This is a genomic window from Sulfidibacter corallicola, from assembly GCF_017498545.1.
Classification (GTDB): domain Bacteria; phylum Acidobacteriota; class Holophagae; order Acanthopleuribacterales; family Acanthopleuribacteraceae; genus Sulfidibacter; species Sulfidibacter corallicola.
The window spans coordinates 5,439,114-5,496,784 of the sequence record NZ_CP071793.1; the positions used below are offsets into that span (position 1 = coordinate 5,439,114).

The 57,671-nt window shown below is 60.9% G+C and carries 46 protein-coding genes and 1 pseudogene (2 of these 47 cut by a window edge); 24 read left to right on the plus strand and 23 right to left on the minus strand.

What is annotated here, in order from left to right:
- Positions 1 to 666: the 3' portion of an L-threonylcarbamoyladenylate synthase gene (locus J3U87_RS16385; protein ID WP_237384132.1), read on the plus strand. 399 nt of this gene lie to the left of the window's left edge; 666 of the gene's 1,065 nt are visible here — the last part of the coding sequence; its start codon lies beyond the left edge, outside the window; its stop codon occupies positions 664 to 666.
- 116 nt (positions 667 to 782) lie between these two features.
- On the opposite strand, the gene J3U87_RS16390 is transcribed toward J3U87_RS16385, so the two are convergent.
- Together J3U87_RS16390 and J3U87_RS16395 are read right to left on the minus strand one after the other, a co-directional pair.
- On the minus strand, positions 783 to 1,022 hold the full coding sequence (locus J3U87_RS16390; protein WP_237384133.1) for a hypothetical protein: 240 nt from the start codon (positions 1,020 to 1,022) through the stop codon (positions 783 to 785).
- 154 nt (positions 1,023 to 1,176) lie between these two features.
- Complete coding sequence (locus J3U87_RS16395; RefSeq protein WP_237384134.1) at positions 1,177 to 2,676, minus strand: hypothetical protein; 1,500 nt, start codon at positions 2,674 to 2,676, stop codon at positions 1,177 to 1,179.
- Between the two features lie 111 nt (positions 2,677 to 2,787).
- On the opposite strand from J3U87_RS16395, the gene J3U87_RS16400 reads away from it, so the two are divergent.
- A complete protein-coding gene (locus J3U87_RS16400; protein WP_237384135.1) occupies positions 2,788 to 3,606 on the plus strand; it encodes a response regulator in 819 nt (272 codons plus the stop codon).
- Here J3U87_RS16400 and J3U87_RS16405 read toward each other — a convergent pair.
- The 6 genes from J3U87_RS16405 to J3U87_RS16430 form a co-directional block, all read right to left on the minus strand.
- The gene (locus J3U87_RS16405) at positions 3,579 to 4,916 is read right to left on the minus strand and encodes an ATP-binding protein (protein WP_237384136.1); all 1,338 of its coding nucleotides are present in this window, start codon (positions 4,914 to 4,916) and stop codon (positions 3,579 to 3,581) included. The two genes, J3U87_RS16400 and J3U87_RS16405, sit on opposite strands and share 28 nt — an antisense overlap.
- A 183-nt stretch (positions 4,917 to 5,099) precedes the next feature.
- Positions 5,100 to 6,110: a tRNA epoxyqueuosine(34) reductase QueG gene (gene queG, locus J3U87_RS16410; protein WP_237384137.1), complete on the minus strand. Its 1,011-nt coding sequence runs from the start codon at positions 6,108 to 6,110 to the stop codon at positions 5,100 to 5,102.
- A gap of 76 nt (positions 6,111 to 6,186) precedes the next feature.
- Positions 6,187 to 7,083 carry a DMT family transporter gene (locus J3U87_RS16415; RefSeq protein WP_237384138.1) on the minus strand — a complete coding sequence of 299 codons (897 nt, stop codon included), beginning with the start codon at positions 7,081 to 7,083 and terminating at the stop codon, positions 6,187 to 6,189.
- A gap of 78 nt (positions 7,084 to 7,161) precedes the next feature.
- Positions 7,162 to 7,674, minus strand: coding sequence for a TFIIB-type zinc ribbon-containing protein (locus J3U87_RS16420; protein ID WP_237384139.1), 513 nt, complete (start codon positions 7,672 to 7,674; stop codon positions 7,162 to 7,164).
- Positions 7,675 to 7,900: 226 nt separating this feature from the next.
- Positions 7,901 to 8,752, minus strand: coding sequence for a sulfurtransferase (locus tag J3U87_RS16425; protein WP_237384140.1), 852 nt, complete (start codon positions 8,750 to 8,752; stop codon positions 7,901 to 7,903).
- 407 nt (positions 8,753 to 9,159) lie between these two features.
- Positions 9,160 to 9,909 (minus strand): SIR2 family NAD-dependent protein deacylase, encoded by a 750-nt coding sequence (locus tag J3U87_RS16430; protein WP_237384141.1) that lies wholly within the window; start codon positions 9,907 to 9,909, stop codon positions 9,160 to 9,162.
- Between the two features lie 383 nt (positions 9,910 to 10,292).
- Here J3U87_RS16430 and J3U87_RS16435 point away from each other — a divergent pair, with 383 nt between their 5' ends.
- Complete coding sequence (locus tag J3U87_RS16435; RefSeq protein ID WP_237384142.1) at positions 10,293 to 11,297, plus strand: NAD-dependent epimerase/dehydratase family protein; 1,005 nt, start codon at positions 10,293 to 10,295, stop codon at positions 11,295 to 11,297.
- Positions 11,298 to 11,473: 176 nt separating this feature from the next.
- Here the strand turns inward: J3U87_RS16435 and J3U87_RS16440 are convergent, their stop codons facing one another.
- Positions 11,474 to 12,175 (minus strand): hypothetical protein, encoded by a 702-nt coding sequence (locus J3U87_RS16440; RefSeq protein ID WP_237384143.1) that lies wholly within the window; start codon positions 12,173 to 12,175, stop codon positions 11,474 to 11,476.
- A gap of 616 nt (positions 12,176 to 12,791) precedes the next feature.
- Between J3U87_RS16440 and J3U87_RS16445 the strand changes: the two genes are divergently transcribed.
- The gene (locus J3U87_RS16445; protein ID WP_237384144.1) at positions 12,792 to 15,755 is read left to right on the plus strand and encodes a SusC/RagA family TonB-linked outer membrane protein; all 2,964 of its coding nucleotides are present in this window, start codon (positions 12,792 to 12,794) and stop codon (positions 15,753 to 15,755) included.
- 13 nt (positions 15,756 to 15,768) lie between these two features.
- A complete protein-coding gene (locus tag J3U87_RS16450; protein ID WP_237384145.1) occupies positions 15,769 to 17,079 on the plus strand; it encodes a RagB/SusD family nutrient uptake outer membrane protein in 1,311 nt (436 codons plus the stop codon).
- 307 nt (positions 17,080 to 17,386) lie between these two features.
- Here the strand turns inward: J3U87_RS16450 and coaBC are convergent, their stop codons facing one another.
- The 6 genes from coaBC to lpxB all read right to left on the minus strand — a co-directional run bounded on the left by coaBC (position 17,387) and on the right by lpxB (position 23,741).
- Positions 17,387 to 18,604, minus strand: coding sequence for a bifunctional phosphopantothenoylcysteine decarboxylase/phosphopantothenate--cysteine ligase CoaBC (coaBC, locus tag J3U87_RS16455; protein WP_237384146.1), 1,218 nt, complete (start codon positions 18,602 to 18,604; stop codon positions 17,387 to 17,389).
- Between the two features lie 70 nt (positions 18,605 to 18,674).
- Positions 18,675 to 18,899: a DNA-directed RNA polymerase subunit omega gene (rpoZ, locus tag J3U87_RS16460; RefSeq protein WP_237384147.1), complete on the minus strand. Its 225-nt coding sequence runs from the start codon at positions 18,897 to 18,899 to the stop codon at positions 18,675 to 18,677.
- A gap of 170 nt (positions 18,900 to 19,069) precedes the next feature.
- Positions 19,070 to 19,696, minus strand: coding sequence for a guanylate kinase (gene gmk / locus J3U87_RS16465; protein WP_237384148.1), 627 nt, complete (start codon positions 19,694 to 19,696; stop codon positions 19,070 to 19,072).
- Between the two features lie 82 nt (positions 19,697 to 19,778).
- Positions 19,779 to 20,666: a YicC/YloC family endoribonuclease gene (locus J3U87_RS16470; protein WP_237384149.1), complete on the minus strand. Its 888-nt coding sequence runs from the start codon at positions 20,664 to 20,666 to the stop codon at positions 19,779 to 19,781.
- Positions 20,656 to 22,518: an ABC transporter ATP-binding protein gene (locus J3U87_RS16475; RefSeq protein ID WP_237384150.1), complete on the minus strand. Its 1,863-nt coding sequence runs from the start codon at positions 22,516 to 22,518 to the stop codon at positions 20,656 to 20,658. Before J3U87_RS16475 ends, J3U87_RS16470 begins: the two co-directional genes overlap by 11 nt.
- Positions 22,515 to 23,741: a lipid-A-disaccharide synthase gene (gene lpxB, locus J3U87_RS16480; protein WP_237384151.1), complete on the minus strand. Its 1,227-nt coding sequence runs from the start codon at positions 23,739 to 23,741 to the stop codon at positions 22,515 to 22,517. Before lpxB ends, J3U87_RS16475 begins: the two co-directional genes overlap by 4 nt.
- A 466-nt stretch (positions 23,742 to 24,207) precedes the next feature.
- Here lpxB and J3U87_RS16485 point away from each other — a divergent pair, with 466 nt between their 5' ends.
- Positions 24,208 to 24,645 carry a hypothetical protein gene (locus tag J3U87_RS16485; RefSeq protein WP_237384152.1) on the plus strand — a complete coding sequence of 146 codons (438 nt, stop codon included), beginning with the start codon at positions 24,208 to 24,210 and terminating at the stop codon, positions 24,643 to 24,645.
- A 93-nt stretch (positions 24,646 to 24,738) separates the two neighbouring features.
- On the opposite strand, the gene ahcY is transcribed toward J3U87_RS16485, so the two are convergent.
- From ahcY to J3U87_RS16505, 4 genes are all read right to left on the minus strand, one after another.
- Positions 24,739 to 26,046 carry an adenosylhomocysteinase gene (gene ahcY, locus J3U87_RS16490; RefSeq protein WP_237384153.1) on the minus strand — a complete coding sequence of 436 codons (1,308 nt, stop codon included), beginning with the start codon at positions 26,044 to 26,046 and terminating at the stop codon, positions 24,739 to 24,741.
- An 83-nt stretch (positions 26,047 to 26,129) separates the two neighbouring features.
- A complete protein-coding gene (metK, locus tag J3U87_RS16495) occupies positions 26,130 to 27,248 on the minus strand; it encodes a methionine adenosyltransferase (RefSeq protein ID WP_237384154.1) in 1,119 nt (372 codons plus the stop codon).
- A gap of 270 nt (positions 27,249 to 27,518) precedes the next feature.
- Positions 27,519 to 28,853 carry a 4Fe-4S binding protein gene (locus J3U87_RS16500; RefSeq protein ID WP_237384155.1) on the minus strand — a complete coding sequence of 445 codons (1,335 nt, stop codon included), beginning with the start codon at positions 28,851 to 28,853 and terminating at the stop codon, positions 27,519 to 27,521.
- A gap of 63 nt (positions 28,854 to 28,916) precedes the next feature.
- Positions 28,917 to 30,239, minus strand: a complete 1,323-nt coding sequence (locus J3U87_RS16505; protein ID WP_237384156.1) for an NAD(P)/FAD-dependent oxidoreductase — start codon at positions 30,237 to 30,239, stop codon at positions 28,917 to 28,919.
- 371 nt (positions 30,240 to 30,610) lie between these two features.
- Here J3U87_RS16505 and J3U87_RS16510 point away from each other — a divergent pair, with 371 nt between their 5' ends.
- From J3U87_RS16510 to J3U87_RS16525, 4 genes are all read left to right on the plus strand, one after another.
- Entirely contained in the window at positions 30,611 to 31,480 is an 870-nt protein-coding gene (locus J3U87_RS16510) for a CheR family methyltransferase (RefSeq protein ID WP_237384157.1), read from the plus strand.
- A gap of 89 nt (positions 31,481 to 31,569) precedes the next feature.
- Positions 31,570 to 32,499, plus strand: coding sequence for a glycosyltransferase family 2 protein (locus J3U87_RS16515; protein WP_237384158.1), 930 nt, complete (start codon positions 31,570 to 31,572; stop codon positions 32,497 to 32,499).
- Positions 32,500 to 32,607: 108 nt separating this feature from the next.
- Positions 32,608 to 33,654: a glycosyltransferase family 4 protein gene (locus J3U87_RS16520; RefSeq protein WP_237384159.1), complete on the plus strand. Its 1,047-nt coding sequence runs from the start codon at positions 32,608 to 32,610 to the stop codon at positions 33,652 to 33,654.
- A gap of 215 nt (positions 33,655 to 33,869) precedes the next feature.
- Entirely contained in the window at positions 33,870 to 35,510 is a 1,641-nt protein-coding gene (locus J3U87_RS16525; RefSeq protein WP_237384160.1) for a glycosyltransferase family 4 protein, read from the plus strand.
- Positions 35,511 to 35,631: 121 nt separating this feature from the next.
- Here J3U87_RS16525 and J3U87_RS16530 read toward each other — a convergent pair whose 3' ends face one another.
- Positions 35,632 to 36,246: an NTP transferase domain-containing protein gene (locus J3U87_RS16530; RefSeq protein ID WP_237384161.1), complete on the minus strand. Its 615-nt coding sequence runs from the start codon at positions 36,244 to 36,246 to the stop codon at positions 35,632 to 35,634.
- 385 nt (positions 36,247 to 36,631) lie between these two features.
- Here J3U87_RS16530 and J3U87_RS16535 point away from each other — a divergent pair, with 385 nt between their 5' ends.
- From J3U87_RS16535 to J3U87_RS16580, 9 genes and pseudogenes are all read left to right on the plus strand, one after another.
- A complete protein-coding gene (locus J3U87_RS16535) occupies positions 36,632 to 37,381 on the plus strand; it encodes an SDR family NAD(P)-dependent oxidoreductase (RefSeq protein ID WP_237384162.1) in 750 nt (249 codons plus the stop codon).
- Positions 37,382 to 37,484: 103 nt separating this feature from the next.
- Positions 37,485 to 37,889, plus strand: a complete 405-nt coding sequence (locus J3U87_RS16540) for a 6-pyruvoyl trahydropterin synthase family protein (RefSeq protein ID WP_237384163.1) — start codon at positions 37,485 to 37,487, stop codon at positions 37,887 to 37,889.
- The gene (locus J3U87_RS16545) at positions 37,886 to 38,509 is read left to right on the plus strand and encodes a Maf family protein (RefSeq protein WP_237384164.1); all 624 of its coding nucleotides are present in this window, start codon (positions 37,886 to 37,888) and stop codon (positions 38,507 to 38,509) included. The genes J3U87_RS16540 and J3U87_RS16545 overlap by 4 nt, the downstream gene beginning before the upstream one ends.
- Positions 38,510 to 39,287: 778 nt before the next feature.
- A pseudogene (locus J3U87_RS35290) lies at positions 39,288 to 39,689 on the plus strand (RNA polymerase sigma factor region1.1 domain-containing protein); the annotation flags it as partial.
- A gap of 198 nt (positions 39,690 to 39,887) precedes the next feature.
- The gene (rpoD, locus tag J3U87_RS35125; RefSeq protein ID WP_420038307.1) at positions 39,888 to 41,042 is read left to right on the plus strand and encodes an RNA polymerase sigma factor RpoD; all 1,155 of its coding nucleotides are present in this window, start codon (positions 39,888 to 39,890) and stop codon (positions 41,040 to 41,042) included.
- A gap of 145 nt (positions 41,043 to 41,187) precedes the next feature.
- A complete protein-coding gene (locus J3U87_RS16565; RefSeq protein WP_237384165.1) occupies positions 41,188 to 42,165 on the plus strand; it encodes a 3-oxoacyl-ACP synthase III family protein in 978 nt (325 codons plus the stop codon).
- 413 nt (positions 42,166 to 42,578) lie between these two features.
- Positions 42,579 to 44,798 (plus strand): phosphoribosylformylglycinamidine synthase subunit PurL, encoded by a 2,220-nt coding sequence (gene purL, locus J3U87_RS16570; protein WP_237384166.1) that lies wholly within the window; start codon positions 42,579 to 42,581, stop codon positions 44,796 to 44,798.
- Positions 44,799 to 44,804: 6 nt separating this feature from the next.
- On the plus strand, positions 44,805 to 46,196 hold the full coding sequence (gene purF, locus J3U87_RS16575) for an amidophosphoribosyltransferase (protein ID WP_420038308.1): 1,392 nt from the start codon (positions 44,805 to 44,807) through the stop codon (positions 46,194 to 46,196).
- The gene (locus tag J3U87_RS16580) at positions 46,193 to 46,966 is read left to right on the plus strand and encodes a Nif3-like dinuclear metal center hexameric protein (protein ID WP_237384168.1); all 774 of its coding nucleotides are present in this window, start codon (positions 46,193 to 46,195) and stop codon (positions 46,964 to 46,966) included. The genes purF and J3U87_RS16580 overlap by 4 nt, the downstream gene beginning before the upstream one ends.
- A 47-nt stretch (positions 46,967 to 47,013) precedes the next feature.
- Here J3U87_RS16580 and hrpB read toward each other — a convergent pair whose 3' ends face one another.
- The gene (gene hrpB / locus J3U87_RS16585; protein ID WP_237384169.1) at positions 47,014 to 49,530 is read right to left on the minus strand and encodes an ATP-dependent helicase HrpB; all 2,517 of its coding nucleotides are present in this window, start codon (positions 49,528 to 49,530) and stop codon (positions 47,014 to 47,016) included.
- Positions 49,531 to 49,567: 37 nt separating this feature from the next.
- Positions 49,568 to 50,446 carry a class I SAM-dependent methyltransferase gene (locus J3U87_RS16590; protein WP_237384170.1) on the minus strand — a complete coding sequence of 293 codons (879 nt, stop codon included), beginning with the start codon at positions 50,444 to 50,446 and terminating at the stop codon, positions 49,568 to 49,570.
- A 456-nt stretch (positions 50,447 to 50,902) separates the two neighbouring features.
- Here J3U87_RS16590 and J3U87_RS16595 point away from each other — a divergent pair, with 456 nt between their 5' ends.
- Entirely contained in the window at positions 50,903 to 52,840 is a 1,938-nt protein-coding gene (locus J3U87_RS16595; protein ID WP_237384171.1) for a hypothetical protein, read from the plus strand.
- A 60-nt stretch (positions 52,841 to 52,900) separates the two neighbouring features.
- On the opposite strand, the gene J3U87_RS16600 is transcribed toward J3U87_RS16595, so the two are convergent.
- Complete coding sequence (locus tag J3U87_RS16600; protein WP_237384172.1) at positions 52,901 to 53,920, minus strand: DUF3187 family protein; 1,020 nt, start codon at positions 53,918 to 53,920, stop codon at positions 52,901 to 52,903.
- Between the two features lie 616 nt (positions 53,921 to 54,536).
- On the opposite strand from J3U87_RS16600, the gene hemA reads away from it, so the two are divergent.
- The 4 genes in view from hemA to hemL are tightly spaced (each overlapping or abutting the next) and all read left to right on the plus strand, a layout consistent with a single transcriptional unit that may run on beyond the window.
- A complete protein-coding gene (hemA, locus tag J3U87_RS16605; RefSeq protein ID WP_237384173.1) occupies positions 54,537 to 55,820 on the plus strand; it encodes a glutamyl-tRNA reductase in 1,284 nt (427 codons plus the stop codon).
- Complete coding sequence (hemC, locus tag J3U87_RS16610) at positions 55,817 to 56,701, plus strand: hydroxymethylbilane synthase (RefSeq protein WP_237384174.1); 885 nt, start codon at positions 55,817 to 55,819, stop codon at positions 56,699 to 56,701. The genes hemA and hemC overlap by 4 nt, the downstream gene beginning before the upstream one ends.
- Entirely contained in the window at positions 56,698 to 57,465 is a 768-nt protein-coding gene (locus J3U87_RS16615; RefSeq protein WP_237384175.1) for a uroporphyrinogen-III synthase, read from the plus strand. The genes hemC and J3U87_RS16615 overlap by 4 nt, the downstream gene beginning before the upstream one ends.
- Positions 57,462 to 57,671, plus strand: the 5' portion of a protein-coding gene (hemL, locus tag J3U87_RS16620; RefSeq protein ID WP_237384176.1) for a glutamate-1-semialdehyde 2,1-aminomutase. Its footprint extends 1,077 nt past the window's final position; 210 of the gene's 1,287 nt are visible here — the first part of the coding sequence; the start codon lies at positions 57,462 to 57,464; the stop codon falls past the right edge of the window. Before J3U87_RS16615 ends, hemL begins: the two co-directional genes overlap by 4 nt.

Genomic DNA, 57,671 nt, shown 5'->3' on the forward strand with positions numbered 1-57,671 from the left:
GCCCTCATCGCCAAATCGGGCCTGGGCATTGCCGCCCCCAGCGCCAACATTTCCGGAAAACCCAGTCCCACCAAGGCCAAGCACGTGTTCAACGATCTGAACGGGCGCATTCCCTTGATTCTCGACGGCGGCCCCTGCAGCGTGGGCATCGAGTCGACCGTGTTGGACGTCAGCGGACCGCGACCGGCGATTTTGCGACCGGGTTGGGTGACCGGCAGGCAGTTGGACAAGGTGCTCGGCGTGCGGGTCCAGCGCCATGGCGAGGTCGGCCAGGAGAAGCGATCGCCGGGAACGCGTTACCGCCATTACAGCCCGGACGCCCCATTGTTGCTGCTGGGTCCGGACCTTTCCGACGACGATTTCCGCATGTTGCAGAGCTGTTTCCTCGCCAGCCAAGGGGCCAAGCTGGGGTACATCGGTCGCCGGGACGACGCGGTCGATTCGCGCACGCTCTACATGCGGTACGCGGCGGACGAGCTGAACCGCTTCACCAAGGATCTCTATCTGAACCTGCGGGCGATGGACGAGGAGGGCGTGACCCACATCATCGCCGACGGGTTCGAGGAAGAGGGTCACGGGCGCTCGTTGATGGACCGTTTGCGGCGGGCATCGACGTCGGTGTTGCTGCGCCGGAACGACGTCATCGCCATCTGCAACTGCATGTGATTCCTGGTGTGCCACCGGCAAGCATCGCGAATGGTGAATACCCAAACATCCGGTTGACGGCGAACTCCGAGCCTTCAAGCATCCGATTGCAACATAAGCCACCTATTTAAAGTAGCTTACTCCACGTTCCGCCAGGCGTGGTAGTGGTCGGGTTGGAACGAATCGGGCGCGTCGTGGTGGAGCACGCGGTACCGGCATTTGACCAACGCCCAGGACCGCGCCTGGGTCAATTCGGTCATGACCCGCAACCAACGCAACGCTTCGTTGGGCTCGTTTTTATAAATGAACGGATCGACCGCTTTCCATACGCTGGCATCGACGGCGTCGATCTGTTCGCGATCTTCCGCGAGGTTCATGTCAGGGCTCCGGTGCGTTTTGGGTCAGTTTACCAGAACCGACCCGCGCCTGTGTCGGACAACCGTGAACCTTCGCCAGATCGACCGGCCCAACCCCATCCCGACCCGTAACCCCATGGCCACGGGTGACTTGGGCCGGTCGATGCGAGCTAGATCAATCGCCGTTGCCGCCCGCCGGACGATAGTCGCCATCGGGCAGGATCGTGGGTATCACGAAGCGGCCGTCGGTGAGCAGGGCGTAGATGGCCGGATCGCCCGCGCGCAACCTGTCGGCGGTGTTCAGGCGCCACTCGTGTTGGATCTCCTCCAGGCGGCCGGGAAAATCTTGGGCGCCCAGCAGGGAGGTCAGTGCCCAGTACAGATACTCGATGAGTTGGCAATCGTATTCGCAGGTCACGTCGTCGTAGGTGTACCAGGCGCCGGCGGGGTAGCTCGACGGCACTTGCTGGAAGTGACCGCCACGGGCGAGATCCATCGCCGCCGCCAGTTCCGATTCGGTCGAAATCCCGAAGGCCTCCGGGTAGACCTCGGCGTGGCCCGCACTGTTGATGAGGTGCAGCACTTCCTCCAGGGTGGCGTCGAACCGGCCGGATGCGGCCCCGTTCGGCAGGGTTTCGTCTCCTTGAAGATCCTGGAGATGCCAGCCGTCGAGGCTGTCGACCCGATCGAAAAAGGTGTCCATGGCCGGGTCGTCGCGATGCGCGAACATCACCAAGCCGGCGTTGCGGGCCAGCATCGATTCGAGGACGGCGGGATCGTCGATGGTGCCGTCCTCGTCGTTGTCCAGGTACTCGGCCATGACGTGGGCCGCGTGCAGGGCCTTGGCGTCGGGCACGCCCGCGACCGCGAAGATGTGCACGCCGAAGACCGAGACATACTTGTCGAACGTGTCGAAGGCGCTCGGCAGGCCCGAGGGAACCGAGCCCAACGCCAAGGTCGTGGACTGGGTGGTGCGCGAGGCCATCGCCGTGACCGGGTTGGTCCAGAGGTAGCGATTTCCCGGCAGGTCACCGCGCAAGGCCGTGACCGCCAGGGTCTGGTCGGCCCGCAGGCGGATCAGTCCTTCACCCGGAGATTGGAGCAGGCCGACTTCGGGGCCGCCGATGACGGCCAGGGCCTTGGCACCCGGCGCCAGGGCTTCCGGTAGGGTGGCGCTTTCGCGCACCGTCCCGTCGCGGTCGAGGCGCTCGATGTGGACTTGGGTGCTCGCGGACCCCGTGTTCACCACTGCCACGCCGTCGAATACCAGCGACCAATCGCCGGCGAACAGCGACCATTCGGTCGCCTGCTCCGCGCTCTCGGCCGTGTGGGCCGGGCTGGCGGGTGAGGTGACCGCGCGATAGGACGCCGTCGCGCGAATCTCTTCGGCGCCGCTGAGCGTGAGGTAGCCCAAGCGGGCGTCGTCGCCCCAGATCGTCGAAGTATCGATATCGACCACGTGGCCGGCCTCGACCGAGGCCGAATGTTCGGCCAACGCCTGGCCGTCCACATCGAATCCTGCCAGGACCAGGGTTTTGACGGTCGTGCTCGTATTGGTGAGAAAGATGTCGGTCGTGAACCCACCGTCACCCCGCGTGATGTGGGGGATCATTCGGGTCTGGGCCAGGGCCTGGGTGCTCCAAATCAGGAGTAGCATGGGAACGAGTGGTTTCAAAGTGGCCTCCGCGGATGGGGAATTGTGAATCGCTCGAACGCGATCGGGTCAAGGGCCAATCTAGGCGCCGTCGAGGTGCGACCTCCACGGTGTTTTTGTGAGGATTTGTTAGTGAATGTAATCGGCGCTTCCACGACACCTACCTTCATTTCTCCAGCGAAGACGCGGTCGCGTCCCGCCTCGCACGGAGCCGATCGGGCCGAAACATCCCCGGCCGAGACCGCCAGACGCGCCCGTATCCTGATCGTCGAGGACGACCCGCGTCTGGGTCGCTATCTCGTGACGTTCCTCGCCCAACAGGGTTACCAGGTCGACCTGGTCGACGACGGATGCCGGGCCGCCGAGATCATCCCCGTCGAGCAGCCCGATCTCGTGGTGCTGGACCTGATGCTGCCGGGCAAGGATGGGTTGACGATATGTCGTGAGGTACGAACCCGTTACGACGGGTTGATTCTCATGTTCACGGCCCGCGACGGCACCGTGAATCAGGTGGTCGGCTTGGAGATGGGTGCCGACGAGTACTTGATCAAGCCCGTGGAACCGGAGCTTTTGGCTGCCAAGGTCCGCGCTCTTTTGCGTCGCCGGCCGCCCGTGCCGGGGGCGGAGTCCTCCTCGTCCCGCGATACGCTGCGGTTCGATGGGTTGGAGGTGGATCGCACGGCGCGCACCGTGATGCTGGACGGTCGCTCCGTGTCGCTCACCTGCGCCGAGTTCGAATTGCTGGTGCTGCTGGCCGAGCGGGCGGGCGAGGTTCTCTCCCGTGACGAAATCCTGATGGCCACGCGCGGCATCGAGTACGACGGACTCGATCGCGGTGTCGACGTGAAGATCGCCCAATTGCGCAGGAAGCTGGACGATCGCAGCCATCCGCCGCGGCGTATCAAGACCGTTCGCGCCCGTGGCTACGTGTTGGTGCCCTCGGCCTGGTGATCCGAAAGCACGGCAGCGGTCGGTAGTTCGAGCGTGAAACGCGCGCCGCCGATCGGCGACTCGGCGATGGTCACGTCGCCGCCGTGCCGCCGCGCGATCCTGCGGGCCAGAGCCGCCCCCAGGCCGACCCCGCCCTTGGCTGCGTTGCGGCTTGCGTCCAACCTCACGAAGGGTTCGAAGACTCTTGCTCGCTGATCCACGGGAATGCCTGGCCCGTCGTCGTCCACGTGGACCGAGACCCGATCCCGCGTCGCCGTCACCGAGATCGCAACCTCGTGGTTGGCGTGACGCAGCGCATTGGTGATCAGGTTGTTGAGCGCTTTCTCCAAGAGTTCCGGCAGGATTTCCAGGTGGGGAACGGTTTGGGGTTCGCGGCACGAAAAGTCGAGGTGACGGTCGTGGCCATGGCGATGGGGTGCCACCAAGGATTCCAGCCAAGGCAGGAAGTCGATGCGCTCGGGTCGGGTGGTCTGCGTGATCAGGTCCAAGTGGGCGTATTGCAGCAGCTCGTCGACCAGCGATTCCAGCCCGCCGATGTCGCGTTGCATGTCGTCCAGCAGTTCCTGCCGTTGTGCCGGTTGTTCGGCGGTGGCCAGGAAGTGGCGCGAGAAGGCCAATCGGGACAGCGGCGTTCTCAATTCATGGGAAACCGCCTGGATCAGTTCCCGCTGGGTCTGCAGCAGGTCTTCGAGGCGGGTCGCCATGTGATCGAAGGTGGCACCCAGCCGGCCCAGGTAGCCGCGATCGGCGATCTTCACCCGGGCCGAGAAATTACCGCGACCGAATGCCAGGGAGGCGTTTTCCAGCGCCTTCAGTTTGCGGTAGAGGGCGAATACCCAGATCAGCATCACGGCCGTGAGGATGGCGATCCAGCCCAATTGCAGTCCCAGATCCAGCCGCTCCCGCGCGGCCGGTTCCGGCATCGGCCCGTAGCAGAGGATGTAGTCCGTGCCGTGCACCAGGTGCAGGGCGACCTGTCCGGGCCGTTCGAAGATGTCGTCGAGGATGAAGATGTCTTCCTCGTGCAGGTGATCCCAGTCCTCGTCGGGCAGGTGCAGCTCGGGCCATCGTTTCAGCACCATCGTCTCGCCGTAGTCGGCCGATAGCGACGCCATGATGGCCGGCCAAGTCTCCGGTGCCCGTTGCGCCAGGAACCGCGAGGTCGTCAGCAGGGGACCGCGTGCCAGCCGGGTCGTGTATTGATCCGCGAAGGCCTGATGGCGGTGGGCGAGCATCGCGTCGCTCGCGGTCCAGTAGAGAAAACTGCCGCCCAGGAGCAGCAGGTACAAACTGAGAAAGAGTCGGGTCATGGTCGCCTCGCGAGCGGGGATGGGGCTGCACCAGGTCGACGGTGCTCGATTCCATTCTGTCGCCGGCGCCCGAGATTTCCCACGAGCTTCTTGTAAAGAATTGTAATGAGGACGGGGATGACGAGGATCCAGGCGTCGCTCGGCAAGGGCTCGGAGCGGATGCCCGGATTGAAACCCGTGACGTCAATCTCGCGACTGGGTTCCGCTCTTCGGATCGGGTTCGGCCGTTTGTCGGTGGTGTTCCAGGTGGGCGAGATTGCGTTTGATGCCCGCCATTTTGGTGCGTTTGACCGGCGAACGCCGAAAAGTGGCGCTGAACCGCTCCTGTTCCATCTCGGCCAGATCCTCCGGTGTGAGTTCTTCGTAGGTGGGGCGCGGCAGGAAGGCCTCGATCAGCGAGGGCCCGCTGAATTTCCGTGCCCAGGGACATACCTCCTGGCAAATGTCGCAACCGAAGATCCAGTCGTCGAAGCCGGGTGCGTCCTCGAAGGGTCCGCGATGTTCGATGTTCAGGTAGCTGATGCACTTGCGCGAATCCACCATGCCTTCACCGACGATCGCGTCGGTCGGGCAGGCGTCGATGCAGGCGCGGCAGGAGCCGCAGAAGTCCGTGTGGCGCCGGCCGGTGGGCACGACCAGGTTGGTCACCATCGAGGCCAGGAAGAGATAACTTCCGTGGTGACGGCTGATCAGGCAGCCGTTCTTGCCGATCCAGCCGAGGCCGGCCTCCTGGGCCCAGTAGCGTTCCAGTACCGGGCCGGTATCCACGTAGGGCCGAATGTTGGCGGCGGGGTAGTCGGCGGTCATGCGCGCGACCAGTTCGCGCAGCTTCTTCAGCAGCACGTCGTGGTAGTCGTCGCCGGCGGCGTAGCGGGCCAGTTTCTTGCCCGCCAGATAGACCGGTTCGGGGTGGTAGGGCGTCGTCAGGATGATGATCGAGGCCGCATCCTCCATGATGAGGCGCGGATTCAGCCGTTTTTCCAGGGACCGCGCGTACCAGTGCATGTCGGCGGTGTAGCCCGCCTCGACCCAGTCGGTGACCCGCTTGGCCCGTTTCACGAAATGCACGGGCGCGGCGGCCATTTCGAGGAAGTCCAGCTCGCGGGCCTGTCGCTGCCATGCGCGCCAGTGGTCCCCGCGGACCGCGAGTTCGGCGGTCGAGCCCGGTGGTGTTGGAACTGCCGGTTGGCGCATGTGAGAACCCCTGAGTGTCGTGCGATGCGGTGTCGATCGCGATGCCGCACTCACCGTTGTACCACATTCGGGGACGTCACCCCACTTGGCACTTGCGGTGCTGTGCCCGCTTCTCGGCTCGGCGCCGAAGCACGTAGCCCGAGACGTCCAGGATCATGATGCTGGAAATGAAGAGCGCGGCCAGGATCTCGCGCGGCGTCAGCGAATCGCCGATGACCCAGCCGCCCAGGATGCCGTAGACCACTTCCAACGAAAACATCAACCCCACGATGGGGGCGGCCAGCACCCGCAGGCTCGCGGTATACAGCGCGTAGGCCAAACCCGTGCACAAGAAGCCGAGAATCAGGGCGTATACCCAGCCTTCGGCGTTCACCGGGGCCCAGGGTTCTTCGATCATGAACAGCGTCAGGGGAATCGCGCCCAACATCTGCAGGGCGCTCAGCAGGACCGGCGATTCGTTTTGCACCCAAACCCGGTTGCACAACACGAGCACCGCGAAAATGGCGAACGCGAACACCGAATAGGCGACACCGGCAACCAGATCGGGATGATTCACGCCTCCGCCGCTGCCGAGGATCAGGAACCCCACCGCGCTGAAGCCCATGGCGATCATGGCGCGCCGCGAGAGTCGCTCTTTCAGCACCAGTCGGGCGGCACCCGCCACGAACAACGGTTCGATGCCGATCATGGCGCTGCCCAGCATGACGCCCAGCAGTTCGATCGACCGGAAAAAGGCGAACCAGTGAACGCTCAAGATGAAGCCGAGACCCAAAAACAACAAGCAGATGCGGGCACTGGGAAGACGCTTGCCGGAACTGAACAGCCAGATCAGAACCAGGACCAGGCCACCGATGGTGACGCGATAGGAGGTCGTGTGCCACGGCGCGAATCCGGACACTTCCGCAAAGACGGCGGCCAGGCCCATGAACAGGATGGCGACGTGTGCCGAAAGCAGGGCGCGGGTTTCGCTCACGGGGCACTCGGTCGGCGGGATCGACCCGGTGGGAGCGCCTTGCGGCTTGCCGTTGGGGATCCCGGTCGCATGGTCGGGTCAGATGCTGATGTGGGGCATGGCGCGCAAGATACGCTCCCCCAATAGTTTGAGTGCGGTCAGTGTGTGGCCTGCCGCTTCCTTTGCATCCTCGGCCTCACTGAAAATTTTGGCGGCTTCGCTGGCCGCCACGGAAAGGTAACTGCCCACCGAGTCGGCCTGACGGGCGCGTTCGATGTGCTCGACCAACTTCTCTTCTTCGCCCGTGTGAAGCCACAGGTCGTGGGTAACCGGATCGCCGTAGACCATGATGTTCATGTAGTCTTTGTCGCGGATTTCCAGGAGCGGCGTATTGGTGGCCGAGTTCATGAGCGGTGATTGGACGACCGAATAGCGCTCGTTGTCGTTCCAGATGCGCATTTCCAGGTCCCCCAGGCCGGAGATCGACTGGACGATGCGCTCCAGCTCACCCTTGGGATACAGGGTGCCGTGTCCTTCGGGGCATACCCAGCAGTGGAAGATCTGGTGTTTGACGTGGTTGAGCGGCGTCAAGCATTCGGGACAAAGCTTCACGAATCACCTCCGGAGCCGGGGCCATACCTTTTTGGAGTCGACTAACCATATCAGTGTGGTAGTCGAGTTTCCAGTGATTTGTGTGGGGAGGACCGCCCCCTTGTCGCCATGCGAGCGAGGGACGCGGTGCGTCGAATTTCGGCCTGGGACCGGGAGGGCTCGGCGGCGGAAACCCGTCCCGCGACCTTTTTGGGTGGATCTCGAGGCGGATCGATCGGATTGGTGCTCAGACGCCGGTGGCGACCGGGCGACTGGGGTCGGTGATCCATTCGCTCCACGAACCCACGTACAGTTTGCCGAGCGGGAGCCCGGTGTGGGCCATCGCCAGGAGGTTGTGGGCCGCGGTCACGCCCGAGCCGCAGTAGCAGATGCTCTGGTGCGAGGGCGTGCCGTTCAGGGTGTTCTCCAGGTTGAGTCGGAGCTGGTCCGCCGGCAGGAAGCACTGGCACTCGTCCAGGTTCGTGGCGAACGGGAAGTTCATGGCGCCGGGAATGTGGCCCGCGACGGGATCGATCGGTTCTGCCTCGCCGGCATAGCGGGCCGGGCCACGGGCGTCGAGGATGCGCCAGTCTCCCGATTCGATGGCCCTGCGGACATCTTCCACGTCGGCGATCAGCTCGGATTGCGGGGTGCCGGTGAAATTGCCCAGCGGTGGTTTGGGTTCTTCGCCGGTACTGATGGGACGGCCTTCCGCCAGCCAGCGTTGCCAGCCGCCGTCCAGCACCGAAACCGTTTCGTGGCCGAGCCAGTGCATCAGCCACCAGAGCCGCGCCGCGATGGCACCGCCCACGTCGTCGTAGGCCACGACCCGCGTTTCGCGGTTGATGCCCCAGGCGCGGCAGGTGGCGACGAAGTCCTTGACCTTCGGCAGGGGATGGCGTCCGGTCACGCCGGGAACGATCCGGCCGGAGAGGTCGCGGTCCAGATGGGCGTAGCGTGCGCCGAGGATGTGCTCCGCAAGGTAGTCGTGAAAGCCGCGCTTGGGATGCTGCAGCGAGAACCGGCAGTCGATGAACATCCAATCGCCGTGGAAGTCGTTGGCGACGTCTTCGGGAGTCAAAATCACGTGGTGTGTCATACGCCGGAACCTCCAAACCAGATTCGGCCGGAAAAACGAGGGACCTGATTCACCTGCCGATACCGTTGTGAAGCGTGGGCCAATTCATCCCCGACGGCAACGGGAAAGGGCTTCGCGATGGGATGTGGGATGCGGGTGTAACACGGGTGTAACACGGGTGTAACACGGGGTAACACGAGAAAAACAAATGGAGAGGCTCGACCGTCATCGGCTCGTTGGGGAGCTCGGACGAAGGTGTGGCCATACTGCATTGAATTCCTCGAGAGATTGTCCTTCCTCATATTAAATCACAGCCGCGTGAAAATTCCTCACCTCTTGCTCACAGAAACCTCGGCAACCCCGGTGCCCTCGTGGCCTTTGGGGAGAGGCGGCATGTCGTTTCGGATTTATCCTCGGTCATGGACGCTTCACGTGGGCCAGGTCTTTTCCAACAGGGCCGGCAACACCTCGCCGGCGGGGCCGCGCAGCACGAACGAAACGGCGGAGGAATGCGGGGTCTCGCCCGGATTGACCTCGACCGTCAGGCCGCCTCGGCGCAGGGTTTCGCCGATCAGCGAGGCGGCCGGGAAGACGAGCGAACTGGTGCCCACCGAAAAAAAGATGTCGCATTCGCCCGCGGCCATGGCGGCATGTGCCAGCACACCCGGCGGCAGCATTTCGCCGAACCACACCACATCGGGCCGCAACAGGCTGTGGGTTGCCGGACAGCGCGGCGGGACCTCGCCGTCGTCGGGCCACTCCTCGACGATTTGGTTGTCGTCGAAACGCTTGGTCCGGAAGATGTTGCCGTGGAGTTCCAGGATGTTCTCGCTGCCCGCTCTCTGGTGGAGCCCGTCCACGTTCTGGGTGACCAGCGTGAGTTTGGGAACCCGCTCGGCGAGGGTGACCAGCGCCCGGTGGCCCGGGTTGGGTTCGGCCCGCGCGACCAGCTCGCGGCGCCAGGCGTACCATTCCCACACCAGCTTCGGATCGCGCTGAAACGCTTCGGGTGTCGCCAGGTCCTCGGGTCGGTAGCGAGCCCAGAGCCCGGTCTGGGCATCGCGAAAGGTGGGAATCCCGCTTTCCGCGCTTATCCCCGCTCCGGTCAGGACCACCACGTGGTTTGCCGCGCGCAGTTTGTCGATCAGGCCGTTCGGGATTTCGAGGGTATCTACCATGCCCGCCTTCTTTTTCGAATGGAATGCCGTTCGCGTTTTTGGATATTGTACCGCGAGTTGCCCGATCCCACATCCGCGATGAACGAGCCCGTGATCCAGGCCTCGATCCGGGCCAGATTTTGGTTCCGTGGTCACCTCAGTCCCTGTAAGATGAGGAAGCGCAAAGCACGATGGGAAGGGCCCATCGCGGAAGGTTCGGCACGAGGTCACGGCGCGTCCTGTCGGGCGCCGACATCCATGGCGGCACGACCGCCCCTCGGTGAATTCGATCCTCGAACGTCACGTGGCCTCGCCGCCGAAACGAGGCAGTTGCATGAGCGCCCAGGGGCGCGGGAAGGGGTGCGGTACGGAACCGCGCCAAATCAGTCTGAGACGGGGGAATCATGGCTGACGTATTGATCACCGGAGCCAACGGTGAAATAGGTCATAGTTTGATCCAATACCTGGCCGAAGAGGGCCGCTATCAAGTGGTGGGTTGCGATCTTCGCGAGCCGAGCGCCGCGCTTTCGCGGTTGTGTTCGCGTTTTTACACCGGCGACATTCTCGATTCGGACCTGATCGCGGAAATCCACGCAAATCATTGTTTCGACAAAGTTTTTCACCTGGCCGGCCTGCTTTCGAGTAGCGGTGAACGCGATCCGTATCTCGCCCACGACGTCAACGTGAACGGATCGATCAACATCATGAAGATGGCTCAGGAAGATGCCAATCGGACCCACAAGCCGGTGGTCTTCGTGTTCACCAGTTCCATCGCGGTCTACGGCCTGCAGCAGGCGGAACGGCCCGAACTGGCGGTACGCGAACACGAACACCTGGCTCCGGCGACCATGTACGGCATCAACAAGCTCTACATCGAGCAACTGGGCCGCTATTTCGGGGTACTCAACAAGCCCATGGAAGAAGCGCGCATGGTCAACCTCGACTTTCGCTGCCTGCGGTTTCCGGGCGTGATCAGTGCCGAGACGGTTCCCTCGGGCGGCACCAGCGATTTCGGGCCCGAGATGCTGCACGCCGCCGCTTCCGGGCAGCGCTACGACTGTTTCGTGAAGCCGGAGACGCGGTTGCCGTTCATGGTGATGCAGGACGCGGTCAAGGCGCTGCTGGATCTGTCGCGGGCCTCGCGCGATCGCCTGACCCAGCAGGTCTACAACGTCAACGCCTTTTCGGTCACCGCGGCCGAGATTCGCGATCAGGTCCTGCGGGCTTTTCCCGGGGCCGATATCGGTTTCGATCCGACGGCCTACCGTCAGGCGATCGTCGACGGCTGGCCGCGCGACGTGGACGACAGCCCGGCCCGCAACGATTGGGGTTGGGAACCGGACTATCCGCTGGAACGCGCCTTCGACGATTTGCTGGTGCCGGCGGTGAAACGCCGGTACGGGTCCTGACGGAGACTGTGGGGTTCGCGACGAGAGGGCCCTGAAACGCGAAAAACCCGGCGTATCGCCGGGTTTTTTTGTCCCTCTTGAACGAACTATGGAAACAGGTTGAGTCTCATAGAGCCGCGTCCGAAACCCCGTTGCGGCGAGACCGCAACGTCGTCACGTTTTCCGGAACGCGTAGGTTATTTATCCTGGCAACCCTCGCCGAGGCAAAGGGATACGCCATAGATAACGGTTTTATTGGTGTTGGGAATACGATAGACAATCTTCGCGCTTGAAGTCAGCGCATCCTGAGGTTGCTCGGCGAAGAAATAGTTGTCGGCTTGAACGGAATCGCATTGGGTGCAGGAACGCGCCTTTTCCTGACGGCTTTCCCGTTCGCCTTTTCGATAGGCAATAAAGGTTTCGGTTTCCCCATGGGCGAGCAACGCCCCCGACGACATGGTATTGGCATATGCCCGGGCGACCTTCTTGTACAGGTCGATCGAGGTGCGAACCACGAACTCGACCTCCACGTTCTTGGCGCCACCGCCGTTGTCGTTTTTCAGGGCTCCTTTCTTGACCAACTCCGCAACTTTTTCATCGATCATTTCCTTGGAAAACTCGTTCACCATGAATTTGACCTTGTCGGGATCCTTGGTGATGAGTCTGCCAACCAGATGCTCATTGCCGTCATCGTCCAACAGCCCCAAAAAGGTGTTGAAGATGACGTCCTGCCCCTCGAGGCTTTTGACATTGGCATCTTTGATCTTCATCATGCCGGACCCATCAACGGTAATGATGAGGTCGGCAACCGCCGCATCAACTTTCTCATCGAAGTAGGCGCTTTGGGCAGCCGCAAACATAGAGCAGCAAAATAGGGATACCAAAAGCACAAATCTCAAGAACGGCCTCCGGAGATATGATTGCGTCCGTTATGCGGGGGACAGGTCGACTATATTTTCAAAACCCTTGCAGGTCAACACCTAATCCATAGCCACGCGGTCGATCGAAGCGTCGTTTCCCGTTTGATTTTCGGGGTTTGCGATCTTCCGGCTCGGGGGGTCCGGACCCTGCCGGGGCGCTCGGTATCGGCCCTGCGCAAATCTTTCCGCGATGGCTCCCGATTGTCGTCCGCCATGGCCCGACCGAACGGGTGTGTCAATCTAACCGCTTTTGCCCGAGCCACTTGGGGTGGCGTTTCGATCTGGTGGCCGACCACGGTTTCTCTTGACAATTGTATAAAATTCACTATTGTAAGAGCATTCTTTTAGCCCCTTTCACATTCAGTCCAAATTTCTGATCTACATCCATTATTCCTGTCGAATGCATTCACTTGATGATCCTCAAGGGCTGCCTTGTGCAGTTCGACGACCGTCCCGGCAGATTCGATCCGTACCGCGTTCATTTTCTGCACCTATATCCGTGCATTCATGCTCAGGACGGATTCCGCAGGCCTCGGTCTGCTTCTCTATTGGATCCAAAGCCCAACATGCTAAGCACTTTCATAAGGAGACATTAATGCGACTGCGAGTCATATCTCTATGGGCCGTCGTGTTTCTGTGGGTATCGCCGCTGCTTCTGGCGCAAAACCTATCCGTGACCGGCACGGTCACGGATGGGGCTACCGGTGATCCCCTACCCGGCGCGACGATCGTCGCGGTGGGCACGACCTACTCGACCGTCAGCGATGGAGAGGGAAAATTCGCGTTGACGGTTCCCAGTTCCAACGAGGCAACCATTCGCGTAACCTTCGTGGGATATCAAAATTTCGAACAGCAAATCAGTGGCCCCGCGGCCAACCTGGACGTCCAACTCAAGGCGGAAGCGCTCAACCTGTCTGAGGAAATGGTCGTCACCGGTTTTGCGACCTCGGTCAAACGGGCCAACCTTGCCAACTCGGTAGCCACGATTTCACAAGAGGAAATCTCCCGGGTGCCGGTCCAAACCGTGGACGGAGCCCTCAGCGGCAAGTTCACCGGGGTGACCGTACGCGAGAACTCCGGCGCTCCCGGCGGCGGTATCTCGGTCAAACTGCGCGGGGTTTCCACCATCAACGGTTCCAGCCAACCACTGTACGTCGTCGACGGGGTGATCGTCAGCAACATGGCGATCCAATCCGGAACCAACTTCGTTTCCGAGGCGGCATCCGCAGGCAGTAGCACGCCCCAGGACAACCCCACCAACCGCATCGCCGACCTGAACCCCGAAGACATCGAGTCGATCGAGGTCCTGAAGGGGCCCAGTGCCGCGGCGATCTACGGTTCGAAAGCGTCCAACGGCGTTATCCTGATCACCACCAAGCGCGGCCGTGCCGGGGAAACCCGCTACAACTTCAGCGCGAAGTTCGGTCAGCGTTCGATTTCCAACAAGCTGGGACAGCGGGTGTACACGCGCGACACCGCGTATTCGCTGGGCCAGGCCCAGGGCGAGTTTTTCGATTCCGTGGCCCGTGCCGACGGCACCTACGAGTTGATCGATTACGAAGAGGAAATGTACGGCAACGACGGGGCCATACAGGAGTACAACTTCAGCACCAGCGGTGGTGGCGACAAGACCACGTTTTTCATTTCGGGTTCGTCACTCGACGACGAAGGCATCATCGAACGCACCGGATATCGCAAGAACGGTTTCCGCGTCAACCTCGACCATCGTTTTTCGCCGACCCTGCGCGTCAGTGCCAGCACCAACTTCGTGAAGTCCACCTCCGATCGCGGCTTGACCAATAACGAGAACCGCGGCGGCGTCACCTTCGGTGTCGCACTTTCTTCCACGCCCAACTTCGTGGACCTGCGCCCCGATGCCGACGGCAACTACCCCAACAACCCGTTCGCGGCTTCCAACCCCTTGGAAACCCGTGACAAGATGCTGAACCGCGAAACGGTGCAGCGCACCGTGGGTTCCTTCAAACTGGATTGGGAGATCCTGTCCACCGCGACCCAGACCTTGGATTTCAGCATCCTCGCGGGTTACGACTTCTTCTCCCAGGAAAACGATTCCCTGTTCACGCCGGACCTTCAGTTCGAAGAGGACAAGAGCAACGGGCTGCCCGGCACCACCGTCCAGAAAACCACCGATGCCGACAACGGCAACCTCTACTTCAACCTGACCCACACCTTCATCGCCAGCTCCGGAACCCTGTTCAAGACGTCCGGCGGTCTTCAATTCGAGGAAACCTCATCCAACGAGCGCCTGATCGTCGGTGAAGGGCTGTTCCCCAACCAGGCCAACTTCGATACGGCCGCCAACATCAGCTTCGTCGAACAACGGCAGCTCGAGCAGCGCGATCGCGGTTTCTTCATTCAGGAAGAGATCACCTTCGGCGACGCGATCTACGTGGTTGCGGGGATTCGCAGCGATTCCAGCAGCAACAACGGCGACGAGGACAAGTTTTACACCTTCCCCAAAGGTGCCGTTTCCGTTCGTCTTTCCGAATACGACTTCTGGGAGGGCGTCAAGGACGTCTTCAACGAATTCAAGGTTCGCGTGGCCTGGGGCCGCACCGGTAACCTGCCTGAATTCGGCAGAAAGTATTCCTCTTTCGAAACGGTCAACATCGATGGTAGCGGTGGTTTGCTGGTCGGCACCACGCGCGGCAACCCCAACATCGAACCGGAAACGTCCACCGAGTTGGAAATCGGCTTCGACGCCGGGATCAAGGACAACATGGCGACCTTCGAGGTCTCCTACTTCAACCAGGACATCGACGACCTGATCATGCTCCAGGAGCTTCCGCCTTCTTCCGGCTTCCAGATCGAGGCCATCAACGGCGGCGCCATGGAAACCGAGGGGATCGAAGCGGCCCTGGCCATCAATCCCATCAACACCGAAGAGATGGAATGGACCGCTCGCTTGAACTACTACACCTTCGAATCGACCATCACGCGCTTGGACGTGCCGGCCTTTACGGTTGCCGGTGGCGGCTTCGCACCGGTATTGGGTGAATTCTTCATCGAAGAGGGCGAATCGGCGACCCAGATCAAAGGCATCGAAAACGGCGAGTTCATCAAGCTTGGCGACGAAACGCCGGACTTCCAGTTGTCCTGGGACAACTACTTCAAATACCGGGAATGGTCGTTGAGCTGGCTGCTCGACTGGAAAGAGGGCGGCGATGCCATCAACCTGACCTTCCTTCTCTCCGACGGTGCCGGCACCACCCACGATCTCGACACCCCCGAGGGGGCTGCCCGGGCCGCTGCGTTCGGCACCACCACCAGCCAGTTGATCGAAGACGCGGGTTACTTCAAGCTTCGCGAGCTGCGTCTGCAATACGAGCTTCCCAGGCAGCGCCTCAAGAGCATGTTCAACGGTCGGGTCTCCAACATTCGCTTGGCCTTGACCGGGCGTAACCTCTGGACCAGTACGGACTACTCGAGTTACGACCCCGAGGTCAGCAACTTCGGCAACCGTTCCATCGGTTCGATCGAGGTCACGCCCTTCCCGTCGTCCAAGTCGTTCTACTTCACCGTTTCCGCGGGCATGTGAGGAGGTTTGATCCATGAACCAGTTCTTGAAACACAGCCGAGACGGGCGTGGCCCGTCGTTCTCTCGGCATGGCCTCCTCCTGTTGATCGCCATGCTGACCCTGTTCTCCTGTAGCGATCAGGATTTCGACGATCCCAACAATCCCAGCATCGAAGGCGATGCGGCCGACGTGAAGAGCATGATCACCGGCATCGAATCGGGGATGCGGGAAGAGCTCGATATCTACCTACAGGTCGTGAGTATCTTCGGTCGCGACGCCTATTACCTGGAAACGGCGGATCCCCGCTACACCCAAGAATTGATCCAGGGACCCATCGACAATGGCGGTTTCCTGGTCACGCGCCCCTGGCGCGAGCGCTACCGCGTGATTCGTACCTGTAACGTTCTGTTCGACAAGCTTCCGACCTTCAATATTACGGAGGCGGAACGAGCCGGTGCCGAGGGCTTCGCCCGTACCGTCCTGGCCTACCAGCTCCTTCTGAACGTCAACTACACCGACACCAATGGACTGATCATCGACGTGGCTGGGGACACGCCCGGTCCGGTGGTTTCCAAGGAAGAGGGCTTCTCGTTCATCGCCAGTCAGTTGGATCAGGCGCTCGGCAGCCTGCAGTCCGCCGGTGACAGCTTTGGCTTTACGCTGTCTTCCGGTTGGGCCGAATACGATACGCCCCCGGCCTTCATGCAGGTCAACCGGGCCTTGAAGGCCCGCTTGGAGGCCTATCGTGGCAACTGGCAGGCCTGCCTGGACGCTCTGGACGGCTCCTTCGTGAGCACCGAGCGATCCCTCAGCAGCGGGGTCTTCCACTCCTACAGCCAGGCACCCGGTGATCTGTTGAACCCCATCTTCGAGAACCAGGCGGCCGGTACCATTCGCTGGCTGGGCCATCCCAGTGTGGAAACCGACGCGGACCCCAACGACGCCCGTTTCCAAAGCAAAATCTTCAAGCGGCCCAACATCATTTCGTTGGACGGCTTGAGTAGCGATTTGGGGATCACGATCGCGGCCAGCAACGTGGCCGACTTCCCGATCATCCGCAACGAAGAGCTGCTTTTGCTGCGGGCCGAAGCCAACATCAACCTGGGCAACCTCGGTGCCGCTCAGGGCGATATCGACTTCATTCGCCAAAGCCACGGCCTGGATTCGGTCGCCCTGACCGACGCCAACGCCATCGACCAACTGCTGTTCGAGCGTCGTTACAGCCTGTATGCCGAGGGCCATCGCTGGATCGACATGCGTCGTTACGGTCGTTTGGGCCAGCTTCCGCTGGACCGCGCCGGTGACACGGTCATCGAGAGAATGCCGATTCCCTCTTCCGAGTGACGGTACGCGTTTGAATCCCCGGGTCGTCGTCTGACGGCGGCCCAAAAAAAGCCGGCTGAACCAGCCGGCTTTTTTGTGTTTGCGCCCCATCCTTATCGGATGTGCTTCGCTCTGCCACCTCCCGAAACGACGAGACGCAAGGGTTTGAAACTGTTCGGCGGGCCGGCTTGCCGGCCGTGGCATACCGCCCGTGGCATACCGGCCCTGGCCAACCTTCTGCGACGACGCCTCTTCCGCAAATGCGGGAACTCCGAGGCCATTGGTTCCTATCCTGAAGTGGAAGCGCGATCCGGCTCGAGACCGGAAATCAGAGCTGGGAGGCCAGGTAGCGAACCAGGTCGTGGCCCAGGCGCTCCTTGTCGCGCGTGCCCAGGTCGTGTTGGACGCCGCCGCGATTCAAGGCGATCAGGCGGTTGCGATCGCCCGCGAAGCCCAGGCCCTCGGCGCTCACGTCGTTGGCGAAGATGAAGTCCAGGTTCTTGCGCGCGATTTTGCGGGCGGCGTGTTCCAGCACCGAGCCGGTTTCGGCCGCGAACCCGACCAGGATCTGGTGATCCGGCTTGCGGCTGCCCAGGGTGGCCAGGATATCGGTGGTGCGCTCCAGGTGCAGACGTCCGTCGAACGATTCCTTCTTGAGCTTGTGCACGGATGGCCGGGGCCGATAATCGGCGACCGCCGCGGCCATGACGATGACGTCCTGTTCCATTTGTCGGCTGAGAACCGCATTCGCCATTTCGGCCGCCGAGCGGACTCCGAACCCTTCGACCATGGCCGGAAGGGGTACTTGAATGGGTCCGTGAATCAGGGTGACCTGGGCGCCGGCATCGCGGAAGGCACGCGCGATGGCGATGCCCATCTTGCCGCTGCTGCGATTGGTCAGGAAGCGGACGGGATCGAGATCTTCGCGAGTGGGCCCGGCGGTGACGAGCACGCGTTTCCCTTCGAATCGGGGGAGGCGCGGCGACAGGACCCAATCCAGGTGATCCAGAATCACGGAAGGCTCGGCCATGCGGCCTGCGCCGACCTCGCCGCAGGCGAGATCGCCCGAATCGCCCAGAACCAGGTGCACGCCGTCCTGACGGAGCTGGTTCATGTTGCGCCGGGTGGCCGGGTGTTCCAGCATACCGGTGTTCATCGCCGGGCAACCCACGGTCTTGCCGCGATGGGCCAGGTAGGTGGTGGTGAGAAAGTTGTCGGCCTGACCGTGGGCCATTTTGGCCATGGTGTTGGCCGTCAATGGGGCGATCAGCAGTAAGTCGACCGAGCGAATCAGGGAAATGTGCTCGATGTTGCCGGTCTCGACCGCGCTCGGGGTGGCGATGCGAACCGGCTGGCCCGTCAGCGTTTCGAAGGTCAAGGGACCCACGAAACGCGCCGCCCATTCGGTCATGATCGGATAGACCGTGATGCCGCGCTGCGTGAGCAGGCGTACCAGCTCCACCGTCTTGTAGGCCGCGATACCGCCGGTTACGCCCAACGCGATGGAGAGCCCTTCGTGTCCACCTTCTTCTGTATGGCCCGTCAACAAAGATCGCCTCTCTGGGCGTCGTCGGCCGAAGTCGATTCGGCGCGATCAGGGCCCGATAGCCATGGCATCAGGCGCTGGCAGCGGCGCTTTTGGCTTCGCCGGGTTTCTGTTGTTCTTTGGGGTGGAAGGTCAGCAGGCCTTCGGAAGCTTCCCGAGTGGCAATGGTCGTGTACTTCAGGGTGTCGGGGTTTTTGATTCTCGGCTTGGCGCCGCGCTGCAATTGAGCCACGCGCTGGCCGGCCAGAACGATCAAACGGTACTTGGAACCAATTTCTTCGGGAATCTTGTGCATGGACGATACTCCAACCGGAAGTCATTTGCCGAGGGCGCGCCTGTTGTTCGGAACCTGTTTGAACCTGCCCAAAACAAAAACCACGAAAAGTGGTGGGCGTCAGCGTCCGCGCCGGCTCGGCGGGATTTTGAGTCAACCCCTCATTTTTGAGTCAACCCCTCATTCTAGCGTCAGGACTTGAACTTTTCAAGGAGCAGGCGTGCGGTCTCCTGGCGTCGGTATACGCGGAACCGGTCGGCCGCAACCAGTGACCGCAGCTCGGTGTAACAGCGTTCCAGGTTGTCGTTGACGATGAGGTAGTCGAACCGTTCCATTTGCGTCATTTCCGAGCGGGCGTTGTTCAGGCGCCGCTGAATCACCTCGGGACTGTCTTCGCCGCGGTTCTCGAGGCGCCGTTGCAGCTCGTCGTAGCTGGGCGGTGCGATGAAGATGGCGATCGCGGAGGGCAGTTGGCGTTTGATTTGGAGCGCACCCTGGACGTCGATGTCGAGCAGGACGTCCAGGCCCTGGGACAACTGCTCCTCGATGTGCGCCTTCGACGTGCCGTAGCAGTTGGCGTGGACCTCGGCCCATTCGAGAAAGGCTTCCTCGTCGATCATGCGTTGGAAATGGTCGCGATCGGTAAAAAAGTAGTGTTTGCCGTCGACCTCACCGGCGCGCGGCGGTCGGGTGGTGTGGCTGACACTGAACACCAGCCGGTCGTCTTCGGCGATCAATCGCTTCAGCAGGGTGGATTTCCCGGCACCCGAGGGGCCGATGACGATGACGATGTTGCCCGAGTACTTGTATGCTTCCAACGTGACCTCTCTCCTCATCCCGCGAGCCTTTCCCTCGGACTCGCGTCTCCATGCCGGACCGCGAGGGACCGGCGATATGTGCTCACTCGATGTTCAGGACCTGCTCGCGCACTTTCTCGTAGGCGGTTTTCAGGCGTACCACGCGATCGGCGATTTCCTTGTGTTTGGCTTTGTTGCCGATCGTGGTCACCTCGCGCATCTGTTCCTGGAGCAGGAATTCGAGCTCCTTGCCCAAGGGTCGCTTGTCGGCTTCGATCAGGCGGTGGGTGGTGTCCAAATGGGCGTAGAGCCGGGTGATCTCCTCGGTGATGTCCAACCGGTCGGCGTAGTAGACCACTTCCTGGCCCAGACGCACGTCGTCCAGGCTGGTGTCTTCCAGCAGGTTGTTCAGTCGTTTCAGGATCTGTTCCCGCAGCTCTTCGGATCGCGTTTCGGTGATTCGCTCCAATTCGGTCACTTCGTTTCTGATGTGCTTCAGCGAATCTCTGAAGAACCCCACCAAATTCTCGCCTTCGCGCTTGCGGCTCCGTTCCAGCTTTTCGACCGCTTCGTTCAGCGTGTTGCGAATGACGTCTTCCAGGTCGGGCGGCAGTCGGAACCCGGTTCGCTGGGTCACGGTCAGGTCCTGCATGCGGGCCAGGGTGTTGATGTCCAGGGTTCCCTCGATCGAGAATTCGGACTGCATCTGCGCCACCAACTGAAGCAACTGGTTCAGGCGCGAGCGATTGAGCGGGGTGGGGGGCAGTGCATCGGGGTCGCGAATTTCCAATTCGCAGAATACGTCGACGCGGCCGCGGAACAAGCGCTTCTTGAGAATGGCCCGCAGCTCCCCTTCCAGGTACATGAAGTCGAAGGGCAACTTCAGGTTGAGATCCAGCCCTTTGTTATTTAGAGACTTGATGCGGAACCCGGCGCGGATGCGATCGTTTTCGAGTGCGGCCTCGCCAAATCCGGTCATGCTAAAGAGCATGGATGCCCTCCTCCTGTAATTGAATCAGCCGGCGGTACACGCCGTGGTTTTTCATCAGGGCCTCGTGATCGCCGCGTTCCACGATCCTGCCTTTGTCCAGCACCAGAATGGTGTCGGCCTTTCGGATGGTGGACAACCGGTGGGCGATGACCAGGGTCGTCTTGGATTTCATCAGCGTGTCCAGTGCCTGTTGCACTTCGCGTTCGGCTTGGGTGTCGAGTGCGGAAGTGGCCTCGTCGAGAATCAGCACGGGTGCGTCTTTCAGGATAGCACGTGCGATGGATAACCGCTGGCGTTGGCCGCCGGAAAGCTGGTTGCCCGACTCACCGATCGTGGTGTCGTACCCATCGGCGAGTTGACCGATGAACTCGTGGGCGTTGGCTTTTTTGGCGGCGTCGATGACGTCTTCCCGGGAGGCGTCCTTCAGGCCGTAGGCGATGTTGTTGTGAACGGTGTCGTCGAAAAGGACCGTATCCTGGCTGACCAGACCGAACAGGCCGCGCAACTCTGCCTTCGGCATTCGGCGGATGTCGAGGCCGTTGATTTCGAGGGCGCCGTCGCTGATGTCGTAGAAACGCGGCAGAAGCTTGACCAGGGTGGACTTGCCGCTGCCCGAGGCACCCACCAGCGCCACCACTTCGCCGTGCCCGACCTCGAGGTCGATGCCGTCCAAGACCCAGGGCTCGTCCGGCTGGTCGCCATAGCGGAACCGCACCTTGCGGAACGCGAGGTTTTCGACCTGGGGATGGCCGGGCATGGACTGGGGATGTTCCGGCTCGCGGATCTCGTTGTCCCACTCCATGACTTCGGCGATGCGGGGCAGGACGCCGACCGCCTGTTGGATGTCGCTGTTGGCGCGAGCCATGCGCTTGATGGGTTGGTAGAGCTGATAGATGACCAGGATGTAGAACAGGAAGTCGCCCTGGCTCATGGTTCCGTTCTGTACCACCAGGCTGCCGTAGCAGACGAAAGAGACGACCACGACCATGCCGATCAGGCCCATGACCGGGGTGGTCACCGCCGTGATGCGCAGTTCGCGCAGGGCGTATTTGAAGAACAGGCTGTTCGTTTGCGCCAATTTGGTCGACTCGAAGGACTCCTTCTGGTAGCCCTTCACGATTTGCATGCCCACCAGCACCTCCTTGAGGTGCGAGGTCAAGGCGCTCAAAAAGCTCTGGGACTTGCGCGAGTATTTGCGGATCTTGCGCGAGAACACGGCGACCGGCAGGCCGACCATCGGCACCAACACGAACAGGGTCAGCGACAGCTTCCAGTTGATGAAGAACGCCAGGAAGAGGAAGACCACCACGTTGGCGGCCTCCTTGATCATTTCGCCGAACTTGACCGAAATCGCCTGCTGGATACGCAGGACGTCGGTGTTGATGCGGGTCAGGATGTCGCCGGTGCTGTACTCCTTGAAGAACCGCATCGACATGGTCATGACCTTGTCGATCATGGCTTGGCGCAGGTCGACCACCACGGTGACCCCCACCTTGCCCATGGTGTAGGTGCCGATGTAGTTGAACAGTGCCTGGCAGCAGAACACCACGATCGCCATCACGGCCCAGGGGATCGGGTTGATCAGCGCATCCGTTCTGGCTTCGCGAATCGCTTCCAGCGGCACGCCGAATTCGTTCAGCCAGTTTTGCAGACCCTGCAGTTTCTCCTTGTAGCCGAACAGCCGATCGGCCTGGCTCTGAACCTGGGTCGCCGAGTCGGTCAGGACGTTGTCCATCAGGGAGGTGATCAACCCGGTCAGGGCCGAATTGAAGACGGCCGCCAGGATCAGGGCGACCAGCGCCATCCCGAACGCGGCTCTGTACGGCTTCAACAGCCGAATCAAATCCTTCACGCTAGGTAATCCTTCACGACTGTGGCGGCGCGCCTGGCCGCTCCGCCGCCGCCAAGTATGTGTTCCAGTCTATCAAATTCGGCGAGGACCCGATCTCGCGTCTCACCCGGTTCGATCAACGCATCCAGGTGGGTCAGGATCGCCTCGGGACAAAAGTCGTCCTGAATCAGCTCCGGGACCACCCGCTTGCCCAGCACGATGTTGACGAGCGCCACGTGCTCCACTTTGACAAGGCGGCTGGCGAGGGCGTAGGAGAGCTGTTTGAGCCGGTAGCCGACGATCATGGGCGTGTGCAGCAGGCCGGTCTCCAGGGTGGCGGTGCCCGAAGCGACGATCGCGGCGTCGGCGTGACGCATCAGGGGTCGCATCAATCCCGGCAACAGGCGGATCGAGGAAGTCAGCGGGCGGTCCAGCTCGGTTTCGACCTGGCCGAGCAGATCTGCGACCAGCGTCCGGTCCAGCGCGGGTGCGATGGGAATCGCGAACTGATAGCGGTCGAGGCGTTGGGCCGCCGCACGGGCCATGACCGGCAACAGGGAGGTCACCTCGCGGGTACGGGAACCGGGTGCCAGGGCCACGAGCGGGCGTTGCGGGTCGAGACCCTGGGACGCGAAGAACTCTTCGCGACTTCCGCCGGTTTTCAGTTCGTCCACCAGCGGATGGCCGACCCAGGTGGTCGGCAGATCCAACTCCGCGTAAATCGCCTTTTCGAACTCGAACAGGACGAGCATGTGGTCCACGAGTCGTGCGATCTTCTTGGCGCGTCCCTTCCGCCAAGCCCAAACCTGGGGCGATACATAGTAGATGATGGGGATGCCGAGCCCGGCGACGGCCTTGGCGAAACGCAGGTTGAAGTCGGGTGCGTCGACCAGGACGATGACGTCCGGGCGCCATTCGCGCAGTTCGGCCACCAGGTGATTGAACATGCCCTTGAGGCGGCGCAGTTGGGAAAGGACTTCGACCAAGCCCATCACGTTGAAATCGCGGACGCCGTAGGTTTGGTGCATGCCCTCGGCCTGCAGGAGATCGCCGCCCACGCCGCGTACGTCCAGGGCCGGTACCATCGTTTTCAGTTCGCGCAAGAGGCGCCCGCCGAGCAGATCGCCACTGGTTTCGGTGGTCACCAGAAACAGTTTTTTGGGTTTGGCGGGTTGTGTCTGGGCTTCTTTCGAGCTTTCCGGTTTCCCGGCCATGTGACTGGGTTGAGAAGTGGTTGCGTTCACGTGAAGCATCCTTGTGATGGCTCGCGGCATGGCTTCGGGCGAGGCCGCCTCCGAAAAAGCCTGCTTATCATGGAACATCCCGAGCGCACATGCAAGCGGATCCGAGGCGATCTCGATGGCCGATGGAATGCCGTATTCGGTTCTGGTACTCGGTTCCTGAAAGCTCGGGGACCCGCTTGCCTGGCGGAAATGAGGGGTACCCCGCGGGGTTCCGTGGCGGTAGATGCGCCGTGCGTGGATGTCCATCGGCCAAAATCGCGCTGGATGGGAATTCAGAATTGCAAAATCCTCGGTTGGCGGGGAGAATGGCAGGGAAATGTCCGGGTATTTTCGGGTGGTTCTTTTGCGGCATCGGAAGGGTCGACCACGGACCCTGTCGCGCACGCGTGTGAACGATTCCACCGGTCCCGGCCACATACGATATCAAGATCCAAGTCTGGCAATGAGAGTGTGAAGGAACGACACCATGAGTGCTTACTTCATTGAACTGGATCAGAACGATCCCGGTTTCGACCCGTTCGTGAATGGAAAATATCTGGCTCGCGAGGCGGAAGCCCTCAACGACATCGCCAACTCCCTGGGCGTGAATACCCTCGACGATTGGTTGAGTGAGGAAGTGGAAGACTATCTGGAAGACGTCGCCGAGATGAACGACCTCGATGACGACGACGACGATGAAGAGTTCGGGGAAGACCAGAGCGACGAAGGCGAAGAAAAGAAGGGGACCTGGTTCGAGGCGGAAGAAGGCATCAACTGGCTTCAAACGCTCGTGGGTCATCTCGAGGAGCACGAGGACGAGCTGAACAACCAGCAGCAGGTAACCGACGAGTTGAACGAATACCTGGAGGTGCTCGAACAGGCCGAGGCCGTCGGTGCCCGTTGGCGTCTGGCATTGGATATCTGATTTTCGAGCCGGTCGCGCACCCTCCGCGCGGCCATAAAAAATGCCGGCCCGAGGGCCGGCATTTCCGAAGCGGTGATCCTGGACGCGCTGCGCTCAGTAGCGGTAGTGCTCCGGCTTGTAGGGGCCATCCGAGGGGATGCCCAGGTAGTCGGCCTGCGACTGGGTGAGCTTGGTGAGCTTGGCACCCAACTGGCCGAGGTGGAGCATCGCCACCTCTTCGTCCAGCTTCTTGGGCAGGACGTGCACGCCCAGAGCGTACTTGTCGGGCTCGGTCCACATAGCGATCTGGGCCAGCACCTGGTTGGAGAAGCTGTTGCTCATCACGAAGGAGGGGTGGCCGGTGGCGCAACCCAGGTTGACCAGGCGACCGCGCGCCAGCACGATGATGGCCTTGCCGTCGGGATAGACGAACTTGTCCACCTGGGGCTTGATGTTGACTTCCACGATGTCTTCGCGGCCTTCCAGGTACGCGATGTCGATCTCGGTGTCGAAGTGGCCGATGTTGCAGACGATGGCGTGATCCTTCATCGCATCCAGGTGCTTGCCGACGATGACGTCGTTGCAGCCGGTGGTGGTGACGAAGATGTCGGCCGTGCCGGCGACCTCTTCCATCGTGACGACCTGGTAGCCTTCCATGCAGGCCTGGAGGGCGCAGATCGGATCGATTTCGGTGACCAGAACGCGTGCGCCGAAGTTGCGCATGGCCTGGGCGCAGCCCTTGCCCACGTCGCCGTAGCCGGCGACCACGACGGTCTTGCCGGCGACCATCACGTCGGTGGCGCGCTTGATGCCGTCGGCCAACGACTCGCGGCAGCCGTAGAGGTTGTCGAACTTGGATTTGGTCACCGAGTCGTTGACGTTGATGGCCGGAACCTTCAGTTCACCGCGTTCGTGCATTTGATAGAGGCGGTGCACGCCGGTGGTGGTCTCTTCGGTGATGCCCTTGATGTTTTTCAGCAGCTCGGGGTGTTTTTGGTGGACCAGGAGGGTCAGGTCGCCGCCGTCGTCCAGGATCATGTTCAGCGGTTGCCCGTCGGGCCAGACCAGCGTCTGTTCGATACACCAGTCGTACTCTTCTTCGGTTTCGCCCTTCCAGGCGAATACCGGGATGCCGGCGGCGGCCATGGCCGCTGCCGCGTGGTCTTGCGTCGAGAAAATGTTGCAAGAAGACCAGCGAATCGAAGCACCCAATTCAACCAGCGTTTCCATGAGCACGGCGGTCTGAACCGTCATGTGGAGGCAACCGGCGATGCGGGCGCCGGTCAAAGGCTTGCTGGCACCGTACTTTTTGCGCAGTGCCATCAGGCCGGGCATTTCCTTTTCGGCGATTTCGATTTCTTTGCGGCCGAATTCGGCCAGAGAGATATCCTTGACTTTGTAGTCCTGGGTGGAAGTACTCATTCCTGCTGCTCCCTTAAATACTTACCGGTAAATTGTCGCGGTCGACCCCGCCTGAGATCGACCCGGTTACGTGATGATCCCGTTTAGGAGATTTTATCGACCATGTCCAACTGTTCCCAGGGAAATTCCGGGCGACCGAAATGGCCGTAGGTTGAAGATGCGCGAAAGATCGGTCGTCTCAAACCGAAACGATCGATGATGCCCTGGGGCGTCAGGTCGAAGTGCTTGCGAACCAGCTCGACCAGTTCCTTTTCCGGACGGGTTCCCGTGCCGAAGGTCTCGACGCGAATGGAAACCGGATCCACGACGCCGATGGCGTAGGCCACCTGGAGTTCGCAACGCTCGGCGAATCCCGCGGCGACGAGGTTCTTTGCCGCGTGTCGGGCCGCGTAGGCCGCGGAACGGTCGACCTTGGTGCAGTCTTTGCCCGAGAAGGCGCCGCCGCCGTGACGCGCGTAGCCGCCGTAGGTGTCGACGATGATCTTGCGACCGGTCAAGCCGGCGTCGCCGACGGGGCCGCCGATCACGAAGCGTCCGGTGGGGTTGATGTGGAACTGGGTATCGTTGTGCAGCATGCCATTGGGAATGATGGGCTTCACCACATGCTCCATGATGTCGTCGCGCAGTTGGTGCAGCTCGATCGTTTCGTCGTGCTGGCTGGAAACGACCACGGCGTCGACCGCGACCGGATTGGTGTCTTCGTAGCGCACGGACACCTGGGTCTTGCCGTCGGGGCGGAGATAGGTCAAAGGGCCTTGTTTGCGCACTTCGGTAAGGCGGCGCGACAGCTTGTGGGCGAGGTCGATGGGGAACGGCATGAGGTCGGAAGTTTCTTTGCACGCGTAGCCGAACATGAGACCTTGGTCGCCGGCGCCGAGCTTGTCGACGCCCATGGCGATATCGGGCGATTGCTTGTCGAGAGTCACCATTACGGAGCAGGTTTCGGCATCGAAACCCATGGCGGAGCTGGTGTATCCGACTTCGCGAACCACGTCCCGAGCGATTCTCGGAATGTCGAGCTGGGAGCTGGTCGTGATTTCACCACCGACCAGGATGAGACCGGTGGTGACAAACGTTTCACAAGCCACCCGACTCATGGGATCGCCGGCAAGGGCCGTGTCCAGAACAGCGTCGCTGATCTGGTCGGAAATCTTGTCGGGATGCCCCTCGGTGACGGATTCGGAAGAAAAAATGTGAGTCATTCTGGGCTCTCCTACTTGTCTGAGTAAATTAGGGGGGTCTAGAGACCGGCGGAGCCTTTATCCGGAAGAGGGTAGGATAAACCGGAACCTATAATCATACCGCCAACACCGCCAAAAATGCAGGCTCTTTTTTTCGGGCAATTCCATGGGCAGGCTGGTTTTTGGGCTCGATCGGTTTTGGATAACTCAACCAAATATAAGCGGTTGTCATCTGTTCGCTTTGGTGGCTGCGCAAAAAAATCGGCGCGTGATTTTTGTCCTTCAGGGCCCTCAAACCGGGATGCCGGTGCGGTTGCGTACCGGGCCGTTTTCCAAGTTCAACACACCGCGCGGACAGACCGCCGAGCACATGCCGCACCCCACGCAGGAGGCGCGCACGATGTTCTCGCCGCGTTGTGCGTACCAGCGTACGTCGATGCCCATTTCGCAATAGGTGGAGCAGTTGCCGCAGGAAATGCACTGGCCGCCGTTGGTGGTGATGCGGAAACGCGAGAAGTAGCGCTGCAGAAGGCCCAGGACGGCCGCCATGGGGCACCCGAACCGGCACCAGACGCGGCTGCCCATGATCGGATAGAAACCCGTGCCGATGACGCCGGCGAAGATCGAGTGGATGAAAAAGCCGTAGGCGATCGAGAACTTGCCGGAGAGCGATCCGAGCACGGAGCCGCCATAGATGTGGTTGAGCCACATCAGCCCGGTGGTGAGCACGATCAGCACCAGCACCGAGTGGATCAGCCACCGTTCGACGCGCCAGGCACGCAGCGACTTGTCCGAATTCTGGCGGAACCCGTCGCCCAGGGTTTCGGCCAGGCCGCCGCAGCCGCAAACCCAGGAACAGTACCAGCGTTTGCCGAAGAAGTAGGTCAGGATCGGGGTGATCACGAGGATCGACGCGATCGACCAAAACAACATGAACTTGCCCAGTGCCCCGTTACGCAGCAGATCTTCCACCGAGTAGGGGAACAGCTCGTAATAGCGCAGCGGCCAGATGTTGGCCCATTCGAAATAGAGCCCGTCGTTCAGTTTCGCCAGCACGTTGGGAATGGTGAAGGCGAACGCGAGCTGGAAGAACATCACTGAAAGGGTGCGCAGGATCTGGTAGCGACTGTGGCGGTATTTGATCAGGGCACGCACGCCCATCACCAGGATCGTGACCGTGTACAGAAAGCCGTAGAGGAACCACTGGCTCATTTCGCCCTTGTCGTTCCAGGCCGAGGAACCCGACAGCCACACTTGCAGCGGGTTGACCAGCACCACCAGGGATTTGAGATGCTGTGGATGAAAATAGAGGATGATGTAGAAGCCGGTCATGAAAATGGCGGCCATCCAGCCCAGGTACCCGCGCGACAGGGCGCTGCTGAACATGATGTAGTGGTTCTTGATGCCGGGAGGCCCGTCCTTGCGGGTTTGGACGATGTAGACCAGGGCGCCGAGGATGGTGAGGCCGAGCCCGATGCCGGCGTAAACCGGGCCGCCGCCAAGGGTCGATACGACCAGGCCCAGCAATCCGATGGAAAACGCGATCATGCCCGCCTTTTGAACCCCGTCCCACATGTGGGGGTTGGATTCGGGTATCAACTGCAGGCTGGTATCGTATCGGCGCATGCTCGTCTCCTTGGCGACGCTTGGTGTGTTTCTCTTGGGGATGGGGCCCGTCTCATGAGGCGCTCAGAACAGGCCCAACAGCTTTTTGCGACGGAGCCGAACCGGTCGTGCCGCCGTTTTGTTGTAGGCGTCCACGATGCTCTGTTCGAATCGTTTGAAGAATTCCGGATCGAAATTGGCTTCGTCGAGGTTGGTCAGGACCTCTTCGACGGTCGCACCGCGCTTCATCCACCGTTCGAAGGTGCGGTGCCGGTAGCGGATGCCGAAACTGTTCATACCGGTGACCACTCCGGAATCCTTGTGATAGACCAATCTGAAACACTGGCCGCCGGAAGGACTTTCCCAGTAGAGCGTGTCCTCGTGGTCCTGCGGTTCCGGACTCACCATCCCGTAGGTCTGGTATTCGATGTCGAAGAATTTCGCCGAGTTGAACCAAACCCCGCGATCGTAGGCGGTTCGATGTCCGCACAGCGTTTTGGCCAGGGTTTCCGCCTGCATCTTGCCGGTGTACCAGAGCGGCTCGACGCGCCCCCGTTCGCCTTCGCGCTCGCAAATCTCGGCGCAGTCGCCGCAAGCGTAGATGTCCGGAGCGCTGGTTTCCAGGAAGGTGTTGACCCGGACGCCGCGTCCCGTGTCGATCGTCGAGTCGCGGACCAGGTCCAGGTTCGGGCTGACCCCGGCGGTCAACCCCACGAACTGGCAGGGAATCTCTTCGCCCCGATGGGTCACCACCGCGCGGACCCGTCCCGATGCGTCGCCGAGGATTTCCTTCAACTCGGTTTCCAGGCGTAAATCCACGTGGTGTTGTTTCAGGTGGCGCCCGATGAAGGCGCCCTCCTCGCTGCGCAAGATGTTGCCCCAGTACCGATCTTCGCGGACGAGAAAGGTCACGTCGATGTGGCGGGTGCGCAGCATCTCGGCCATCTCGACCCCGATCAGGCCGCCGCCGACGATGACGCCGCTTCGGATGTCGCGGGTGTTGCGCTCCATGAGTTCCAGGTCCTGGAGGTTGTAGAGTCCCTGCACGCCGGCCAGGTGCTGCCCGGGCCAACCGAAGTAATTTGATTTGGAACCGGTGGCGATGACCAGCTTATCGTAGGCGATCGGGGGACTGTTGGCCAGAAACAGCCGTTTCTCTTCGGGGTCGATGCGGCGCACGTAGTCGAATACCAGTTCGATGTCGTTCTTGCGCCAGAACCAGTCCTCGTAAGGCTTGAGATGATCGAGTTTCATGTGGCCCATATAGACGTACATGAGCGCCGGCCGCGAATAAAAATGCCGGGACTCCGACGAGATCATCGTCACGGGCCGATCACTCTGCTTGCGCACGTGACGGGCGACCGTGGTGCCCGCGATCCCATTGCCGATGATTACAATTCCACCCATGGAAACGGCTCCTGCTCGGTTTGCTTTTCTTCACCCGTATCGCCCGTCGACGTGGATCTCGTTTTTGGGTGAATCTGGATAGTCGGGAGCGGACGTTTCTTCCCTGGACGTATCGGTTCGAAACGCCGCTCGACGGATCTTGCCATTCGATACGCGGGTCGAATGCACGCGTTCGGAAGGCGATCCTTCGGGTCAGATGGGGAACGCGGATGCCGTAGGCTTCATTCCACTTCGGGAAATCGGGGGCGACCCGTGGGATCGGGATTGGCAATGCGAGAAAAGGTGTAGCCTATTTTATCTCGGGCGCGCATAATGAATTTGCATTTATCGAAAAAACTGAAAATTCCCGTCCCTCACGAAATGGAAATCGCATGAGCCATTTTTCGAATCTTCCTTCGCGGAAAAGGGCGGCGGCGTTGCCCGCTCGCCAGAAACCCTCGCTGGGCAAAGAGGCCTTTCTACGTTGGCAAAAGTTCATCAGCGAGCGCACCGGTGTGTTCATTTGCGAGGGCAAGGCCTACCTGTTCGAGAACCGACTGCTTCCGCTTTTACAGGATTTCGGTTGTCGTGACCTGGATCACCTCTATCAAAAGGCGCTGGCGGACAAGAGTACCGCGCTGGTCAGTTCGATCATCGAGGTCATGACCACCCACGAAACCAGTTTTTTTCGCGATCGGTGGGCCTTCGAACTGCTGGGCGACCTGGTGGACCGGTTCATCGCGGAGGGCAAACGCGATCTGCAGGTTTGGAGCGCGGCCTGTTCGACCGGGGAGGAGCCCTTCTCGATCGCGATGACCTTCAAGCGCGCCTTGGAGGGCGGCAGGCATTTTCGACCCCACATCCTGGCCTCGGACATCGCCGAAAAAACGCTGCAAACGGCCATGCTCGGCAGCTACCACCAATTGGGTTCGCACATTCGTCCCGACGAGGTGAGTCGCTACTTTACCGAAATCGGCGGCACCTGGCACGTGAACGAGGATCTGCGCACCATGGTCCAGTTCCAGCACCTGAACCTGATGGACGTCGAACCCCATCTCGGCTGCTTCGATGTGGTGTTCTGTCGCAACGTGGCCATCTATTTCAATATCGAGGTGCGCCGGCGCTTTTTCGATCGCCTGGCCGAAGTCCTGCCGCGCGGCGGTGTGCTGATCATCGGCGCATCCGAGTCGTTGTGCAACGTGACCAAGCGTTTCCAGCGCCAAGACTACAAAGGCCATTTTTACTACCGGCGCGCGAGTTGAGCCCGATTCTCCCGAATCGAAGATTGGCGTGCTTCCGGGTGGGCCCATGCTAGAATGCGGGGCCCAATTGGGAGCGGGAGCCTGCTTGCGTGACGACACCGACCTTCACTTTCGCCATCGTGAACTGGAACACCAGGGACCTGCTGCGGCAATGCCTGGATTCGATCCGGGCCCACGGCGCGCATTACGACATCCAAATCCTGGTGGCCGACAACGCCAGTTCGGACGGATCCGCCGAGATGGTCGAAGGCTCCTACCCGGAAGTCACCCTGGTCAGGAATCCCGGTAACCTCGGGTTCGCCAAGGGTCACGCGCCGTTGTTCGAACTCAGTCGCGGCCGCTACCACGTGTTGGTCAACAGTGACGTTCGTCTCCATCCTGGCTGCTTGGAGCGCATCGAAGAACGCATGGAACGGGATCCGGACATCGGGGTCCTGGGCCCGCGAACCATCGGTCCCGACGGTCAGGTCCAGCCCGGCTGTCGTCGATTTCCCTCGCTGGCCTTTCAGTTCCGCGAAGCCCTCGGCATCAACCGCCTCTTTCCGCGCCATCCCTGGTGGAACGCCTACAAGATGGGCGATTTCGATCACGGCCATTCGCGCGACGTGGACCAGATCATGGGCTCCTTTTTTGTGATTCGCGACAGTCTCGTCCGGAACATCGGCGGCTTGGACACTTCCTTCTTCATGTACTACGAGGAAGTCGACTACTGTTTGAGAGCCAAGCGAGCCGGGTTTCGCGTGTTCTTCGAGGCCGGGGCCGAGGTCTATCACGAGGGCGGGGCCAGCGCCGCCAAGGTCAAGGTGCAAACGATTCGTCGAATCATGCGCTCCATGCGTCACTATTACCGGAAAAACCACGGCGGTTGGACCTGGTTGCCGTTGACCCTGATTTTGTCTCTGGATTCGGCGACACATGTGGCCTATGCCTTGGCCCGCAGGCAGCAACCTCTGACGACCTTCAAAGCCTATTGGTTGGCGTGGTGGGACGTGGTCCTGTTCAGGCCGGCCGACTTTTAGAAGCGTTCAACCGATCGCGGTTTCGGTTGTCTCGTGTCACGAGGCCGACCGGTTGCGTCTCTCCCTTTCCCTTCGCTCCGCCCACCGTCATTTGTGAGGCTTTCTCCATTGAATATTCTGATTCTGACCCGTTATCCGACCAAGGGTCCCAGCTCCCGCTACCGTTTTCTTCAGTACCTACCCCAATTGACCGCGGCGGGACACCACTTCGAAATTCGACCCTTCTTCACAACCCACTATCTCGAAACCATTTATTCCGGCAAACGACCCAACCCGCTGTACGTGATGGGTCGCTACCTGGCCCGTTTGGGAGCCTGCCTTCGGGCGCGCCGTTTCGACCTGGTCTGGATGGAGGGCGAATTGCTGCCCCTGATTCCCGCCCCCTTCGAACGCGCGCTGCACGCCCTGTTGCCGCCTCGTCGCATCTACGATTTCGACGATGCCGTGTGGCTGCGCTACAAGGGGAAGCCGTTTCTCGAGCGCAAATTCCTCTCCGTCTTGCGGGGAGCGGCGGGCATCGTCTGCGGCAATCCCTGGTTGGAGAACTACTGTCGCCAGGTCAATGAGCGCATCATCCAGATACCGACGGTCGTCGATTGGCCCAAGTACGCCGCCGCCGAGGCCCCGCTCGAGGGCTGCACCATCGGCTGGATCGGATCGCCGAGCACCCTGTTCTTCCTCGAAAACCTCTATCCCGCGCTGCGCCGTCTGGCGGCGGAGATGCCCCTGAGGCTGCACATCGTGGGTGCCGAGTCCTCCGACCCGGAATTGGATATCACCTGTAGTTCCTGGAGCGAAGCTGCCGAAGTTAGTTTTATCGAACGCTTCGATATCGGGGTTATGCCATTGGATCCGACACCGTGGGCCGAGGGCAAGTGCGGCTTGAAGCTGATTCAGTACATGGCCGCCGGCGTCCCCGCCGTGGCATCCCCCGTCGGCGTCAACACCCAACTGATCGAAGGTTCGGGCGGCGGCTACCTCGCCGGCGACGAGGAAGCCTGGGTGACCCACCTGGGAACCCTGCTTTCCGACGGGGTTCGGCGTCGTCAGTGCGGGTTGGCCGGACGGGCCTACGCGCAGGAGCATTTGACCGTTCAGGCCCAGGGTCCCAAGCTGATTTCCTTTCTCGAGGAAACGGTCCGGGGCCAAGGCTGAACGACCGTATCGAGTCCTGGACACCTGGCAGCTAAATTGCTGTCGGAGGTGCTTCCAGCAGGCTGACGTGTGCGATGTGATTTTCGCCACGGGAATTGGTCTACAGGGGTTTGTTTCCCTGGGTTGTACGCGTCGGCTTATGTATAATTACCAGTTTGTTTCGGGACGTGAAACCTGCGGTATGGATTGGGTTTTGCGCATTTGCCGGAGGAAAAGTGAATTACTTTCTTCTATTTATTACCTCATTGGTAACCACGCTGTTATTGGTCCCGCCTATCAAAAAATTGGCTCATGTGACGGGGGCCATTGACGAGCCCTGCGAACGCAAGGTCCATAGCGGTCTCGTGCCCCGCATGGGCGGCCTGGCCATTTTTTTCGGCTTCATCCTCACTTACTTCGTGTACCTCAACCAAAGTCAAGAATACCGCGGCATCCTGATCGGAATGGTCGTAGTGGTGCTGATCGGCATCATCGACGACAGTATCGGGCTGGAACCCAAGCTCAAACTCTTGGGCCAGGTGGTGGCCGCCATGGCCGCCATGGTCATGAGCGGGGTCAACATCAACGTGCTCGGCGGGGTTCTCGGTTCGAATTTCGATCTCGGCATGCTCTCCTGGCCGTTGACGCTGTTGTGGATCGTGGGGATCACGAACGCCATCAACCTCAGCGACGGGTTGGATGGCCTGGCCGGCGGCATCTCGTTGATCGCCTTTTCCAGTTTCGGGTTCCTGGCCTATTACCGCGAAGATTATTTCGTGTTTTCACTCTGCCTCGTGCTGGCCGGGTGCATTCTGGGTTTTTTGAAATACAACACCCATCCCGCCGAAATCTTCATGGGCGATACCGGTTCCCTTTTTCTCGGCTATTCCCTGGGCACCCTTTCCATTGCCGGCAATTTCAAGTCGCTGACCACCATTACCCTGATCACGCCGGTCCTGGTGCTGCTCATTCCCATCGCCGACACCCTGTGGGCCATCATTCGGCGGCTGTACGAGGGACGTAGCCCGTTCAGTGCCGATAAGAAGCACTTTCACCATACCCTGCTCAAGACCGGCATGAACCACTCGCAAACGGTCAGCGTGATCTACGGGCTTTCGACCGCGCTGAGTGCCTGTGCCGTGGCCCTGGCGCTTTCCAGCAAGCTGCGCTACCTGCTGTTGCCGATGGTCCTGATGGGGGTGATCGCCCTGTTCGCCCAGGTTTCGGGCGCCGTGAATTTTTCCCACCTGACCACCCGCCTCTTCAACAAGCTGGACCATTGGTTCTCGTTCGAATCTCAATCGTTCCTTTCCAAGGCCTCGCTGCGCATGTTGCTGATCGGCACCACCATCTACTCGATCTGTTTTCTGGTGTCCCTGCCGCTGGTGCCGACCAACCTGCTGTTCATCGCTTCCACCACGGTGGTGCTGCTTTTGTTTCTCGCGGCGACCGGCGGCGAGAACGGACGCAGTTACATGCTGTTCAGCCTCTTTTTTCTGGCCGCCGCGATCGCCCTGGTTATCAGCCACACGATCGAAGCCGATCGCCGGCTGTTGGGGGTCAACATGGCGACCCTCGAGACCATCGCCTTTTGGTTCATGGTGACCGGCGTTTTCGGAAAGATCATTTTCAAGAAGACGCCCGAAATCGTGCTGAGCACGCCGCTCGAGTTCTTCGTGTTCCTGGTGTTGATCTCCATCGCCATCGTGCCCGAGGAATTCCGCAGCCAGTACAATCTGGTTCACCACACTTTGCGCACATTCTTCCTTTTCCTGAGTTTCAAGATCATCGCGTTGACCAGCTTCCGCAAGGAGCACTCGACCGCTTCGGTCATTTTGTCGAGCCTCGTGTTCGTGGTGTTCAGCACGCTGCTTTGAGCTGCTTCGCCGAAGGGCGAGAGCCGGGGTCCCCGCATCTCACGAGCGGTGTGTGCGGGGCCGTCGAGACCTGTGGTGCCCTCGGTTTTCGGGTGGCGTGTCACTCGTGGCTGTGACAGTTTCACGAATCGGCGAGTGTATCGCGCATGCGTTCCAGTTCCTCGGGCGTGTTGACACCGCGAAAGGCCCACATCAAGTGGTCGGGTATTACCGGTTCAAACCGCTCCGACGGCGGTAACGACCGTATGAGCGATCGTTTTCCCTGTTGCCAGGCCCGCTCCAAAAACGGTTTGACCGCGCGAGGGTAGAAGGCGGCCAGCGGTTCTCCCAGGTCGCGCTCGGGGAAGCGGGGCCAGACCGCCGTTTCGGGGCGGGGTCTCTGGTGAACCTGGTCGCAAAGCCAATCCAGTGCGGATCCATTCATCGCGTACAGATCGGTGGCCAGTACCAGGTACCCGGCCGCGTCGTGGGCGTCCATCAAGCCCAGCAATCCCGAAAGGGGGCCTCCGCGGGCCTCGCGATCGGCGATACATCGAAGGTTGGCGAAGGCGTCACCGTCGCTGGGGGCCTCGCCGACAAATACCGCGGGCGCATCCAGTACAGCCGCGACCTGGTCCCCGAGGTAGAGGGCGAGCGGGCGTCCCTGCCGTTCGAGCAGGCACTTGGCTACACCCATGCGGCGCGACGCACCGCCGATGAACACGGCGCCGATCCAAGGCGAATGCCGATCGTTCACGTGTAAACCTCCTAGTGAAAGAGCCTTTCACCGCCCAATCTAGCGGATCCGGTCCGAAACCCCAAGCGTGCCGGCCTGCACCGCCGCGACGGGGTGACCCGCAGCGGCCGGCACCCGGGTTATGGGGTTAGTCATTCGGTCGTGTGGGCCTCCGGGTCAACGTGACCGGAACAGTTCATCCAAGCTTCAGGGCGTGTTATGCTTTTCGGCCTTGGACCGCAGCGAATCGTTCGATTTTTGGTGCCCACCGCGGCGTGACCGCGGACGTCGGACACGGAACACCGACCACAGCCATCCACGACCCGACGGGGGTCGGGGACGGGCACCGAATCTCGGGATCACTTCGCCAGGGAGAGATGTTCGATTACGGGAGAAGGGAGACACCATGAAGGGGAACCACGTCTTGATTTCGGGGGGAAGTTCGGGGATTGGTTTGGCTCTGGCACGGCTGCTGGTCGCCGAGGGCGTTCAGGTCCATCTTGTCGGACGCGACGAGCGGCGCCTCGAGCATGCCTGCGCCGCCTTGGGCGATGCCGCTCATGCCTATGTCGCCGACATGTCGCTCGAGTCCGACATCGAACGCCTGATCGCCGAGGTGTCCGCGCGTTGCGACGGGACCCTGGATGGATTGGTCGTCAACGCCGCCAAATACGGTTTTATCAACCTTTCCAAAATGAGCTCCTGCGAGCTGGATCAGTATTTCCGAACCAACGCCATCGGCCCTGTTTTGTTGGTGAACGGATGCCTGGGTATGCTGAAGAAGGGGACCGGGAAATCGATCGTGATGGTGTCCTCGACCCTGGCCACCCGTCCGATTGCGGGTACCGGTGCCTACGCCGCCACCAAGGCCGCGCTGAACAGCCTGGCCAAGAGTTACGCGCTGGAGCTGGCCGAGGACGGGATCCGCGTCAACGCCGTGTTGCCGGGCGTGGTCAACACCCCGATCCACGAGCCGCAGACTCCGAACGATCCGCCTCGGGAAGAAAAAATGGCGCAACTTGGGCCGATGCACCCCATCGGCCGGGTCGGTGAGGCGGAGGAAGTGGCCTCGATGATCCACTTCCTGTTGTCGGATCGGACGGGTTGGGTGACCGGTTCGCTGTTCTACGTGGATGGCGGCATCAGTCTGGTCTAGCCCTGCTCGCTCGTTCTGCCAAACGCCCGACCGGGCGGGCTCCATTACTCCCGGATGCACGGCGCACGACGCCCTTCCGGAAATCCCGTTCAGGAGTCTCGATGTGTCCACCGTCTATTTTTGTCGCAGTGTTCAATTTCGGGCCGTCCACCACTATCGCCTGCCCGAGCTGACCCTGGCCGAGAACCGCCGGCGATTCGGCCCCGCGGCCGAACCGCACGAGCACCTGTGGACCTTGACGCTTTGGTTGACCGGACCGATGGAGCCGGGAACCGGTATGATCGTCGACCTCGTACAAGTGGACGAAATTCTCGAAGCGGAAGTGGTGGCCCGTTTCCACAACCAACACCTCAATCGGGTGGATCCCTTTTTCGAGTCCCATCAGCCCAGTACCGAGACGCTCGCCCTCTATTTCGCCGAGCGCCTGGTTCCGCGATTCGCGCCGGTTCGGTTGGCGCGGCTCCGAATCGCCGAAACCGATGATCTATTTGCGGAGTGGTACGCATGAAAGAAGGAATGGAAAACCGGTCGTTGCCCTGTATCGTTCTGGCGACCGGCAGCAGTTACAAGATCGCGCTGTTCGAGCGGCTCGGATTGCCGTTCACCTCCTGTTCTCCGGACTACGAGGAGATCATCCCGCCGGGTCGCGCGCCGGAGCACGTGGCGCGGGAGCTGGCCGAAGGCAAGGCGCGCTCCCTGGTCGAGGCCTTTCCCGACCACCTCATCATCGGTGCCGACCAGGTTCTGGCCCTGGGTTCCGAGATCTTCCAGAAACCCCTGACCACCGAACGCGCGGTGGCCCAGCTCATGCGGTTGGGTGGCAAGACCCACTTCCTGCATACCGCGGTTTGCCTGCTGAATACGCGGGTCGGCGAAAACGACCGTGCCAGGCATCTGATGGTTTCCTCCGCGATCACCTTCTACGACGATCTCGACGGGTCCGTGCTGTACCGGTTGGTGAAGGCCGACGCCAGTCAGGATTGCGTTGGCGGTTACAAATTCGAATCACGCGGGATTCAGTTGATGAAGTGCGTGGAAACCTCGGATACCAACGCCATTGTGGGCCTGCCGCTTTTGGGCCTGGTGGGGGAATTGCGGGATCTCGGATACTTTGACGAACCCCTATGAAAAGGTTGGTGAGAAAGTCAAGAAATATCTAATGAAAAGTCACCCCGTGACCGAAGGAAGAACCAGGTTATGTGGAAGAAAAGCAGTTCGAGGCATTTCCGACGCATCGCGGTGAACATCGGTCTCCAGTCGATGTCGTTGGAATGGTTTGATGGCTTCTCTTGTTGAGGCCATAGCGGGAGGCAGGCATTGATAACCCGAGTGAACCCGCGTTCTCCTACCAGGTATTCTCGTGTTTTTGGATGTCAACCGGGTGAATTTTCGCCCTTTCCTCACGATCGAGGCTCTCCTCCACTTGTCAAATCCGATGCGTCACACTAAGATGGTGTATGATGCGGGAGTCACTCGTTCTCTGATGCGATTTCCTTTTTTGTGAAACGGCTAGCCTAATTCAGAGCGATACCCCGGCTTGAGTGCAAGCAGACTTGGTTCCCAGAGTAACTGATTTCATGAAATCCCAATGGGAGATTTGAGTTCTCTTTTCAACCAGCCGATAGAGTCCCAAAAGTTAAAGGCGCGCTTAATCCTGATGTTTTTTTTACACGGCCAGCACCCTACCCGATACTCACATCCCGTCAGGTTAGAAAAGAGACCCATTTGTTTCCATTTTCCAGAGAAAAGACCCAATACCTTTCGTGGATTCCCTACATGAATTCAAGCTATATCCATTCCTCACCAAGGATGGCCATGGGGATTTCCCCAACCCCCGCGAACCCGAGCGTTCCGCGGCTTAGTTAGTGTCTGGCTCGGTCGAAGTCAGTATGCGCTTAATGGCGAGGTGAACATTTTGAAAGAAGATTTGCCCAAAGAATTTAATGACCTTTTGGAGGTCGGCAAAGAAAAAGGTTATCTCACTTATGATGAAATAAACGAGTCTTTGCCGGACGACATGGCCACCCCGGAAGAGCTGGACGACCTGTTCCAGGCCATGGCCAACCTCGGTGTCGAGCTCATCGACGACGCCGGAAAGCTCAGTATCAATGAAGAGGGCGGTGAAAACCGCAAGTCCAACTCGAACCAATTGCAATCTCGCCCCGACGAAATGTTCGACATCAGCGGTGAGAACAAGCGCGACGAATCGGGTTTCGAGATCGATTTGTCGCCCAGCGCTTTGGAGCGTACCAACGACCCGGTTCGAATGTACCTGAAGGAAATGGGCAACGTTCCCCTGTTGACTCGGGAAAAAGAGGTATTCCTCTCCAAGAAGATCGAGCGCGGTAAAAAGATTACTTTCAAGGCCTTGTCCCGGTTTCGCTTTCTGGTGCCCGAAATTCTCGACATGGCGCGCAAGCTCCAGAGCGCACCCGAGGACCTGAAAGGCACGGTCGATATTCCGGAGCAGGAAGACGAGGACAGCGGCAAGACCCGCAAACTGATGATGGAGCTGTTTTCCAAGCTCGAAGACAGTGAAAGCGAAGTCGCTGCGGAAGAAGTCAAGCTATCCGGTATGAAGGACCAGAAGAGCGACGGCTACCGCCACCAGGCGCGCATCGTGGTACGCAAGCGCATCGAAACCGCGCGGATGATTCGCCTGATTCCGTTCAGCCAGAAAGAGCTGGGTCATCTCATCGAAATGGCCGCGCGATACTACAATTCGATCATGACCTACGAACACAAGTTGAAGCGCATCGCCTCCAAAATGGAGAAGCCCGCTTTCCAAAGCCAGCGTGACGAACTGGAAAAGGACCGTCAGGATGCGATGATGGCTCTGGCTCTGATCGAAGGTGAGTTGGGTGCCACGGTCGAGCGCTTCAAGCTCAATTATTCCAAGATGCGCAAGGGCGAGTTCGAAACCGAAGAAGCCAAGCGCCAGTTGATCGAAGCCAACCTCCGTTTGGTCGTCTCGATCGCCAAGAAATACACCAACCGCGGTCTTCAGTTCCTGGACCTGATTCAGGAAGGCAACATCGGCCTGATGAAGGCCGTCGACAAGTTCGAATATCGTCGCGGCTACAAATTCTCCACCTACGCCACTTGGTGGATCCGCCAGGCGATCACCCGTGCCATTGCCGATCAGGCCCGCACCATCCGTATCCCGGTGCACATGATCGAAACGATCAACAAGCTGATCCGCACCTCGCGTGCGTTGGTCCAGGAGATCGGTCACGAACCGACTCCCGAGGAAATCGCCGAAAAGATGGACATGCCCGTGTCCAAGGTTCGCAAGATCATGAAGATCGCGCAGGAGCCGATTTCCCTGGAAACGCCGATCGGCGAGGAAGAGGATTCGCATCTGGGCGATTTCATCGAAGACAGCAAGGTGGTGTCCCCGGTGGAGGCCGTGATCTCCAACAACCTGAAGGAACAGACCACCGACGTTCTCGAGTCACTCACTGCACGTGAAGAAAAAGTGTTGCGGTTGCGTTTCGGGGTCGGCGAAGAGAGCGAACACACCCTCGAAGAGGTGGGCCAGAAGTTCGCCGTCACGCGCGAGCGCATTCGTCAAATCGAATCCAAAGCGTTGCGGAAACTGCGTCACCCATCGCGGAGCCGCAAGTTGAAGGCGTTTCTGGAAGGAAGTCGGTTCAGCTAAGCGCGTGAAAACGCTAGAATGATCTCTTTCAAGCCCCCGCTCGTGCGGGGGCTTTTCCATATGGGCCCGCGGGCCGCCGTGCGGAAGCCGGCGTTCTCGCCAGGGACCCGTTGCGGAACCCACGATCTTCAGGAACGCACGTCTTATGAACATCACGATATTGGGCGCCGGCCATGCGGTGCCCCGCCGAATGGTCACCAATGCCGAGTTGGAGCGACGCTGGTCCCTGCCCGAGGGCTGGATCGAGCGGCGGACCGGCATCAAACAGCGACCTTGGGTCGAGCCGGAAGAGGCCACCTCCGATTTGGCCGTGGCGGCCGGGTTGCGCGCGCTCGAACGGGCTGCCGTCGATCCCGCCGACATCGATCTGGTCATTCTTGCCACCAGCACGCCGGACCACCTGCTGCCGCCGACGGCGCCGCGCGTCGCCCATCTCATGGGCTGCGACCGTGCCGGAGCCTTCGATCTGACGGGGGCCTGTTGCGGGTTCCTGTTCGGCCTGAGCCAGGGGGAGAGTCACGTACGGGCCCGGGGCGGCAAGGTGCTGGTCATCGGTGCCAACGTCCTGAGTCGTCGGGTTCGACCCGAGGACCCCAACACGGGCAGTCTGTTCAGCGACGGCGCCGGTGCCGTGGTGCTGGGCCCGGTCGAACGCCAGGCCGGCCTGTGCGGTTACAGTTCGGGGTCGAACGGCGCGCTCTGGGATTCGGTCTACATCGCCGAGGGCGGTAGCCGCAGCCCTTTCGCCGCCGAAACGTTCGCCCGCGGAGGCCACCTGATGGACATGAAGAACGGTGGCGGCTTGTTTCGCGAGGCGGTCGGCGATATGGCCCGCGTCGGCATCGCGGCCCTGGATAAAGCGGAATGGTCCCGCGACGAGGTGGACTGGTGGGTTCCTCACCAGGCCAATGCGCGCATGATCGAGGAAGTCCGCAAGACCCTGTCGCTGCCGGAAACCAAGACGGTTCGCACCATCGAGCACTACGGCAACAGCTCCGCGGGAACGATTCCCATCGCGTTGTCGCTGTCTATGGAGGACGGCCGTTTGAATCCCGGCCATCGATTGCTGATGACGGCGGTCGGCGCCGGCATGCTCCGCATCGGAATCGCTTGGCGCCTGTGAACCGCCGTGGCTCGTTGGGCCTTTGTCAGGGTGGGTTTTCTTTCCTTTCGGCGATCCACGCACCCCTGCCGGTTGTGACCAAAGCGTGTTAGGTTACCACCTAAATTGAGCCATTCTTGGTGGCCCGCTCCGGTAGGCCGTCCCCACCAACGTGTTGGGCTGCAACAGCATGTGAAAATGCTCGACGTACCTTCCAAGTACGCCTCTGTTTTTCCCAAGCTATTTCGCTCCAACATCTTGGTACATCGCATCCACCCGAATCGCCCACTTTAGGTTAGAATGTTGGGCTTGGTGTCGCAGGCGGCTTGTGAGGAAATCGTGCGAACCCCGCGCGTCAGTACCACGGCTCCCTGGGCTGGAACGGCCCTGCGCAACAATTTACACGCGGCAACCATAGGGGAACGGGAGCGATCATGAAAGAACCGGTGGTTACACTGGACCTGGCCAAAGAACACGGCCTGACGGAAGAGGAATTCCGCAAAGCATGTGACATTTTGGGGCGAACCCCCAGCTTCACCGAGCTGGGCATTTTCTCGGCCATGTGGTCCGAACACTGCTCCTACAAGAGTTCGAAGATCCATTTGAAACGACTGCCCACCACGGGCGAACAGGTCGTCATCGGACCCGGCGAGAACGCGGGTGCCGTCGACCTCGGCGACGGCCTGTGCGCCGTCTTCAAAATGGAAAGTCATAACCACCCTTCGTTCATCGAGCCCTATCAAGGTGCGGCCACCGGCGTCGGCGGCATTCTGCGCGACGTGTTCACCATGGGTGCTCGACCGGTCGCCAACATGAACGCGCTCCGCTTCGGCGCGCCCGATCGGGCACACATGAAGTACCTGGTCAAAGGCGTGACCAAGGGCATCGGTGACTACGGCAACTGTATGGGGATTCCCACGGTTGGCGGCGAGGTCTTTTTCGATCCGGCCTTTCAGGGCAACATCCTGGTCAACGCCATGACGGTCGGCCTGGCCAAAAAGGACGCGATCTTCCTGGGCGAAGCTTCCGGCGTCGGCAACGTGGCCGTCTACGTGGGCGCCAAGACCGGACGCGACGGCATTCACGGCGCCACCATGGCTTCCGAGGAGTTCAACGAGGAATCCGAACAGAAGCGACCCACCGTTCAGGTCGGTGATCCGTTCACCGAAAAGCTCCTGCTCGAGGCGCTGATGGAATTGTTCCCCACCGGTGCCGTCATCGGCATTCAGGACATGGGTGCGGCGGGGCTCACCTCCTCGAGTTTCGAGATGGCCGGACGCGCCGGCTCCGGTGTCGACCTGGACCTCTCGAAGGTACCCATGCGCGAAGAGCACATGACGGCCTACGAAATCATGCTCAGCGAGAGCCAGGAGCGGATGCTGCTGGTATGTCATCCCGATCGCGTGGACGAGGTCGTGCGCGTGTTCGACAAGTGGGACCTTTCGGCCGCGGTCATCGGGGTCGTCACGGATACCGGCCGGGTTCGCATCAAGAATCCCGAGGGTGACATCGTGGCCGATATGCCGGTCGGGCCCTTGGCCGACCAGGCGCCGATGTACGATCGACCCTACAGCGAACCGCCCGCGTACGCCGAGTACCGGGCATTCGACACCACGCCCTACGCCAACGTCGACCAACCCGCCGAGGTGCTGCGCAAGCTGCTGGCGAGTCCCAACGTCGCGTCCAAGCAGTGGTTCTACCGGCAGTACGATCACACGGTCCAGACCAACACGGTTCTGGGACCGGACCAGGGTGAAGCCGCCCTGGTTCGCATCAAGGACACGACCAAGGCCGTCGCGGTCACCACCGATTGCAATCCCCGATTCGTCCAGTTGGACCCGCATTTGGGCACTGCCCACGCCGTCACCGAAGCCGCGCGCAACATATCGTGCACGGGCGCGCTTCCGCTGGCCATCACCGATTGCCTGAATTTCGGCAATCCCGAGAATCCCCACATCATGTGGCAGTTCAAGCGCGCCATCGACGGCATGGGCGAAGCCTGTCGCGCGCTCGATACGCCGGTCGTTTCCGGCAACGTCAGCTTGTACAACGAAACCAACGGCAAAGCCGTGTTCCCCACCCCCGCGGTCGGCATGGTCGGCCTGCTCAAGGATCGCCGCCATCACGCGGTCAATGGATTCCACAAAGCCGGGCTCAAGGTGTTCCTGCTCGGCGAAACCCGGGAGGAATTGGGCGGAAGCGAGTATCTGTCCCTCGTACACGGGCAGGTCAGCGGCGCGCTGCCCTCCCTGGATCTGGCCTTCGAAGCGAAACTTCAGGCTTTCGTGCGCGATGCCGTCGCGAAAGGTGTGGTCAAGGTCGCGCGCGACTGCTCCATCGGCGGACTTGCCGTGGCCCTCGCCAAGTGCTGTTTCGCACAGGAGTTGGGCTTGACGGTCGAACTCGACGGCGAGATCGGCCATGCCGCACTGCTGTTCGGTGAATCGGCGAGTCGGATCGTCGTCGCCACCGAGGCCAAGCAGGGCGAAACCCTGGTCAACTGGGCCGGCGAACGCGGGATCCCCTGTGCTCCATTGGGGGAGACCGGCGGCGACCGCCTGAGCCTGCAGATCCGTGGTACAACCGTGATCGAGGAACCTGTTTCCGAGCTGGCCGATCTCTGGCGCAACGGTTTGGAACAGCTACTGAACTAGGGGGGCATCTTGTTGGACAAATTCAAGGACGAGTGTGGCATTTTCGGCATCAAACCGCATCCCGAAGCTGCCAACATGGCGTATCTGGGCCTGTACGCCCTGCAACACCGTGGTCAGGAAGCCGCGGGCGTCGTTTCGGAAAGCGACGGGGTGTTGACCTGCTCCAAGGGGCAAGGCCTGGTATCCGACGTATTTACACGAGAAAAACTGCAGCGGTTGCGCGGCGACTCGGCCATCGGCCACGTGCGCTATTCGACGGCCGGCTCCAACCGCATCGAGAATGCCCAACCGATTCTGATCACCTGCCAGCACGGCCAGATCGCGGTCGCCCACAACGGCAACCTGGTCAACGCCATGGAAATGCGCCGCAAATTGGAGAAAATCGGCTCCATCTTCAACACCGACAGCGATTCCGAAGTGCTGCTGCACCTGATCGCCAAGAGCAAGCAGGAAACGCTGGAAGACGCCATCATCGAGGCGTTGAATCAGGTGGAAGGCGCCTATTCCTGCGTGTTCCACACCAAGGACAAGCTCATCGCCGTACGCGATCCGCGCGGGTTCCGGCCCCTGATGCTCGGTACTCTCGGTGAATCGACCGTGTTCGCTTCCGAGACCTGCGCCTTCGATTTGCTCGACGCCCAGTTCCAGCGGGAGCTGGAGCCCGGCGAGATGGTCGTCGTCAACCGGCGCGGCATGCGTCGCAGCATGAAACCCTTCGAGGAAAAGCCGATTCGCCAGTGCATTTTCGAGCACATCTATTTCGCGCGCCCCGATGGCTTCATGTTCGGCGAGCATACGCAGCGCTATCGCGAACAACTGGGCGCCAAGCTGGCCGAAGAGAATCCGCTCGAGGCCGATTACGTGATTCCGGTTCCCGACAGCGGGGTGTCCGCCGCCTTGGGTTACGCCCGGGCCAGTGGGATTCCCTTCGCTTTCGGGCTGATTCGCAACCATTACGTGGGTCGAACCTTTATCGAGCCGAAGCAGAGCATCCGTCACTTCGGCGTGAAGATCAAACTCAACCCGGTTCGGCACCTCTTCGAAGGGAAACGGGTCGTGTTGGTTGACGATTCGTTGGTGCGCGGCACGACCTCGCGCAAGATCGTGAAGATGGTGCGCAATTGCGGTGCGACCGAGGTGCACATGCGCATCAGCGCGCCGCCGACGACCCATCCGTGCTATTACGGCATCGATACGCCCACGCGCGGTGAGCTGATCGCCAGTTCCCACAGTATCGACGAGATCCGCAAATACATCGAGGCCGATTCGCTGGAGTACATTTCCATCCAGGGCATGTTGGATTGCCTGAACAATTCGTCGCCCGAAAGCTACTGCAAGGCCTGCTTCACCGGGGACTACGTGATTCCCTTTCCGCATCAGGCCGGGGCATCGGTATGAGCGAAATCGATCTTGGCCGGCTGGTCAGCCACCTGAACCAATACTTGCGCGTCAACGAATTTCGGGAAGGCGCGGTGAATGGGCTACAGGTGGCCGGCAAGAAGCGGATCAAGCGGGTGGCGTTCGCGGTGGACGGCGTACTGGAAACCTTCCGGGCCGCCGCCGCTTGGGGCGCGGATATGTTGCTCGTTCATCACGGCATCTATTGGGGCTTTCAATACCCGTTGCGCGGACCCGACTACCAGCGCGTCAAGACCCTGATGGACGCCGACATGGCGCTCTACGCGGTACACCTTCCCCTGGACGCCCATGGGGAGGTCGGCCACAACGTGGAACTCCTGCGCGCGTTGGAAGTCGACCCGGAGACCTTGGAACCGTTCGGCGACTACAAGGGCGTGTCGATCGGCTTCCAGGCGCGCTTTCCCCGGCAATTGACCCGCGACGCGGTCACCGAGCGCCTGGAACGGGTTCTGGGTGGATCGGTCCAGTTGCTGCCCTTCGGTCCCGAGAAGGTTCGCAGCGTGGCTTGTGTCACCGGGCAGGGCGCCGATTTCGCGTTGGTCCGCGAGGCCAAGATCGGCGGTATCCACTATTACATCAGCGGCGAGGCCAACCACCCCATCTACCACTACGCCAAGGAGAACGGGGTGACGGTCGCGCTGGGCGGCCACTACAACACCGAGGTCTTCGGGCTGCATGCGTTGCGGCGGTACATCGAGGAACGGTTTCAATTGGAAACGCTGTTCATCGATTGCCCTACGGGGATGTGACGCCACTTCGATCGGCAACGTCACGGGCCGGGGTCGAGGCCCCGGCTTCACTTCCGCGGTCGCACGCCGCGAATGGCCTGGGCTTCGTAGGGGTTTTCGGGCCAATAGTGTTTGGGGTAGCGCGACCGCAGTTCCTTGCGCACCTCGGCGTAGCCACCGTCCCAGAAACTCTTCAGGTCGCTGGTGATTTGGACCGGACGTCGGTTTGGCCCGAGCAAATGGCACAGCAGGGCGACGCGACCCCTTGCGATCCGGGGCGTTTCGGCCATGCCGAACATCTCCTGAATTCGGGCGGCCAACACGGGCGTGCCCGCCGGATCCTGAGCGGGTTCGTAGTCGATGATCACGGAACTGCCCGAGGGGACCTGCCAACGCTCGGGCACTTCGCGGTCCAGCAATTGTCGTTGTTGCCAGCTCAAGGGCGCCAGCAGGTGAACCTGCCAGTCCATTTTGCGCAGCGCTTCGAAGTTCTTTTTACCGAAACACAGGGTCGGCAGCATGGCCCGCAATCCCGAATCGGTGTAATCGGGCCAACCTTCTTCCGGGAGGTGGCGGGCCGCGAAGCGCAGGCGGGTGAGGAGGCGACGTGCCTTGGGGTCCGGTTGAAACACGCGCTCGAAGTGTTGGGCGGCCGCCTCGGCGAGCGCGGTCGACATCGCTTCCGCGTCGACGGCCACGCCCTGCTTCTCGTCCAGTACCAATCCGCCCAGCACCGTCTGACGCACGCCTCGCACGGCTTGGCGTTGGGCATCGAAGACGGCGCTCTCGCGGGTTTCGGTGGGCAGCAGCGTCCGGGCCGTCGCCAGGGTGATCGGTACGATCTGATCGGCTTTGCCGGCCGTGCGATCGGTGCCGCGCTCCGATAGTCTGACCGCAATGAAGAGGTCGAACGAAGACCCGTGCTTCGGCGGGGTGAAGGCGATGCCCCGTCCTCCCACCATGCGGCCCAGGCCCTGACCGACCACGCGGCAGATCCGATCGGGAAAACCGGCGAGCAGCAGGGCGGCCCATTCCTCGCTTCCCATCGATCGTGGATTTCCCGGAGGGGCGGTCTTGCCGTGGGTCAGGGATGCCGCCTGCCGCAGGAGTTGTCGCTCGATGTCGCGTAGGCGTCGGCAAGCGCGTTCGGTGCCGGGGTCGAGACGGGCCTTACCCTCGCGCCAGTCGGCGTACAGTTCCATTTGTTCGCTCAGTTCGGCCGACTCGCGCAGTGGCCGTTCACCCAAAAGGGCGCAGAGCGATGCGGCCTCGCCGAGCCGGTTGCGGGCAATGCCCTCCAGCAGGATGGCGCCGAGCCGGGGGTGGAGCGGAAGGCCGGCCAGGCGGCGTCCCTTGTCGGTTTGGCGACCATCGTCACCCAAGGCGCCCAGCAGGCGAAGCGTGTTGGAGGCGCGGTTCAGCACGGCCTCCGGCGGGCGCTCGAAAAAGGGAAAATCGTCCAAGTCGGGACCGTGGAAATCGATCACCTGGAGCAGGGTGGAGGCCAGGTCGATACGGCTCATTTCCGGCTCGTCGTTTTCGCTCAGCATCTGGTGCAGTGCATCGTCCCAAAGGCGGATGACCCGACCCGGTCGCTGACGTCCGGCGCGGCCCGCGCGCTGTTTGGCGCTCGCGCGGCTGATGCGCACCAGATCGAGGTGGTCGATGCCCGTACCCACGTGGTGGAACATCTGTTTTTGGTACCCGCTGTCGATGACCGCGCTGACGCCCTCGATGGTCAGGGAGGTTTCGGCGATGTTGGTGGAGAGGATGATGCGGCGCTCTCGGGAAGGGCGCAATGCGGCGTCCTGTTCACTGCTGGAGAGCGACCCGTGCAACGGCACCAGCTTCGCCGGCCAAGATTTTTGGTCCAGGTGGCGTTTGACGCGGTTGATCTCGGGTGCGCCTGGCAGAAAGATCAGCACGTGGCCGCCGTCGTCCTCGGGATCGGCGAACAGTGCATTCAGCGCGCCTTCGCAGGCCGGACCGAAATCGCGAGGCGTGGTGGTGGGATGGTGGTGAATCGTCAGGGGATAGGTTCGGCCCTCGGCGGTGATGATTGGGCAGTTGGACAGGAAACGAGAGACGGGTTCGGTTTGCAGGGTCGCCGACATGACGACCAATTTCAGGTCGTCGCGCACGGCGGACAACTCGCGCAAAAAGGCCAGCGACAGATCGGTGTGGACCGAGCGTTCGTGAAATTCGTCCAGGATGACCGCATTGACGCCTTCCAACAGGGCGTCCTGCAGGAGCCGCCGCGTGAGGATGCCCTCGGTCACCACCAGGATTCGCGTCTTGGCCGAGGCCTTGCGCTCGAATCGGATTTGATACCCCACGGTATCGCCGAGGCGATCGCCAACTTGCGCGGCAAGGGTCCGGGCACAGGCGCGCGCCGCCACCCGCCGCGGTTGCAGCATCATCAGCAGGCCGTCCCCCAGCACACCCGATTTCAAGAGGAACGGCGGCACCCGTGTCGTCTTGCCGGAACCCGTCGGGGCCTGCAACACCGCTGCGGATCCCTCACGCAGCGCCTTTGCCAATTGCGGCAGCACGCGGTCGACGGGTAGATGTTCCGGAAACGACATCGTTGGCCTCGGTTGGGGATTTCAAACGGGGGCCGCGCTAATCGCGACGCAACCGAAAGTAACTGGTATAGGCCACCTTGGTGGCGACCCAATAGGGGAAATGGGTCAGCTTCCCGAGCAGGCTCTCGGGGAGGTCGAACGTTTTCGGTTCTTTCAGTTCGTGGTCCACTTGAAAACCGGCGTCGCCCAGCAAGTGCTTGAACTCCTCGTGATCCCAGTGATAAGTGTGCGGCGTGTCGAAAAAGAGGAAACGTTTGATCCAAGAAGTAAAGGTATGGACGTATACGCGCAGGCTCCCGCCGGGCTTGAGGACGCGACGGATCTCGGAGAGCACGGCCGGTGCGTCGGAGACGTGATCGAGCACGTTGAAGCAGATCACGTGGTCCAGGGCGCCGTCCACGAAGGGCAACTTCTCCGCGGAGAGCCCGGCGATCGGCATGGGAGACAGGCCCTCGCTGCACTCGATCAGGTTCTCGCGGGCGTAGACTTCGGCCAGGGGATCGACGCCGAACGGCTGCATGTCCTCGGGCCGGCAAAAATTCAGGACCGACACCGGTCCACATCCCACGTCCAGGACCTTGCCGGTGGGCAGCGCACCGCCGGTCTTCTCCACCACTTCCTGCCAGAAGGCTTCCAACGAGATGTGTTTGTAAAGCGTGTTTTGCCGCCAGGTGCGCCAAAATTGGGCCTCGGCGGCTTGGGCCTTGCGCCAACGCTTGCCGAATCGAGGTTGCGGCAGATCGCTGGTGAACTCCGCGTAGACGATGGGATCGGCCAGTGAATCCTGGCGGAAATGCTCCAGCGGGCCCTTGCCTCCGGGGATGGCAAGCAGGCCGGTTTGCTGCCAGGCGTTCAAGTTGGATCCGGCGAAGACGGGGAAGGAGGAGGTCGGAGGATGGGTGGCAGCCAAGTTCAAGGGAGTGAATCCTTTGTGATCTGGTGAAGCGGAGGGTTGGCGAACGAACCCCGATCGGGAGTATAGCGCCAAATGGGGCCCAGGTCATCTCGGGATTGATCCCGGGCGTGGCAGGGTTTTGCCCTGTGAACGCCCAACCGGTTTCCGAATCGGGGGCTCGGGAAGAGGATGGGCATTCGCGCTGGGGCCGTCGTTCGTCAGGCCGGCGGGAAGGGCCGCGGAATCAGGCGGTTCTGTCTCCCCTGGCGTGATTCATTCCACGTTCGTCGCGGACGTCCACCATTTCGCCGGGGTTCGGTGCTAAGGTACCCGAATCCCAAACTCGGATCTCCCCGGCCTCGGCTCGAAACGGTTTCTCCACACGGGTCTTCGTGCCCGGGCAACACCCGCATGGGGGAGGGGCGACGCCGCGTTCGAACCGAATTGGGACATCTATTATTAATAGGAGATCGAGCCATGGGCTCCCGGCCAATCATGTCCTTCCCTTTGATGCTGACGCTTTCCTTCGCTTTTGTCTTCGGTGCCTCGCCGGGCACATCTTCCCTTCCAGAAATGGATCCGCCGCTTCCCATCGAGGGAAGAAGCGACGTCGGCTTGCACCCTCACGGCCAGAGGCGTTTTCTCCCGGCAGCCCGAGGCACGCCTTCACCGGTGTACACCCCGCCCATCGGCATTCCCGATCCCGATTGGGGGGCCTTTCATCCCATCACCGTCGACACGCCTTCGCTTCCCTCGGATTGGTCTCAGGCCGTCGATGGGTATTTCTACATCCAACCCTCCCATCCCGGATCCACCGATACCGATAACCCATTCGGGACTCCCACGCGACCGCGCTCGACGATTCCGCGGAACATTCCGGCCGGCGGGGTGGTCGTGCTCTCAGGCTCTTTCGACGACAATGTCAGCCGCACGATCACGGCTCAGGGGACCGCCGACAATCCCTGCTGGATCACGGGCTTGAACGAAGCCGAAGCGCCCACCGTGATCGGCAGCCTGGTCCTGCTCGATACCACCTACACCGTGGTGGAACACCTGGATTTCAACGGGGGCGACGGTAACTGCATCACCATCAGGGGCATGAACTCTCACCACGTCGCCGTACGTCACAACCGGTTTCGCAACCGAGTGCGCATCAGCACCACCGCGGCGCTCGCATCCGTTCCGGATTTGGGCGGCGCACTCCACGACATCGTGATCTACGACAACGAGTTTCGTGAACTGGGGGATGTGGATACGGTGGAGGATCTCGATTTTCACGCCTATGCGCCGACACTGTGGGGTCGGGACGCGACCACGACCCAGCACCACCTGTGGTTCTTGTCGAATACCTGTCATCGCGTCAGTGGGGACTGTATGCAGGTCAACGCCGGCAATTGGACCGACAGCTATCGGTACCTACACCATATCTATGCAGGGCGAAACACGGCTTCCGAAAACCGTCAGAGCGCCATCTGGGTCAAGCAGGCGTCGGACGTGATCGTTTCCCAGAACCACGCCTACGACATGCACGGAGGCGGGGGCGGCAATGCCGGCAGCGGTTTCGGCGGGCAGTATGAAAAGGACAACGTCTGGTTCCTGTTCAACAGTGTCCACGATTCGGTATATGGATTCCGCCAGTCGGATACCGGCACCGGCGCCTTGGACGGCCAAATCTACTACATCGGTAACCTGATTTTCGATATCAGGCCCAATCCGGACCAAATGGACGACTATGACGATGCCAACTCCTGGAGCCAAGGAACGGGCATCGCCCTTTGGCACGGCAACAGCGATCGGTACGTCGTCGACAATACCCTCTACAACGTTTTCGACGGCATCAATGCGATCTTCGACGGCGGCCTGGAGATTTCCGGCAACATCATCAGCATGATCGACGATCGCCCCCGCAGTGTGATGCTCTCACTGGAGCATCCCCTGCGAAACGGCCACGCGACCTTCGATCGCAACCTGTTTTTTGACGACATGGGTTTGCGATTCTGGTTGTGGCCGGAAGGCGGCGGCTCCGCGGCACCCACCGATGTGCCGGGCGTGATCGCGGCAACGGGCCAGTGCCAGGACTGTATCGAAGGCGACCCGCGCTTCACGGGTGTCGAACGCGGTGACTATTCACTTCGAGCGGACTCCCCTGCGATCGGTGAAAACGTCAAACACCCGGCGTATGATCTTTTCCAAGCCCGCTACGGTATCGATATCTTCGTCGATTACCTGGGACGGCCTCGCGATCCCGAATCGCACGCACTGGGCGCGTTCGAGTTTCTGCCCAGTTGCCAGGGCCAGTGGCAATTCTGGAAAAGCCAAGGCGAGGTGCCGGCCAGTTTGGATCTGGACGCCAACGGTGTGGTCGACATACGCGATTTTCTGATGCAGATCGGCTCCTGTACAGCGACCCGGTAGGGTGTCCAGAGCGGTCGACTGGGGACCTTTGTCGCCGGGAAAACCGCCTTGGGGGGCGCCTCAGAAAACCTTGCTCACCTGCACGTCCAGGGTGAAGTCGACCGCGGGGCCGTTGCCCGTCAGATCTTCCATGAACCCGATCTGCATCGCCCACCCGCCTGACAGCGAGCCGGCCCATCCCACACTGAAATTGATGGCGGCATCGTCCAGGTTGTCGAGCCCCGTATCGCGAAAGAGCTGACTACCCAGATCGAGCTGGGCGATCAGGGCGTGGCGCACCCGAAAGGTGCGTTCCAAGGCGAAGGAGCCGAAGATTCCGTTTTGCCGCATCTGGGCCTGCAAGTCCGCGTGCGGGTCGATGTGGGCCCAGGCCAGCATGCCGTGTATGTGGTACTTTTCAAAGGATTTGGAAAATATACCTTCCAGGCTGACATCGGTGCCGTCGCCGCCCTGATTCGACGCGCCCCAGGGGAGCTTGACGGCGGTCTTGAAGCTCAGGTCGAAGCCCCGTTCCCGTTGGTGGATGGCCTGGTATTTGGCGAAGATCACCGGCTCGCCGAAAGCGAAGCGCCGTTTGCCGGTCTGGTAGGACGGAGCCTGGTCCCGAGGCCCGAACAGGAAGGAGAACGCGTCGTTGGGCACTTCGTCGCGGTTGTCGTTGGGCAGCCCGAACAGGCCGTGGTATTCCTGAATGAAGTGGTCGAGAAAGCCGCCGGAAGTACTTCGCCAGATCAACTGGGTGCCGACCTCGAATCGCGTGCCCAACCCGCGGCGCACGTTGAGATACTGGGTCATCAGTTCGAAATCCAGATTCTGGATGTGGGTCTCGCTGGTTTCGCGCTCGAAGATGTTCGAATAGCTGGTTCCCAGGTCCAGGCGCCATCGACCCGGGCCGATCGTCGGTGCGGCCTCGGCGCGAGGCGTATAGGTCAGCGTGTACAGTGGATTGATTTCCGCCAGCCGCAAGGGCCCTTTGGGGGAAGCGGTTTCGCCCGCCTCGACCATACCGATGAGCGATAATGAGGTCACGCAAATCAAGGTCTTCAACCCCATGTCCCATAGTGTTTTGGAAACCGGCAAGACGCCTCCCTTCGGTGATCTTCGGCTTCGCACGCGGGGCCGCGAAGTCGTATCTGCGCATCATAGCCGAAATGCGGGGCCGATCGCGTATCGAGTACGTGGGAGACAACATCAACAGGACGGAGGGACCTGGATCGAGACTCTCCTTGCGACGGGACAGGGAAGGCGCATGGCGGGCTTGGCGGTGGGCACACAGCCGGAGCCGAAGTCGTGTAGGGCGGTCTTTGAGGTTTCTTTAAGTATGTTTTGGTCGAAAAATAAGGGTGTTTTGCTAAAAATATCGACTAATTGAGATAGAGTCTCAATATGTTACAAGTTATGTGCCGAATCCGTGACATCGTCGTCCAAGACAGGCGCCGTAATCACCCGTTTTACCCCAAATATGCCTATATAGGACGATTTCAGTCTTAATTACATAATTCGAAAAAAACTTGACTCGTCTTCTAAGTATCTGGTTTTTATATATTTGATGAGGCGGATTGGCGTGTGAACTTTTTGTGAACAAGGTGAACAAGAATTAACGCCCGAGATCCCGATCTTGACCCTCTCATAGTGTAGATTTATAGACACGGCGACGATGTACTCTCTAGTAATTCGCGCAATCGGGATAGGATTCATGACTTACTCACTCCACATCATCGGCACCAACTTCAAAAAGGCTCCCCTTGAACAGGTCGCTCGTGTCCAATGGCCGGATCGTGAATTCATCAGTGCCTTTCTGAAGCACGCCCGCGCCGTCCTGGGCCTGGACGAGATCTTTTTTTTACAGACCTGTAATCGCCGCGAGTTTTACATCTACGCTCCGGCGGTCCATGGAGCCGATCGCGAGTTCTGCAGTCTTTTTCTCAACGAGGTCGGCCGCTCGATGGGCCGGCACCTCGATCCCGCCGATTTTTACCATTTCCGCGACGACGAAGCCGTTCACCACCTGTTTCGCGTGGCCAGCTCGCTGGACTCGATGGTCCTGGGTGAGACCGAAATCATCAAACAACTGAAAGATCAGTCGACCGCGGGCATGAATCACGGTCACGTGGGTAAACGCCTGAATGCGCTGATCAATATCGCCCAGCGGGTTTCCAAGCAGGTCCGTCACCGTACCGACATCACCAAGAACGTGGTGTCCATGGCGTCGCTGGCGCTTCGCAACGTGACCCGGCACGTGGAACGCCGCAGCCACAAGCGCGTAGTGTTCGTCGGTGCCGGCCATTTCATCACCAGCATCCTGCCCACCTTCTGCAAGGCCACGTCGCTGGAACTGATCTTCGTCAACCGTACCCTGCCGACGAAGTTGGCCGAAACCTACGGCGGCACGGCCATGACCCTGGAAGCGTTTCTCGAGCAGCCGGTTCCTTTCGAAGCGATGGTCACCGCGACCGGTGCGTCACACGCCCTGTTCACGGCCGAATGGTTCGAGCGCCACAATCCCGAGGCGCTGATTCTGGATGCGGCCCTGCCGCGCGACGTGGACGCCAGCGTGGGTGAGATGGAACATATTCAGTACCTCGACCTGGCCGAAATGGAAGACATCCTGGCCGTCAACCGCGCGGCGCGCGAGGCCGAGATCCCCAAAGCCCAGCCGTTGTTCGAGGAAGGGCTGCAAAAGCTGGAACAACGCTGGTTGGAATTCGAGTTGGCGACCTACAACCAGGCTATTTCCAAGCACTACCGCGACACCGGTGAAAAGGCGCTTTCGCACCTGATGAAAGAACAACTCGCGGATCTCAGCGACGAGCAGGCCGAAGCCATTCGGGACTGGACCGAGAGCCTGGTCGGCAAATTGACCAACATCCCGATTTTGGGTCTCAAGGGTGTCGCCCGCGAAATCGGTCCCGAGGCCATCGAGGCCTACACCCGCCAGGTGGGTGCGAACTCAAATCTGTTCAAATCGCAGGCATCATGATTCGAATTGGAACGCGTGGAAGTAAATTGGCTCTGGTCCAAGCCGAATGGGCCGCCGATCAACTTCGTCGAAACGGCCACGAGGCCGAGATCATCGTGATCAAGACCAAGGGCGACGTCATCAAAGACCGCTTCGACAAAATGGAAGGCAAAGGTTTCTTTACCGCTGAAATCGAAGCGGCCCTTCTCCAGGACGAAATCGATCTGGCGGTTCACTGCCTCAAGGATCTTCCCACCGAAAATCCATCGGGCTTGAAGATCGTGGCGATTCCCGAGCGCGAGGATCCGCGCGACTGCCTGGTCAGTGCCCGGGCTCTGGCGTTTTCCGAGGATGGTGTGCCGCAGCTCGACGGGTTGACCGTCGGCACCAGTTCCAATCGCCGCGTCGCGGGTTTGGCGGCCTGGTGCCCCGAGGCGACCTTCGTCCCCATTCGCGGCAACGTGCCGACGCGCATCGCCAAGATGGAAGCCGGTGAAGCCGATGTGGTGGTGCTGGCCCAGGCGGGGCTGAACCGCTTGGCTCTCCAACGCGACGATCTCTTCTTCTATCCGCTGACCCAGGACGTGCTCGTGCCCGCGCCGGGACAGGGGGCGCTCGCCCTTCAGACGCGTGCCTCGTTCGATACCGATTTGTCGTTTTTCCACCACGAAGAGACGGCCCGCTGTGCCGACGCCGAGCGTCGCGTGCTGCGTTCCCTCGGTGGCGGTTGCCAGACGCCCTTGGGAGCCTGGGTCGGAAAAGTGGATGCAGGCTATCGGGTCAAAGTGTTTCTCGGACCTCAGGGTGAGTCTCAAACCCCGATTCGCCTCGACCTGACGGGACCCGATCCCGAAACCGCGGTGGAAGCCGCTTGTCGCAACCTGGCAGAAAGTCGTGAATGAAGTTCTATTTCACCCAGATCGATCCGCCCGACCCCGACATCGTGGCGAGGCTGGCTGAAAAAGGCTGGCAGGCCGTTCATTTGCCCTTTCGTCGGGTGGTGTTGGCACCCCCGGCTCCCGAACTGCGGTGGTCCGATTTCGATCTGTTGGTGATCTCTTCCAAGCAGGGTGCCCGTTGGTTGGCGCGCTACGGCGACCTCGACCTGCCGCCGATCGCCGCCGTGGGCGGCAGTACCCATCGACTTCTCGGTCGCTGGTGCGGAAATCTCCCGTTCGCGACCGATCCACCCGTCCATGCGGCCGACCTGGTGGACCGTGTGCGACAGAGGTTCCCGAACCTCGGCACCCGGATCCTGTTTCTTCACGGAGCCGTTCATCGACCGGACATTCCCGAGGGTTTGGCCGGCTACCACGTTTCGTCGCTGCAGGTCTACCATACCGAGAATCTTTCGCAAGATTTTCCCCCCATTGATCATAGCGGCGTGGTATATTTCCAGGCACCTTCAACCGCGTTGGATTACCACTCCATCTACAGGCAGCCTCCTCGGAGAATCGCGGTCATCGGTCCTACGACGGCAAAAGCCGTCAAGCAACTCGGCTGGCATATCGATTTTCAACCGGCCCGACCGGAAGCGTCATACATGGTGGAGGCACTTCCTTCTCCCGATTCCTGGGAGGTCGGCGACAGCCCTGAACGGAACACACGATTCGAACATCGCGGATCGGAAACATCAAGACGCAGCGAGGAAAACGGCAATAAATGAAGACATCGCAGGCTCTTTACGAAAAAGCGGTCGCAGTTCTGCCCGCCGGGGTCAATTCACCGGTACGCGCATTTCGTTCCGTCGGGGGTACTCCGATTTTCATGGAACGCGGTGAGGGTGCCTATCTGGTAGATGTCGATGGCAACCGCTATCTGGATTTTTGTGGCTCCTGGGGTCCCCTGGTTTTGGGACATCGCCACCCGCGC

Coding starts and splice junctions, on each gene's coding strand:
- J3U87_RS16390 (WP_237384133.1), bottom strand. CDS start 1,022: ATGAACCTCGCGGAAGATCGCGAACAGATCGACGCCGTCGATGCCAGC.
- J3U87_RS16405 (WP_237384136.1), bottom strand. CDS start 4,916: ATGACCCGACTCTTTCTCAGTTTGTACCTGCTGCTCCTGGGCGGCAGT.
- queG (WP_237384137.1), bottom strand. CDS start 6,110: ATGCGCCAACCGGCAGTTCCAACACCACCGGGCTCGACCGCCGAACTC.
- J3U87_RS16425 (WP_237384140.1), bottom strand. CDS start 8,752: ATGACACACCACGTGATTTTGACTCCCGAAGACGTCGCCAACGACTTC.
- J3U87_RS16430 (WP_237384141.1), bottom strand. CDS start 9,909: ATGGTAGATACCCTCGAAATCCCGAACGGCCTGATCGACAAACTGCGC.
- J3U87_RS16435 (WP_237384142.1), top strand. CDS start 10,293: ATGGCTGACGTATTGATCACCGGAGCCAACGGTGAAATAGGTCATAGT.
- J3U87_RS16445 (WP_237384144.1), top strand. CDS start 12,792: ATGCGACTGCGAGTCATATCTCTATGGGCCGTCGTGTTTCTGTGGGTA.
- J3U87_RS16450 (WP_237384145.1), top strand. CDS start 15,769: ATGAACCAGTTCTTGAAACACAGCCGAGACGGGCGTGGCCCGTCGTTC.
- rpoZ (WP_237384147.1), bottom strand. CDS start 18,899: ATGCACAAGATTCCCGAAGAAATTGGTTCCAAGTACCGTTTGATCGTT.
- J3U87_RS16470 (WP_237384149.1), bottom strand. CDS start 20,666: ATGCTCTTTAGCATGACCGGATTTGGCGAGGCCGCACTCGAAAACGAT.
- J3U87_RS16485 (WP_237384152.1), top strand. CDS start 24,208: ATGAGTGCTTACTTCATTGAACTGGATCAGAACGATCCCGGTTTCGAC.
- ahcY (WP_237384153.1), bottom strand. CDS start 26,046: ATGAGTACTTCCACCCAGGACTACAAAGTCAAGGATATCTCTCTGGCC.
- metK (WP_237384154.1), bottom strand. CDS start 27,248: ATGACTCACATTTTTTCTTCCGAATCCGTCACCGAGGGGCATCCCGAC.
- J3U87_RS16500 (WP_237384155.1), bottom strand. CDS start 28,853: ATGCGCCGATACGATACCAGCCTGCAGTTGATACCCGAATCCAACCCC.
- J3U87_RS16505 (WP_237384156.1), bottom strand. CDS start 30,239: ATGGGTGGAATTGTAATCATCGGCAATGGGATCGCGGGCACCACGGTC.
- J3U87_RS16510 (WP_237384157.1), top strand. CDS start 30,611: ATGAGCCATTTTTCGAATCTTCCTTCGCGGAAAAGGGCGGCGGCGTTG.
- J3U87_RS16535 (WP_237384162.1), top strand. CDS start 36,632: ATGAAGGGGAACCACGTCTTGATTTCGGGGGGAAGTTCGGGGATTGGT.
- J3U87_RS16545 (WP_237384164.1), top strand. CDS start 37,886: ATGAAAGAAGGAATGGAAAACCGGTCGTTGCCCTGTATCGTTCTGGCG.
- rpoD (WP_420038307.1), top strand. CDS start 39,888: ATGGAGCTGTTTTCCAAGCTCGAAGACAGTGAAAGCGAAGTCGCTGCG.
- J3U87_RS16565 (WP_237384165.1), top strand. CDS start 41,188: ATGAACATCACGATATTGGGCGCCGGCCATGCGGTGCCCCGCCGAATG.
- purL (WP_237384166.1), top strand. CDS start 42,579: ATGAAAGAACCGGTGGTTACACTGGACCTGGCCAAAGAACACGGCCTG.
- J3U87_RS16580 (WP_237384168.1), top strand. CDS start 46,193: ATGAGCGAAATCGATCTTGGCCGGCTGGTCAGCCACCTGAACCAATAC.
- hrpB (WP_237384169.1), bottom strand. CDS start 49,530: ATGTCGTTTCCGGAACATCTACCCGTCGACCGCGTGCTGCCGCAATTG.
- J3U87_RS16595 (WP_237384171.1), top strand. CDS start 50,903: ATGGGCTCCCGGCCAATCATGTCCTTCCCTTTGATGCTGACGCTTTCC.
- hemA (WP_237384173.1), top strand. CDS start 54,537: ATGACTTACTCACTCCACATCATCGGCACCAACTTCAAAAAGGCTCCC.
- hemC (WP_237384174.1), top strand. CDS start 55,817: ATGATTCGAATTGGAACGCGTGGAAGTAAATTGGCTCTGGTCCAAGCC.
- J3U87_RS16615 (WP_237384175.1), top strand. CDS start 56,698: ATGAAGTTCTATTTCACCCAGATCGATCCGCCCGACCCCGACATCGTG.